The sequence below is a fragment of the Actinokineospora sp. UTMC 2448 genome (assembly GCF_024760565.1).
GTDB lineage: Bacteria > Actinomycetota > Actinomycetes > Mycobacteriales > Pseudonocardiaceae > Actinokineospora > Actinokineospora fastidiosa.
The window spans coordinates 844,887-902,557 of record NZ_CP031087.1; the positions used below are offsets into that span (position 1 = coordinate 844,887).

The 57,671-nt window shown below is 73.5% G+C and carries 42 protein-coding genes (2 of these 42 cut by a window edge); 33 read left to right on the plus strand and 9 right to left on the minus strand.

Translation table 11 applies throughout. The annotated features are described in order from the left end of the window. The 3 genes from Actkin_RS04160 to Actkin_RS04170 all read right to left on the minus strand — a co-directional run. Positions 1-1,194: the 5' portion of a magnesium transporter MgtE N-terminal domain-containing protein gene (locus Actkin_RS04160; protein WP_258907847.1), read on the minus strand. 72 nt of this gene lie to the left of the window's left edge; the window shows 1,194 of its 1,266 coding nt (coding positions 1-1,194); its start codon is at positions 1,192-1,194; the stop codon falls past the left edge of the window. Continuing rightward, positions 1,191-2,159 (minus strand): helix-turn-helix domain-containing protein, encoded by a 969-nt coding sequence (locus Actkin_RS04165; protein WP_258907848.1) that lies wholly within the window; start codon positions 2,157-2,159, stop codon positions 1,191-1,193. The genes Actkin_RS04160 and Actkin_RS04165 overlap by 4 nt, the downstream gene beginning before the upstream one ends. A 171-nt stretch (positions 2,160-2,330) precedes the next feature. Then, positions 2,331-3,200 (minus strand): aminoglycoside phosphotransferase family protein, encoded by an 870-nt coding sequence (locus Actkin_RS04170; RefSeq protein ID WP_258906007.1) that lies wholly within the window; start codon positions 3,198-3,200, stop codon positions 2,331-2,333. Positions 3,201-3,301: 101 nt separating this feature from the next. Between Actkin_RS04170 and Actkin_RS04175 the strand changes: the two genes are divergently transcribed. The 12 genes from Actkin_RS04175 to Actkin_RS04230 all read left to right on the plus strand — a co-directional run bounded on the left by Actkin_RS04175 (position 3,302) and on the right by Actkin_RS04230 (position 33,093). Next, a complete protein-coding gene (locus Actkin_RS04175; RefSeq protein ID WP_258906009.1) occupies positions 3,302-4,387 on the plus strand; it encodes an HpcH/HpaI aldolase/citrate lyase family protein in 1,086 nt (361 codons plus the stop codon). After that, a complete protein-coding gene (locus Actkin_RS04180) occupies positions 4,384-5,259 on the plus strand; it encodes an HpcH/HpaI aldolase/citrate lyase family protein (RefSeq protein ID WP_258906010.1) in 876 nt (291 codons plus the stop codon). The genes Actkin_RS04175 and Actkin_RS04180 overlap by 4 nt, the downstream gene beginning before the upstream one ends. 293 nt (positions 5,260-5,552) lie before the next feature. Beyond that, positions 5,553-8,870, plus strand: a complete 3,318-nt coding sequence (locus tag Actkin_RS04185) for a beta-ketoacyl synthase N-terminal-like domain-containing protein (protein WP_258906011.1) — start codon at positions 5,553-5,555, stop codon at positions 8,868-8,870. Beyond that, positions 8,870-11,836, plus strand: a complete 2,967-nt coding sequence (locus tag Actkin_RS04190; RefSeq protein WP_258906013.1) for a thioesterase domain-containing protein — start codon at positions 8,870-8,872, stop codon at positions 11,834-11,836. The genes Actkin_RS04185 and Actkin_RS04190 overlap by 1 nt, the downstream gene beginning before the upstream one ends. Beyond that, a complete protein-coding gene (locus tag Actkin_RS04195; protein WP_258906014.1) occupies positions 11,833-14,124 on the plus strand; it encodes a lantibiotic dehydratase in 2,292 nt (763 codons plus the stop codon). Before Actkin_RS04190 ends, Actkin_RS04195 begins: the two co-directional genes overlap by 4 nt. Next, positions 14,121-17,411, plus strand: coding sequence for a condensation domain-containing protein (locus tag Actkin_RS04200; RefSeq protein ID WP_258906015.1), 3,291 nt, complete (start codon positions 14,121-14,123; stop codon positions 17,409-17,411). The genes Actkin_RS04195 and Actkin_RS04200 overlap by 4 nt, the downstream gene beginning before the upstream one ends. Before the next feature lies 1 nt (position 17,412). Further along, entirely contained in the window at positions 17,413-22,704 is a 5,292-nt protein-coding gene (locus tag Actkin_RS04205) for a type I polyketide synthase (RefSeq protein ID WP_258906017.1), read from the plus strand. Positions 22,705-22,717: 13 nt separating this feature from the next. After that, a complete protein-coding gene (locus Actkin_RS04210) occupies positions 22,718-23,677 on the plus strand; it encodes a TauD/TfdA family dioxygenase (RefSeq protein WP_258906022.1) in 960 nt (319 codons plus the stop codon). Next, on the plus strand, positions 23,677-23,865 hold the full coding sequence (locus Actkin_RS04215; RefSeq protein ID WP_189208312.1) for an MbtH family protein: 189 nt from the start codon (positions 23,677-23,679) through the stop codon (positions 23,863-23,865). The genes Actkin_RS04210 and Actkin_RS04215 overlap by 1 nt, the downstream gene beginning before the upstream one ends. Continuing rightward, positions 23,862-26,948 (plus strand): non-ribosomal peptide synthetase, encoded by a 3,087-nt coding sequence (locus Actkin_RS04220; protein ID WP_258906026.1) that lies wholly within the window; start codon positions 23,862-23,864, stop codon positions 26,946-26,948. Before Actkin_RS04215 ends, Actkin_RS04220 begins: the two co-directional genes overlap by 4 nt. Before the next feature lie 128 nt (positions 26,949-27,076). Further along, complete coding sequence (locus tag Actkin_RS04225; protein ID WP_258906027.1) at positions 27,077-27,649, plus strand: hypothetical protein; 573 nt, start codon at positions 27,077-27,079, stop codon at positions 27,647-27,649. Beyond that, positions 27,646-33,093 (plus strand): non-ribosomal peptide synthetase/MFS transporter, encoded by a 5,448-nt coding sequence (locus tag Actkin_RS04230; protein ID WP_258906028.1) that lies wholly within the window; start codon positions 27,646-27,648, stop codon positions 33,091-33,093. Before Actkin_RS04225 ends, Actkin_RS04230 begins: the two co-directional genes overlap by 4 nt. An 8-nt stretch (positions 33,094-33,101) precedes the next feature. On the opposite strand, the gene Actkin_RS04235 is transcribed toward Actkin_RS04230, so the two are convergent. Beyond that, complete coding sequence (locus Actkin_RS04235; protein WP_258906029.1) at positions 33,102-34,163, minus strand: carboxypeptidase-like regulatory domain-containing protein; 1,062 nt, start codon at positions 34,161-34,163, stop codon at positions 33,102-33,104. A 180-nt stretch (positions 34,164-34,343) separates the two neighbouring features. On the opposite strand from Actkin_RS04235, the gene Actkin_RS04240 reads away from it, so the two are divergent. From Actkin_RS04240 to Actkin_RS04280, 9 genes are all read left to right on the plus strand, one after another. Beyond that, positions 34,344-35,540, plus strand: coding sequence for an acyl-CoA dehydrogenase family protein (locus Actkin_RS04240; RefSeq protein WP_189208307.1), 1,197 nt, complete (start codon positions 34,344-34,346; stop codon positions 35,538-35,540). Between the two features lie 34 nt (positions 35,541-35,574). Next, complete coding sequence (locus Actkin_RS04245) at positions 35,575-36,144, plus strand: RNA polymerase sigma factor (protein WP_258906031.1); 570 nt, start codon at positions 35,575-35,577, stop codon at positions 36,142-36,144. Continuing rightward, on the plus strand, positions 36,141-36,929 hold the full coding sequence (locus tag Actkin_RS04250; RefSeq protein WP_258906032.1) for a hypothetical protein: 789 nt from the start codon (positions 36,141-36,143) through the stop codon (positions 36,927-36,929). Before Actkin_RS04245 ends, Actkin_RS04250 begins: the two co-directional genes overlap by 4 nt. Positions 36,930-36,976: 47 nt before the next feature. Next, on the plus strand, positions 36,977-37,483 hold the full coding sequence (locus tag Actkin_RS04255) for a YflT domain-containing protein (RefSeq protein WP_189208304.1): 507 nt from the start codon (positions 36,977-36,979) through the stop codon (positions 37,481-37,483). Positions 37,484-37,631: 148 nt separating this feature from the next. Then, complete coding sequence (locus Actkin_RS04260; protein WP_189208303.1) at positions 37,632-38,888, plus strand: ABC transporter substrate-binding protein; 1,257 nt, start codon at positions 37,632-37,634, stop codon at positions 38,886-38,888. 62 nt (positions 38,889-38,950) lie between these two features. Next, complete coding sequence (locus Actkin_RS04265; protein WP_229786722.1) at positions 38,951-39,835, plus strand: carbohydrate ABC transporter permease; 885 nt, start codon at positions 38,951-38,953, stop codon at positions 39,833-39,835. Further along, positions 39,835-40,668 carry a carbohydrate ABC transporter permease gene (locus tag Actkin_RS04270; protein ID WP_189208302.1) on the plus strand — a complete coding sequence of 278 codons (834 nt, stop codon included), beginning with the start codon at positions 39,835-39,837 and terminating at the stop codon, positions 40,666-40,668. The genes Actkin_RS04265 and Actkin_RS04270 overlap by 1 nt, the downstream gene beginning before the upstream one ends. A gap of 4 nt (positions 40,669-40,672) precedes the next feature. Further along, positions 40,673-41,854, plus strand: a complete 1,182-nt coding sequence (locus Actkin_RS04275; RefSeq protein ID WP_258906033.1) for an ABC transporter ATP-binding protein — start codon at positions 40,673-40,675, stop codon at positions 41,852-41,854. A 416-nt stretch (positions 41,855-42,270) separates the two neighbouring features. Continuing rightward, entirely contained in the window at positions 42,271-42,615 is a 345-nt protein-coding gene (locus Actkin_RS04280; RefSeq protein ID WP_258906034.1) for a peptidase inhibitor family I36 protein, read from the plus strand. A gap of 556 nt (positions 42,616-43,171) precedes the next feature. Here Actkin_RS04280 and Actkin_RS04285 read toward each other — a convergent pair. Then, a complete protein-coding gene (locus Actkin_RS04285) occupies positions 43,172-43,624 on the minus strand; it encodes a MarR family winged helix-turn-helix transcriptional regulator (RefSeq protein WP_258906037.1) in 453 nt (150 codons plus the stop codon). Positions 43,625-43,673: 49 nt separating this feature from the next. Between Actkin_RS04285 and Actkin_RS04290 the strand changes: the two genes are divergently transcribed. Further along, positions 43,674-44,072 (plus strand): MarR family winged helix-turn-helix transcriptional regulator, encoded by a 399-nt coding sequence (locus Actkin_RS04290; RefSeq protein WP_258906038.1) that lies wholly within the window; start codon positions 43,674-43,676, stop codon positions 44,070-44,072. On the opposite strand, the gene Actkin_RS04295 is transcribed toward Actkin_RS04290, so the two are convergent. Further along, entirely contained in the window at positions 44,069-44,932 is an 864-nt protein-coding gene (locus Actkin_RS04295; protein WP_189209949.1) for a ParB N-terminal domain-containing protein, read from the minus strand. The two genes, Actkin_RS04290 and Actkin_RS04295, sit on opposite strands and share 4 nt — an antisense overlap. Positions 44,933-44,980: 48 nt before the next feature. Further along, entirely contained in the window at positions 44,981-45,652 is a 672-nt protein-coding gene (locus Actkin_RS04300; RefSeq protein ID WP_189208297.1) for a metallophosphoesterase family protein, read from the minus strand. 149 nt (positions 45,653-45,801) lie between these two features. On the opposite strand from Actkin_RS04300, the gene Actkin_RS04305 reads away from it, so the two are divergent. From Actkin_RS04305 to Actkin_RS04330, 6 genes are all read left to right on the plus strand, one after another. Continuing rightward, the gene (locus tag Actkin_RS04305) at positions 45,802-46,887 is read left to right on the plus strand and encodes a PPE domain-containing protein (RefSeq protein ID WP_258906042.1); all 1,086 of its coding nucleotides are present in this window, start codon (positions 45,802-45,804) and stop codon (positions 46,885-46,887) included. A 2,291-nt stretch (positions 46,888-49,178) separates the two neighbouring features. After that, positions 49,179-49,442, plus strand: a complete 264-nt coding sequence (locus Actkin_RS04310; protein ID WP_189208294.1) for a hypothetical protein — start codon at positions 49,179-49,181, stop codon at positions 49,440-49,442. A gap of 5 nt (positions 49,443-49,447) precedes the next feature. Next, positions 49,448-50,230 carry an ESX secretion-associated protein EspG gene (locus Actkin_RS04315; RefSeq protein WP_258906043.1) on the plus strand — a complete coding sequence of 261 codons (783 nt, stop codon included), beginning with the start codon at positions 49,448-49,450 and terminating at the stop codon, positions 50,228-50,230. Positions 50,231-50,297: 67 nt separating this feature from the next. Continuing rightward, a complete protein-coding gene (locus tag Actkin_RS04320; RefSeq protein ID WP_258906044.1) occupies positions 50,298-51,566 on the plus strand; it encodes a WXG100 family type VII secretion target in 1,269 nt (422 codons plus the stop codon). A 13-nt stretch (positions 51,567-51,579) separates the two neighbouring features. After that, entirely contained in the window at positions 51,580-51,918 is a 339-nt protein-coding gene (locus Actkin_RS04325) for a hypothetical protein (RefSeq protein ID WP_189208291.1), read from the plus strand. Further along, entirely contained in the window at positions 51,918-52,736 is an 819-nt protein-coding gene (locus tag Actkin_RS04330) for an ESX secretion-associated protein EspG (RefSeq protein WP_258906045.1), read from the plus strand. The genes Actkin_RS04325 and Actkin_RS04330 overlap by 1 nt, the downstream gene beginning before the upstream one ends. 127 nt (positions 52,737-52,863) lie before the next feature. Here the strand turns inward: Actkin_RS04330 and Actkin_RS04335 are convergent, their stop codons facing one another. Beyond that, on the minus strand, positions 52,864-53,949 hold the full coding sequence (locus Actkin_RS04335; protein ID WP_258906046.1) for a magnesium and cobalt transport protein CorA: 1,086 nt from the start codon (positions 53,947-53,949) through the stop codon (positions 52,864-52,866). Between the two features lie 373 nt (positions 53,950-54,322). Here Actkin_RS04335 and Actkin_RS04340 point away from each other — a divergent pair, with 373 nt between their 5' ends. Both Actkin_RS04340 and Actkin_RS04345 read left to right on the plus strand, forming a co-directional pair. After that, the gene (locus Actkin_RS04340) at positions 54,323-54,829 is read left to right on the plus strand and encodes a MaoC family dehydratase (protein ID WP_189208288.1); all 507 of its coding nucleotides are present in this window, start codon (positions 54,323-54,325) and stop codon (positions 54,827-54,829) included. 42 nt (positions 54,830-54,871) lie between these two features. Continuing rightward, positions 54,872-55,987: a DUF2332 domain-containing protein gene (locus Actkin_RS04345; protein WP_189208287.1), complete on the plus strand. Its 1,116-nt coding sequence runs from the start codon at positions 54,872-54,874 to the stop codon at positions 55,985-55,987. Between the two features lie 6 nt (positions 55,988-55,993). On the opposite strand, the gene Actkin_RS04350 is transcribed toward Actkin_RS04345, so the two are convergent. Beyond that, positions 55,994-56,416, minus strand: a complete 423-nt coding sequence (locus tag Actkin_RS04350) for an NUDIX hydrolase (protein ID WP_258906047.1) — start codon at positions 56,414-56,416, stop codon at positions 55,994-55,996. A 145-nt stretch (positions 56,417-56,561) separates the two neighbouring features. Between Actkin_RS04350 and Actkin_RS04355 the strand changes: the two genes are divergently transcribed. The 3 genes in view from Actkin_RS04355 to Actkin_RS04365 are tightly spaced (at most 30 nt apart) and all read left to right on the plus strand, a layout consistent with a single transcriptional unit that may run on beyond the window. Beyond that, on the plus strand, positions 56,562-56,723 hold the full coding sequence (locus Actkin_RS04355) for a hypothetical protein (protein ID WP_189208286.1): 162 nt from the start codon (positions 56,562-56,564) through the stop codon (positions 56,721-56,723). 19 nt (positions 56,724-56,742) lie between these two features. Further along, entirely contained in the window at positions 56,743-57,312 is a 570-nt protein-coding gene (locus Actkin_RS04360) for a PH domain-containing protein (protein ID WP_189208285.1), read from the plus strand. Between the two features lie 30 nt (positions 57,313-57,342). Continuing rightward, on the plus strand, positions 57,343-57,671 hold the beginning of the coding sequence (locus tag Actkin_RS04365) for a PHP domain-containing protein (RefSeq protein WP_189208284.1). It continues 532 nt past the right edge of the window; only the first 329 of its 861 coding nucleotides appear in the window; the start codon lies at positions 57,343-57,345; its stop codon lies off the right edge, out of view.

Consider the following 57,671-nt stretch of genomic DNA (forward strand, 5'->3'; position numbering starts at 1 on the left):
GATCGCCCCGACCAGGTGCTCGCCGTCGTCGACGACCGGCGCGCACACCAGGTTGTAGGTGGCGAAGAAGCGGGTGACCTCCAGCAGCGTGTCGGCGGGCCGCAGGGCGGTCAGGTCGCGGTCGACCAGCCCGGCCACCAGGTCCGACGGCGGCTCGCGCAGCAGCCGCTGCGTGTGCACCAGGCCGAGGTAGCGCCCGGTCGGGGTGGCGCTCGGCGCCCTGCACACGAACACCATGCTGGCCAGCGCCGGGGTGATGTCGGGGTTGCGCACCCTGGCCAGCGCCTCGGCGACGGGGGAGTCGGGGGCCACCACGATCGGCTCGGGCGTCATGAGCCCGCCCGCGCTGTCGTGGCTGTACTCCAGCAGCCGCTTGACCGGCGCGGACTCCTCCGGCGCCATGAGTTCGAGGAACCGGTTCTTGTCCGGCTCGGACAGCTCGGCGAGCAGGTCCGCGGCGTCGTCGGGGTCCATCGCCTCCAGCACGTCGGCGGCGCGCTCCTCGTCGAGGTGGCGCAGCAGGTCGGTCTGGGCGGTCTCGGACAGCTCCTCGATGACGTCGGCCAGCCGCTCGTCGTCGAGGGCGTCGGCGACCTCATAGCGGCGCTTGGCTGGCAGCTCCTGCATGGCCTTGGCCACGTCGGCCGCCCGCATGGACTCGAAGACGGCCAGCAGCCGGTGCGCGTCCTGCGGCTGCCCCACCAGCTCGGTGATGCCCGGCGCGCGCACCTCCGACCAGTCCAGCACCTCGACCGGCCCGCGCCTGCCGAGCCGCCCGGTGCGCTCGCGCACGGCGATGCGCCCCAGCACCCAGTCGCGGGTCCGGGTCGGCTCCATCGCGGTGTCCACCACGACCGCGCTGCGCCCGGACTCGATGACCGTGACGCGCGCGTCCAGCAGCTGACCGATCACCAGCACCTCGTGCGGGCGCTTGGTGAAGTGCCGCATGTTGACCAGGCCCGTGGCCAGCGTGACCGCCTGCGGCTCGATCGCGGCGACCCGCAGCATCGGCACGAAGATCCGCCGCCGGGTCGCCAGCTCGACGACGAGGCCGAGCACCCGGGGCGGGGCGCCGTCGGCGCGCAGCCCGGCCACCAGGTCGCCGATCTTGCCGATCGACTCGCCGTCCGGGCCGAACACCGGCAGCCCGACCAGCTGCGCCGCGAACACCCTGGTGGTAGCCACGCCGGTCAGGCTAGCCGCCTGTCGACGTGCTCACCGGTCAACGCGTCCCCCGTGTCCGTGCGCTGGTAGCGCACCGAGCGACCGTCGCGGTACTTGGCGACCAGGCCCGCGTCGCGCAGCACGGCGAGGTGGTGGGAGACGGTGGCGGCGGCGAGCCCGTGCCGCCTGCTCAGCTCCGTGGTGGTGCTCGGGCGGTCGAGGCTGATCAGCAGGCGGGCGCGGGTGGCGCCGACCAGCCGGTCCAGCGACGACGGTCCCGCCGCGTCGGGACCGCCGACCGCCGGGTACATCAGCACGCTGTCGTCGGGGTTGCCCAACTGGCTGAACAGGTTCGGCCAGGCCAGCACCGACGGCGAGAGCACCAGCTCGTCCCCGTTGAGCTCGTAGGTCTCGGTGTACGGCTTGTCGATCTCGATGCAGCCGTTGGCCCAGCGGGTCTTGGCGTGCAGGGAGTCGATGAGCGCGCCGATGCCCCCGGCGGCCATCGTGCGCGCCCGCCGTGCGAGGTCGGCGTCGATGCGGGCGCGCAGCCCCGGCCAGTCGTCGGCCATCGCCGCGGCCCAGAACCGCGCCATCCCGTTCGCGGCGCGCCTGGCGAACGTGCCGGACTCGGCGGCCGCGCGCAGCCGGGGATCGGCGCCGTGGGTGGCCGCGGCGAGCTGGGCCATGACCGCCTCGGCCGACGTGGCGGCCATCCGCTCCAGCTGCTGGGCGAACACGCGGTCGGCGGGCACGGCGGCGGGCTTGGGGGTCAGCAGGTCGGGGATCGACTTGGGCGGCGACGCGGCGAACAGCACCGCCACCAGCCGCACGTCCGGGTCGCGCAGGGCGAACCGGGCCGTGGGGCCGGGATCGCCGTAGAGCGGGTGCGGGAGGCCGCCCGCGGTGTAGGCGAGCCACTCCATGGCCTCGGTGGCGGGCGATGGGGCCAGCCGGACCCGGGCGAGCGCGGCCGCGTCCAGGCGCACAACCATCACGCGCCCAGCCTAGTGACCATTCGAGCACGATCGAATAGCTGGCGGTGGCGGCATCGGACGCGGTGTGCTGGTCCCGCCACGGCGTGGGGGGAAGGCGCTGTGGACGCCGGGGACTGGGGGTGCGGCCGGGGTTCGCCCCGGCCGCCCCCGGTGTCCCCGGCGGGCCGTTCAGCTCAGGGCGTCGATGATCGCCTCGGCGCTCTGGCCTGCCGGATCGTCATCGTCGGACCAGAGCCAGGACTCGACAGCGCGCACCAAGGTCCACTTGCGGGCCTTGGCCCGGTCCATGCCGGTGGCCTCGACCAGCGCGTCCAGCCGGTCGGCGAGGTCGCCGTCGGTGTGGCGGTTCCACAGCATCGGGATCAGGCCGAACTCCGGGTCGCCCGCGATCGGCTTGGGGTCGATGACCAGCCAGGGCTCCCGCGCGCCGCCGAGCACGTTCTCGTAGTGCAGGTCCTCGTTGACCAGCCGCGAGACCGACACCGGGCCGAGTTCGCGGCAGTAGGCCGCGGCGCGGTCGATCAGCTCGTCGTCGACGGCCTCGCCGGTCGCCTTGAGCGCGGCGTTGTCGGCGGGCAGGTCGACGGCCAGCCGCTCGGCGACCGCGCGCAGGTGGCGCACCGGCGCGGGCGCGGGCCGGTCGAGGCGGCGGATCAGCTCGGCGGTGATCTCCAGGGCCTTGTCCAGCGGGACGTCCATCAGGGTGCGGTCGGCGTCGAGGCGTTCGAGCAGCAGGCTCCAGCCGTCGGCGGCCAGCAGCCGGACCGCGCCGTCGCCGTCCCACAGGCGCAGGGCCAGCGCCTCGTGCTCGGCCTCAGGGTGCGGCCAGCCGATCTTGAGCACCGCCGCGGCGCCGTCGGCGCGGCGGACCGGCTGCACCACCGAGCAGAAGCCGTGCCACGACGGGCCGTCCGGGCGCAGCGACCAGCGGTCCAGCATCGCCGCGCCCTGCGCGGGCAGGCTGGCCAGCCAGGCCCGGCCCGCCTCGCCCTCCCGGTCGGCGAAGCCCTCGGCGAAAGCCGGTGGGATGTCGAACACCCTGCTCCCTCATGTCGTTGGTCACGATGGCGGTCCGGCAGGGCCCGTGGTCGACTAGAACATCTAGTCAGTTACCGGCCGGTAGACAGCTCGGAGGCCCGATGCGTTCCCCCAAGGACTTCTTCCGCCCACTCGCCGTCGGCGCGCCGGAACCGCTGCGGGAGGTCCCGTTCCGGCCCTCCCGGATGATTCACTTCTTCGACCCGAGCAACGAGAAGATGGCCGCCAAGGTTCCCGCCATGGCGGCGCAGGCCGATGTGCTGCTGGGCAACCTGGAGGACGCCGTCCGCGCCGACCGCAAGGAGGCGGCGCGGGCCGGGCTGGTCGCGGTGGCCAAGACCACCGACTTCGGCGACACGCAGCTGTGGACCCGGGTCAACAGCCTGGACTCGCCGTGGGTGCTCGACGACCTGATCACGCTGGTGACCGAGATCGGCGACAAGCTCGACGTGATCATGATCCCCAAGGTCGAGGGCGCCGCGGACATCCACTACGTCGACCGGCTGCTCGCCCAGCTGGAGGCCCGCGCGGGCCTGACCAGGCCGCTGCTGGTGCACGCGATCCTGGAGACCGCCAGCGGCGTGGCCAACGTCGAGGAGATCGCCACCGCGAGCCCGCGCATGCAGGGCATCTCCCTCGGCCCGGCCGACCTCGCCGCCAGCCGCCGGATGAAGACGACCCGGGTCGGCGGCGGCCACCCCGGCTACCTCGTCCGCACCGACCCGACCGGGGACGACCTCACCGCGGGCCGGACCACCTTCCAGCAGGACCTCTGGCACTACACCGTCGCGCGCATGGTCGACGCCTGCGCGGCCGCCGGGATCCTGCCCTACTACGGGCCCTTCGGCGACATCGCCGACGTCGTGGCCTGCGAGGACCAGTTCCGCAACGCGTTCCTGCTCGGCTGCGTCGGCGCGTGGAGCCTGCACCCCAAGCAGATCGCGATCGCCAAGAAGGTGTTCTCGCCTGCGCCGGAGGACGTCGCGTGGGCCCGGCGGGTCATCGCCGCCATGGGCGACGGCACGGGCGCGGTCATGATCGACGGGAAGATGCAGGACGACGCCACGGTCAAGCAGTGCCGGGTCGTCGCCGACCTGGCCGACGCGCTCGCCGCGCGCGACCCCGAGCTGGCCGCCGCGTACGAGGCCGCGACCAAGTCGGCCGTCGAGGAAGGTGTGTCCGCATGACGTACGTGCCCCGCCGCTCGGTCCTCTACATGCCCGGCGCGAACGAGCGCGCGCTGGAGAAGGCCAAGACCCTGCCCGCCGACGCGCTGATCCTCGACCTGGAGGACTCCGTCGCCCCCGACGCGAAGGCCGACGGCCGCAAGCGGGTGTGCGAGGCCGTCGGCGCTGGCGGCTACGGCCGCCGCGAGCTGACGATCCGCGTCAACGGCCTCGACACCCAGTGGCACGTCGACGACCTGCGCGCCGCCGCCGAGGCCGGTCCGGCCGGGGTGGTGGTGCCCAAGGTGAACTCCGCTGCCGATGTGCACGCCATCGAGCGCGCGTTGGAGGCCGCGGGCGCGCCCGACCACACCGCGATCTGGGCGATGGTGGAGACGCCCATCGCCATGCTGCGCGCGCACGAGATCGCCGCGGCCAGTGAGCGGCTGACCGTGCTCGTCATGGGCACCAACGACCTGGCCAAGGAACTGCACGCCGAGCACGTGCCCGGCCGCGCGCCGCTGCTGACCGGCCTGTCGCTGGCCCTGCTCGGCGCCCGCGCGGCGGGCAAGGTCATCCTCGACGGCGTCTACAACGACGTGAAGGACCTCGACGGCTTCGCCGCGGAGTGCCGCCAGGGCCGCGAGTTCGGCTTCGACGGCAAGACGCTGATCCACCCCGGCCAGATCGGACCGTGCAACGAAGTCTTCGCCCCGTCCGATACCGAGGTGGAGCACGCCCGCCGGGTGATCGCCGCCTTCGAGGCCGCGGCCGCCGAGGGGCGCGGCGTGGTCACCGTCGACGGCCGGATGATCGAGAACCTGCACGTCGACAACGCCCGTCGCGTCCTGGACGTCGCGGCGGCCATCGGCGCGTTCGACAACGGGGAGTGATCACCGTTTAGTCACGGCCAGTCACAAGATCGAGCGCGTGTGATCACGGTCACCCACTCATGGCCTAGGTCTTCCCGCTAACTGGTAACCAACCGTGAAAAATTGCGGCTGTTTGGTCCACGCGCGCTGATGCGTCCTCCGCAACTTTCCGAAATGGCTGCTCGGATGGCGGAGGACGTGCTTAGCCTTCCCGCCATCTGATGGGCAGCTGTCCGAAGGGGCAGTGGGGGGAAGGGGAGACCGGTGACCGGCAGGGGACGACGACGTCCGGCCCGGCCCGCTCCGGTACGCGGATGAGACCGACGGTCGCGCAGGGTTTCGCCGACGCCGCCCGGCGCTGGCCGGACGCGCTCGCGGTCGGCGGCGAGCATCCGCTGACCTACGCGGAGCTGGCCGTCCGCGCGGGCGGTGTCGCGCGCGCCCTGGCCGGGATCGCCCCGGGCGAGCGGGTCGGCGTCGCGCTGCCGCACGGGCCGCGCGCGATCGCCGCCGTGCTCGGCGTCCTCGCCGCGGGCGGCGCCTACGTCCCGATCGACCCGGCGTTCCCGGCGGCGCGGCGCGCCGTGATGGCCGAGACCGCGGGCGTCGCCACGGTCGTCACCGAGGCCGCCAGCGGGCTGCCCGGCGTCATGATCGAGCACGTCGCTGACGCGCCGCTGACCGTCGCCGAACCGGGCGAGACCGCGTACGTGCTGTTCACCTCCGGCTCGACCGGCGAGCCCAAGGCCGTCGCGCAGACGCACGCGAACCTGCGCCACGTGGTGGACAACCAGCTCGCCACGCTCGGCATCGGCCCCGCCGACCGGGTGGCCCTGCTGGCCTCGCTGTCCTTCGACGCCGCCATCCCGGACCTGTTCCCGGCCCTGCTCGCGGGCGCGGCGGTGGTCCCGGTCGACGTGCGCGCCGAGGGCGTCGCCGAGACCGCGCGGCTGCTCGCCGAGCACGGCGTGACCGTCTACCACTCCACGCCCACCCTGTACCGCTACCTCGTCGACACGGGGGCGCTCCTGCCGTCCGTGCGGGTCGTGCTGCTGGGCGGCGAGCAGGCCACCTGGGCCGACCTGCGGCGCGGCCGGGACCGGTTCGCGCCGGACTGCGTGTTCGTCAACGGCTACGGGGCCACCGAGGTCACCTTCGCCGCGCAGTTCCGCGTCGCCGCCGCCGACCTGCCGGACGCCGACGGCCCGGTGCCGATCGGCTCGGCGCTGCCCGGCTACACGCTCCGCATCGCCGACGACGGCGAGATCGTCGTCGCCGGGAAGCACCTCGTCGGCCGGTACCTGAGCGGGCCGGGCGACCGCTTCGGCGTCGACCCCGACGGCACGCCCACCTACCGCACGGGCGACCTCGGCAGGCGTGACCCCGACGGCACGCTGGTGTGCCTGGGCAGGCTGGACCGGCAGGTCAAGGTCCGCGGGCACCGCGTCGAGCCCGCCGAGGTCGAGGCAGCGCTGACCGCGGCGTCCGGGGCCCGCGCCCGGGTGATCGTCCGCGACGGTCGGCTGCTGGGCTACGTCGAGTCCGCCGACGCCGACCCGGTCGCGCTGCGGGCCGCGGTGGCCGACGCGCTCCCCGGGTACTGCGTGCCGCAGGCCGTGGTCGCCGTCGCCGCGTTCCCGCTGACCGTGACCGGCAAGGTCGACGAACGCGCGCTGCCCGACCCTCCCGCCGAGCGACCGGCGCGGGCCATGACCGACACCGAGCGCCTGGTCCACGACGCCTGGTGCGCGGTGCTCACCGTGCGCTCGGTGGGGCTGGACGTCGCGTTCTTCGACGCGGGCGGGCACTCGCTGAGCCTCGGTGTCCTGCGCGCGCGCCTGGCCGAGGCCACCGGAGCCGACATCGGCGTCGCCGCGCTGCTGCGCCACCCGACCGTCGCCGCGCAGGCCCGGTTCCTCGACGCCGATCCGCGGGAGCGGGAGCGCGGCGCCGTCGAGCGGGCTGAGACCGGGGACGAGATCGCCGTCGTCGGCCTGGCCTGCCGGTTCCCCGGCGCGGCCGACGCTGGCGCGTTCTGGTGGAACCTGTGCGCAGGCGTCGACTCCATCCACGACCACACCGACGCCGAACTGGCCGCGCTCGGCATCGGCCCGGGTCTGCGCGCCGACCCGGCCCACGTCCGCGGGCACGGCGTGCTGACCGGGATCGAGGAGTTCGACGCGGAGTTCTTCGGGTTCACCCCGGCCGAGGCCGAGACCACCGACCCGCAGCACCGGCTGTTCCTGGAAACGGCGTGGGCGGCGCTGGAGGACGCGGGCCACGACCCGGCGACCGAGCCGGGGCGCGTCGGCGTCTTCGCCTCGGCGTCGGTCAACCGGTACTTCCTCTACCACCTGTTCGACAACCCGGCGGTGGCCGACCTCGACCCCGACGACTGGGAGGGCAGGCTGCTCGGCCGCCAGCAGGCCGACCACCTGCCCGGCCAGGTCGCCTACCGGCTCGGCCTGACCGGCCCGGCGATGGCCGTGCAGAGCGCGTGCTCCAGCGCGCTGGTCGCGGTGTGCGAGGCGGCGCAGAACCTGGCGGACTACCGCTGCGACATCGCGCTCGCGGGCGGGGTCGCGGTGACCTGGCCCCGGCACCGCGCGGGCGGGATGGCCTCCCCGGACGGGCGCTGCCGGGCCTTCGACGAGGCGGCGGCGGGCACCGGGTTCGGCTCCGGCGTCGGCGTCGTGGTCCTGCGCAGGCTCGCCGACGCCCGCGCCGACGGCGACCACGTGTACGCCGTGCTGCCCGGCTGGGGTGTGAGCAACGACGGCGCCGAGCGCGCCGGGTACGCCGTGCCCAGCCCGGTCGGGCAGGCCGAGGCGATCGCCGACGCGCTCGCGGCCGCCCAGCTCGACCCGGCCGACGTCGGCTTCGTCGAGGCGCACGGCAGCGGGACGCCGCTGGGCGACGCGATCGAGGCCGCCGCGCTCACCGACGTCTTCGGCGACGTCGAGCACTGCGCGCTGGGCTCGGTGAAGACCAACATCGGGCACCTGGACGCCGCTGCGGGCATCGCGAGCCTGATCAAGGCCGTGTTGGCCGTGCGGCACGGGCAGATCCCGCCGAGCCTGCACTTCACCGCCGCGCACCCGGACGTCGACCTCGGCCCGTTCACCGTGCCGACGAAGCTCACCGCGTGGCCCGCCGGTCCGCGGGTGGCGGGCGTGAACTCCTTCGGCGTGGGCGGCACCAACGCGCACGTCCTGGTCCGGCAGTCCGAAGAGGACATCCCGCCGCCGTGCCCGGAGCGGACCTGGACCCTCCCGGTCTCCGCGCGCGACCCGATCGCCCTGCGCGCCGCGCTGTCGCGGCTGCGGGACCACATCGCCGAGCACGCCCCGCGCGTCGCCGACGTCGCGTACACGCTGTCGGTCGGCAGGCGGGCGTTCGACTGCCGCGCCGCGGTCGAGTGCACCGACGCGACCGTGCTGGCCGCGCTGACCGAGGCCATCGACGGCCGCACGACCGCGCACTCCGAGCGGGCGCGCCGGTGGGTCGCGGGCGAGTCCGTCGCGTGGGCCGAGGACTTCGACGGCGTCCCGGCGCGCCGCGTCCCGCTGCCCACATACCCGTTCCGGCGATCGCGCCACTGGATCGACCCGCCACGCAAGGAAGTGCTCTAGTGGAGTGGTTCGTCAACCGCGTCCCGCGCCCCGGCGCGGACGTCCGGCTGTTCTGCCTGCCCTACGCCGGGGCGGGGGCGTCGGTGTTCGCCGCGTGGCCCGCCGCCGTCGGTCCCCGGATCGACGTGCACGCGCTCGCGCTGCCCGGCCGGGAGCGGCGCATCGAGGACGACCCGAGGTTCGACGTCGCCGAGATCGCCGCCGCCCTCGCCGAGCGCGCCGACCGGCCGTTCGCGCTCTACGGGCACTCCATGGGCGCGCGGCTGGCCTTCGAGGTCGTCCGCGAGCTGCGCCGGACGGGCGCGGCGCTGCCGGAGAAGCTCATCGTCGGCGGGTGCCGCGCCCCGCACGAGACGGCCGCGACGGTGTTCGACGGCCTGTCCCGGGTGGACGACGCGGAGCTGGTGCGCAGGCTCACCGACGGCGGCGGGTTGCCCGCCGAGGTGGCCGGGTCGGCCGAGCTGGTCGAGCTGCTGCTGCCCGCGCTGCGCGCCGACTTCGCCTGGATCGACGACTACACCCACACCGCCGAGCCGCCGCTCCCGGTGCCGATCGTCGTCTGCCACGGCACGGGCGACCGCGCCGTCAGCGCCGAGCACGCCGCCGCGTGGGCCCGCCACACCGACCGCTTCACGCTGCGCGAGTTCGACGGCGGCCACTTCTTCCTGCACGAGAACGAGGCGGAGCTGCTGGCCGTGATCGCCGAGGAGATCCTCCCGGCCCGGCCGGACGACCGCGTCCGGCTCGGCGACACCGAGTGGTCGGTCTGGCCGGACGCCGAGCTGCGCACCGCGGGCTTCCCGGTCGAGGGCCTGCACTGGTTCGCCGACCCCGACGTCGCCGAGGCGGCCGACGCCGCGCTCGCGGGCGCCGACGAGGACTTCGCCCGCAGGCTCGCCGACGCGCTCGCCCGCACCGACGAGCGGATCGGGAAGGTCATCGCCGACCCGTTGTTCACCGAGGCGCTGCTGTGGCAGAACGCCGAGCTGGCCGCGCGGTTCACCGGCGGGCTGTCCGAGCGGGCCAGCACGCGGCGCAGGCAGCGGCTGGTCGTGGGCCGCTACTGGCAGCGGTACTGCGCGAAGAACGAGACCATCGGCTTCTTCGGCCCCGAACTCGTGGCGCGGGTCGCCCCGGACGCCCCGGCCATGACCGCGACGCCCGGACCGGCGCTCGTGCGCGGACGGGTCGTGCGGTTCGAGGCGTGGGCGCTGGCCGCCGTCGGCGCGGCGCTGTGCGCCGACCCGGCCGTGCGGGCGTGGATGCCGCCGCGGCTCGCGCCGCACCTGACCGTGCGCGACCGCGCGGTCCTGCGCCCGGCCCGCCCGCCGCTGCCGCTGAGCCCGGCCGAGGCGATCGCGGTCGAGCTGTGCGACGGGCGGCCCGCGTGCGCGGTCATCGCCGACCTCGCCCAGCACGTGCGCGACGCCGAGACGCTGCTGACCCGGCTGGTCGAGCGCGAGGTGCTGACCTGGGACGCCGACCTGCCGATCGCCCCGCACGCCGAGGACGTGCTGCGCGAGCGCGTCGCCGCCATCGGCGACGAGACCGTGCGCGGCCCAGCGCAGTCCACTCTGGACCGGCTGTTCGCCGCCCGGGACGCGGTGGCCGCCGCCGCGGGCGACCCGAACGCCCTCGCCGCGGCGATGACCGCGCTGGACGCGGTGTTCACCGAGATCACCGGCCGCGCGGCCACCCGCGACGGCGGGCAGACCTATGCCGCCCGCACGCTCGTCTACACCGACACCGCGCGCGACCTCGACGTGGTCGTCGGCGCGGGCCTGCTCGACGCCGTCGCCGAGCCGCTGGCCCTGCTGCTGCGCGCGGCCCGCTGGCTGACCGGCGCGCTCGCCGACGCCTACGCCGCCGCCCTCGCCGAGCTGTACGACGACCTCGCAGGCGACGGTCCGGTGTCGCTGGCCGACCTGTGGTTCCTCGCCCAGGGCCTGTTCTTCGGCGACGGCCCGCGCCCGGTCGACGCGGTCTCGGCCGAGTTCGCCGCCCGCTGGGCGCGGCTGTTCGACCTCCCCGACACCGACCGCGCCCACTTCACCACCGCCGACCTCGCCGAGGGCGCCGCGCTGGCCTTCCCCGCCGACCGGCCGGGCTGGTCCGCGGGCGTCATCCACAGCCCGGACCTGCAGATCTGCGCGTCGTCGGTGGACGAGATCAACCGGGGCGAGCACACCGTCGTGCTCGGCGAGCTGCACACCGCGTGGGCGAGCCTGGACTGCCCGGTATACGCGTCGTGGCACCCGGATCCCGAGCGGCTGCGCGCGCGGCTGGCCGAGGACCTCGGCGGCGGGTGCGTCCGGCCGCTGTTCCCGGCCGACTGGCCCCGCCGCACCGGCCGCCTCGGCGACGGGCTCGTCGGGCGCGCCGACCCGCAGCTGGCCTTCGCCGCCGCGCCCGGGGCCGACCGGTCCCGGCTGGTCGCCGCGACCTCCGTCCGCGTCGAGCGCGACGGCGGCGAGCTCGTCGCGGTGCTGGCCGACGGTCGGCGGCTGCGGCTGATCGAGGTGTTCTCCGCGCTGCTGTCGACCCACGCGGTGGACGCGTTCAAGCTGGTGGCCGCCGCCCCGCACACCCCGCGCATCACCGTGGACCGGCTGGTCGTCGCGCGCGAGACCTGGCGCACCACCGTCGGCGAGACCGGCCTCACCGCGGCGCAGGGCGACGCGGAGCGGTACCTGGCAGTGCGGCGGTTCCGCGCGCGGCTCGGGCTCCCGGAGCGGGTGTACGTCAAGATCGGCACCGAGACCAAGCCCTGCTACGTCGACTTCACCGCCCCGGTCTTCGCCCTGTCGCTGTGCGCCATGGTCCGCGCCGCGGCGGCCCACGGGGGCGCGGACGTGTCGGTGACCGTCAGCGAGGCGCTGCCCGCCCCCGAACGCTCCTGGGTGCCCGACGCCCAGGGCAGGCGCTACACCTCCGAACTGCGGCTGCACATGGTGGACGGGTCATGACCGCGCGCGATGGCGAGGTTCCGAGACACCTGGTCGGACTGGGGGACACCGGCTGGCTGGTGTGGCGCGACGGGCTGCTGCGCTCGGCGGGCTTCCCGGCCGCGGGCCTCGATCGCTTCGCCGACCCCGACCTGGCACCCGTCGCCGACGCGGCCATCGCCGGGACCGTCGCCGACGACGTCTTCGCCAAGGCGTTCGCCGACGCCGTCGAGCGCGCGGCGGCCGCCGCGACCGAGACGGCCGCCGATCCGCTGCTGCGCGAGGCGGTGACCTGGCAGAACCCGTCGGTGCTCGTCTCGCTGGACGGGCTGGCCGCCGGTGGGGCGCGCCGCAACGTGCGGCGGCGCGACCGGGAGAAGGCGCTGCTGCGCTACTGGCAGCGGTACTGCGGCAAGAGCGAGACCATCGGCTTCTTCGGCCCGGTCTCCTGGCTGCGCGTCGAGGACGACGCGCCCGCGCTGCGCGCCGAGCCGGGCGAGCGGGCGCTGCGCGGCAGGCGGGTGTTCTTCGAGGCGTGGGCGATGGCCGCGCTCGCCGAGCGGCTGGCCGGGGACGCCGGGGTCCGGCGCTGGTGGCCGGTCCGGCCGCGCCCGCACGTGAGCGTCGAGGGCCAGCGGGTCGTGGTCCCGCTGATGCCCGCGACCACCGTGTCCACTGTGGAGGCGGCGGTCCTGGCGCTGTGCGACGGCAGGCCTGCCAGGGAGGTCGCCGATGCCGGACTGCTGCGCACACCCGAGGACACGTACCTGCTCCTGGAGCGCTTCGTCGAGAAGGGCGTGCTGCACTGGGACGCGGGCCTGCCGCTCAGCCCGCGCGCCGAGGACGTCCTGGCCGAGCGGATCGCCGCCATCGGCGACGCCGAGGCCAGGGCGCGGGCGGCGGAGCCGTTCGCCCGGCTGCGCGCCGCCCGCGACCGCGTGGCCGACGCGGACGCCGACGGGCTCGCCGAGGCGCTGCGCCTGCTCGACGCGGAGTTCGTCGCCGTGACCGGCGTCGAGCCGCGCAGGCGCAGCGGCATGGCCTACGCCGGGCGCACCCTGGTCTACGAGGACACCCTGCGCGACGTCGATGTCGTCGTCGGCGCCGCGCTGCTCGACCGCGTCGCCGGGCCGCTGGACGTGGTGCTGCGCGCCGCCCGGTGGCTCACCGCCGAACTGGGCGCGGCCATCGGCGCCGCGGTGCGCGAGCTGTACGCCGAGCAGCCGCGTCCGGTGCGGCTGTCGGACCTGTGGACGATGAGCCAGGGCCTGCTGTTCACCGGCGACGACCAGCCCGCCGACCGCGTCGCCGCCGAGTTCACCCGCCGCTGGGCCGTCCTCTTCGGACTCGGCGCGGACGGGCCCGTCGCGGTGGACACCGCCGACGCGCTCGCCAGGGCGGCCGAGCTGTTCCCGGCCACGGCGCCCGGCTGGCCGTCCGCGCGCGTCCACAGCCCCGATATCCAGGTCGGCGCGGTCGATGTCGACGCGGTCAACCGGGGCGAGTGCCAGTTCGTGCTCGGCGAGCTGCACCCGGCCAGCACGCCGGTCGACAGCGCGCTGTTCTCGGTGTGGCACCCCGACCCGGCCGCGCTGCGCGCCGGGCTCGACGCCGACCTCGGCCCGGCCCGGCTGCGCGTGCTCTACCCGGCCGACTTCCCCCGGCAGACCGGCCGCACCCGGCACGGCCTCGACGGCCCGCTCGACCGCGAGCTCGGCATCGGCGACACCGAGGGCGCCGACCTGGCGCGGGCGGTGCCCGCGACCGCGTGCCTGGTCGAGGACGTGGCGGGCGAGCTGGTCGTCCGGCTGCCGGACGGGTCGGCGTGGCCGCTGCTGGAGGCGTTCCACGACCTGCTCAGCGCCAAGCTCATGGACAGCTTCAAGCTGCTCGCCCCCGCCGCGCACACCCCGCGCATCAGCATCGGCGAGCTGGTGGTGGCCCGCGAGACCTGGCGCACCACGGTCGCCGAGACCGGGCTGACCTCGGTGACCGGCGAGCCCGAGCGGTACCTGGCGCTGCGGCGGCTGAAGGCGCGGCTCGGGCTGCCGGAGCGGGTGTTCGTCAAGATCGGCACCGAGACCAAGCCGTGCTACCTCGACCTCACCGGGCCCCTGCACGCCCAGGTGTTCGCCTCGATGCTGCGCACCGCCCAGGCCGAGGGCGGCCCGGACGTGACGGTCGTGTTCACCGAACTCCTGCCCGTCCTGGAGCAGAGCTGGCTGACCGACGCCGAGGGGCGCGGCTACGTCAGCGAGCTGCGCCTGCAGATCACTGATCCCGTCCCCTACCCGGGAGGTGCGGTATGACCACCGTGCTCGACCTGATCGCCGCGCACGCCCGGACGCGGGGCGACGCGCCCGCGGTGCGGCAGTGGGACACCACGCTCACCTACGCCCAGCTGTGGGAGCGGGCCTGCGGGCTGGCCGAGGAGCTGCGGGCGCGGGGCGTGCGGCCGGAGGACCGGGTGGGCGTGCGCGTGGCGCGCACGCCGGACCTGGTCGTGGCCGTCCTGGGCGTGCTGCTCAGCGGCGGGGCGTACGTCCCGATCGACCCGGCGCTGCCCGAGGGGCGCGTCGCGGCGGTGCTCGCGGACTCCGGCGCGGTCGCGGTCGTCTCCGAGGTGCGCGCGTCCGCCGCCGACCTGGTCCCGGCCGTCGACGCGGGATCGCTGGCCTACGTGCTCTACACGTCCGGCTCGACCGGCGTCCCCAAGGGCGTGCTCGTCACCCACGCGAACCTCCACAACTACATCGTCGAGACCGCGCGGCTGCTGGCCGCCGGGCCGGACACGCGTGCGCTGGCCGCCTGCTCGGTCGGCTTCGACGCCAGCCTCATCGACCTGCTCGTCCCGCTCGCGGTCGGCGGCTGCGTCATGCTCACCACGGAGGCCGATCGCGCCGATCCCCGACGGCTGGCGGAGTTCGTCGTCGCGCACGGCGTGGACTGGGGGTTCCTCACCCCGGCCGTGCTCGCCCTGGTCGACCCGCGCGCGGTTCCCCTGTGGACGACCGTGCTCAGCGGCGGCGACGTCGTCCCGGCCGCCCTGGCCCGGCGCTGGCTGCGGGCGGGCCCGCGGCGGTTCTTCAACATGTACGGCCCCACCGAGACCACGGTCTCGGTGACCACCGCCGAGGCGACCGGCGGGGAGGCCGTGCTGCCGATCGGCGCGGCCACCGGCGGTCACCGGCTCTATGTCGTGGACGCTCAGCTGCGCCTGGTGGAGGAGGGCGAGCTGCTCGTCGGCGGCCCCGGCGTGGCCAGGGGGTACCTCGGCAAACCGGGCCTGACCGCCGACCGCTTCATCCCCGACCCGTTCTCCGGCGAGCCCGGCGCGCGGCTCTACCGCACCGGCGACCGGGTCCGGGTGCTGCCCGACGGCCGGTTGGCGTACCTGGGCAGGCTGGACCGGCAGGTCAAGATCCGCGGCCAGCGGGTCGAGCCCGCCGAGACCGAGGCCGTGCTGAGCGGGATCGACGGCGTCGCCGAGTGCGCGGTGCTGGTGGACGGCGACACGCTCGTCGCCGTGGTCGCGCCCGAGACCGCGCCGGACGACCTGGTCGAGCGCGCGGCCCGGCTGCTGCCGTCGGCGCTGGTGCCCGCCCGCGTGGTGCGGGTGCCCGCGCTCCCGCTCACCCCCAGCGGCAAGGTGGACCGCTCGGTGCTGCTGAGCCGGTCCACTGAGGACTTCACCGATCCGGTCGAGGCCGAGGTGGCGCGCGCGTGGACGGCGGCCATCGGGCGGGCGCCCACCCGCGACGCCGACTTCCTCGCCGAGGGCGGGCACTCGCTGGCCGCCATGCGGATGGTCGCCGCGCTGCGCACCGCGCTGGGCGTCGGCGTCGCCGTCGAGGCGGTGTTCGACGGCCGGACCGTCGCCGGGATCGCCGAGCGGGTGGCCAAGGCCGAGCCGCTGACCGGTCCGCCGGTGCCGACCGGCAGCGCGCCCGCGCTGTCGCCGCCGCAGCACCGGCTGTGGTTCATGGACCAGCTGGCCCCGGCGAGCGCCCCCTACAACATCGCGCTGGCGACCCGCCTGCGCGGCGAGCTGGACGTGCCCGCGCTGCGCGGCGCGCTGCGGGCCGTGGCCGCCCGGCACGACGTGCTGCGCTGGCGGATCCCGCAGACCGCGGGCGTGCCGTACGCGGTCCGCGACGAGCCCGCCGACGTCCCGCTCGACATCCGCGAGGTGGCCAGCGCCGACATCCCCGGCCTGCTCGCCGAGGACGCCGCGACCCCGCTGGACCTGGCCGCCGGGCCCGCGTGGCGGGCGCGCCTCTACCGGACCGCGCCCGACGAGCACGTCCTCGGGATCACCCTGCACCACGCGGTGTTCGACGGCTGGTCGCAGGACGCGTTCTACCGCGACCTCGCCGACGCCTACGCTGGCCGCGAGCTGCCGCCCCTGCGCACGGGGTACGCCGACTACGCCCACTGGCGCGCCGAGCGCGACCGCAGGCAGGGCCCGGACGACCTGCGCTGGTGGACCGCGCACCTGGCGGGCGCGCCGACCGTGCTCGACCTGCCGCGCGACCGGCCCCGCCCGCCCACGCCGACCTACCGGGGCGCGGAGGCGGCGGCGGCCGTCGAGCGGGCCGACGCCGTGCGCGACCTCGCCCGGCGCATGGCGACCACGCCCGCGACCGTGCTGATGGCCGCGTTCGGCGAACTCGTCGACCGGCTCACCGGCGGTCCCGACCACGTCGTGGGCCTGGTGCTCGCCGACCGCGAGCACGCCGAGTTCGAGGACGTCGTCGGGTTCTTCGTCGACACCGTGCCCCTGCGGCTGCGCGGCGGCGGCACCTTCGCCGAGCGGGTCGCCAGGGTCGGCGACGAGCTGCGGGCGGCGGCCGCGCACCCGGCCGCGGCGCTGGACCGGATCGTCGCCGCGCTGGGGGCGGGCCGCGACCCGTCGCACGCGCCGCTGGTGCAGGTCATGCTGAACGTCCTGGACTTCGCCGACCCGGCGGCGCGGCTGCCCGGCTGCGCCGCCGAGCCGGTCCGGGTCGCCAAGCCCGGGTCGCCCTTCGACCTGACCCTCTACCTCGACCCCCGGAACGTCGCCGTCGAGACCGTCTACAACCCGGACCTCTTCGACGCCGAGCGGATCGACGCCCTGCTCGCGGACCTGACCGAGCTGGCGGGCGCGCTCGCGGCTTGCCCGGACGTCCCGGCCGCCGAGGTGGCCGCGCACCTGCCCAGGGCCGCCGTGCGCACGCCCGCGCCCGGCGCCATGGTCGCGCCCGCGCCGGAGCGGGCCGTCGCGGGCGGCCCGGAGACGCCCACCGAGCGGCTGGTCGGCGAGATCTGGCAGGCGGTCATCGGCAGGCCGGTCCGCCCGTCGGACAACTTCTTCGACATCGGCGGCGACTCGATGGCCATGGCCGCGGTGCACGCGCGGCTCACCAAGGCCACCGGCCGCCAGGTCCCGCTGCTCGACCTGTTCCGCCACCCCAACGTCCGGGCCCTGGCCCGCTACCTCGACGGCGACGGCGGCCGCCCCGAGCTGGCCAGGGCCGCCCAGCGTGCCGCCGCCCGGCGCGCCCGGCCCCGCCCGACCCGACCCGTTCCGCGCCGCGGCGCCCAAGGAGACTGAGATGACCCACCCAGAAGACACTCCCGGCGCGGAGCCCATCGCCATCGTCGGCGTCGCCGCGCGCGTCCCCGGCGCGCCCGACACCGCCGCCTTCTGGCGCAACCTGGTCGACGGCGTCGAGTCGGTCACCCGGTTCACCCGGGAGGAACAGCTGGCCAGGGGCGCCAAACCGGCCGAGGTGGACGACCCGGGCTGGGTGTCGGCCGCGCCCATGGTCACCGGCTTCGACGAGTTCGACGCGGGCCTGTTCGGCATGTCCGAACTGGAGGCCCGGGTCGCCAGCCCCAACCACCGGCTGTTCATGGAGTCCTGCTTCACCGCGCTGCAGGACGCGGGCTACGACCCGGCCCGCTACGACGGCCCGATCGGCGTCTACGCGGGCACGGGCGGCAACGACTACCTGTGGGAAAACGTGCTGCGCAACGCCGCGGTCGGCGCGTCGCCGTACAACCTGGTGTCTCTGGCTACCGGCAACTCGCCCAACTACGTGGCGACTCTCCCGGCCTACAAGCTCGACCTGCGCGGGCCCAGCCTGACCGTGCACACGGCCTGCTCCACATCGCTCGTCGCGTTCCACCTGGCCTGCGAGGCGCTGCGCAACCACGAGTGCGACATGGCGCTCGCGGGCGGGGTCAACATCGAGTTCCCGCAGGGCGTCGGCTACCTCGGCATGGACGGCTTCACCTCGCCCGACGCGCACTGCCGCCCGTTCGACGCGGGCGCCAACGGCACGGTGTGGGGCAGCGGCGTCGGCGTCGCGCTCATCAAGCGGCTCTCCGACGCCGTCGCCGACGGCGACACCATCCGCGCGGTCGTGCTCGGCAACGCGATCAACAACGACGGCGCCGGCAAGGTCGGCTTCACCGCGCCCAGCCAGGACGGGCAGGCCGAGGCGATCGCCCAGGCCGTCGCCATGGCCGGGGTCGACCCGCGCACCGTGACCTACATCGAGGCGCACGGCACCGGGACGGCAGTCGGCGACCCGATCGAGGTGGCCGCGCTGTCCTCGGTGTACGGGCAGGACACCGCCGACCGGGGCTGGTGCGGCATCGGGTCGGTGAAATCCAACATCGGGCACCTGTCGCAGGCGGCGGGCATCATCAGCCTGATCAAGGTCGTGCTGGCCATGGAGCACGGGCTGATCCCGCCGACGATCAACTACGAGCGCCCTAACCCCGCCATCGACTTCGCCGCGACCCCGTTCTGGGTGGCCGACTCGCTGACCCGCTGGGAGCCCGACGGCGTGCCGCGCCGCGCGGGGGTCAGCTCCTTCGGCATCGGCGGCACCAATGCGCACGTGCTGCTGGAGCAGGCGCCCGCGCCCCGGCCCGCGCCGCGCGCGGCGGGCCCGCAGGTGATCCAGGTGTCCGCACGCAGCGCCGCGGCGCTGGACAAGGCCGTCGCCGACCTCGCCGACCACCTGGCGAACACCGACGTCGCGCTGCCGGACGTGGCCATGACCCTGCGCGAGGGCCGCGCCGCGCACGCGCACCGCGCCGCCGTGGTCGCCGAGGACACCGCCGACGCCGTCGCCGCGCTGAAGGCCAAGCGCCGCCGCATCACCGGGGTGGCGGGGGAGCCCAGGGTGGCGTTCCTGTTCTCCGGCCAGGGCTCCCAGTACGCCGGGATGGCCGCGGCGCTGTACGAGCGCGAGCCCGTGTTCGCCGCCGCCGTGGACGAGTGCGTCGCCGTGCTGGGCGAGGACCTGCGCGCCCTGCTGCTGGACCCGGGCACGGGCGAGCTGATCGGGCAGACCCGCCACACCCAGCCCGCGCTGTTCACCGTCGAGTACGCCCTGGCGCGGCTGTGGGAGTCGGTCGGCGTGCGGCCCGCGGCGATGCTGGGCCACTCCATCGGCGAGTACGCCGCGGCTACCGTCGCGGGCGTGTTCACCCTGCCGGACGCGCTGCGCGTGGTCGCGGAGCGCGGCAGGCTCATGCAGTCGCTGCCCCCGGGCGCGATGCTCGCGGTCCAGCTGGACGAGGCCGACGTCGAGCTGCCGGAGGGCCTCTCGGTCGCCACGGTGAACGGCCCGGGCACCTGCGTGGTGGCGGGCGAGACCGCCGCGGTCGAGGCGTACGCGGCCGACCTGGCCGACCGGGGCGTCAAGGCGAAGGCGCTGCGCACCTCGCACGCGTTCCACTCGGCGATGATGGACCCGATCCTGCCCGCGTTCACCGAGTTCATGCGGTCGGTGCCGCTGGCCGCGCCCGCCATCCCGGTTCTGTCCAATGTGACCGGTGGCTGGCTGACCGACGAGCAGGCGACCGACCCCGCCTACTGGGCCGCGCACCTGCGGCAGCCCGTGCGCTTCGGCGCGGCCGTGGCCACCCTGCTCGCCGCGGACGGGCCGTGGCAGCTGCTGGAGGTCGGTCCGGGCAGGCAGCTGGCCGGGCTGGCCCGCATGCAGGTGGCCAGGGCCGACGAGGCCCAGCGCGGCCTCGCCCCGCTGACCAGCCTGCCGGGCCAGGGCGAGCCGGAGGTCTTCGCCACCGCCGCGGCCACGCTGTGGACCCTGGGCCTGCCGGTGCGGCTGCCCTCGGCGCCCGACGCTGGCCGGGTGCCGCTGCCGGTGTACCCGTTCGAGCGCAAGCGCTACTGGGTGGACCCCGACCCGGAGGAGACGGTCGCCAAGCCGCGCGGCCCGCGCCCGCTCGACGACTGGTTCGCCGTGCCGGTCTGGCGCCAGGCCGTCGCCACCGCCCCGCGCGGCCAGCTCGGCCGGGTCCTGCTGCTGGGCGACGGCCCGCGCGCCGACGCGCTGGCCGAGGGCATGGCCGCCCTGCGGGTCCGAGCCGGGGACGCCTTCGCCCGCACCGACGACGGGTTCACCGTGCGGCCCGGCGAGCGCGCCGACTACGAGGCCATGGTGGACGCGCTGGGCGCGGACCTGCCGGAGCACATCGTCCACGCCTTCGCCCTCGACGGGGACCCGGCGGGGGAGGACCCGGCGGCGGTGTGGGCGGCGCAGGAGCGCGGCTTCCACAGCGCGCTGGGCCTGGCGCAGGCGCTCGCCGGTCGATCGGCGCGCCTGGACATCGTGTGCTCGGGCATCGGCGACGTCCGCGGCGACGACCTCACCCGGCCCGAGCACGCGACGCTGCTGGGCATCGCCCGGGTGCTGCCCGCCGAGCTGCCCGACCTGGAGCTGCGGCTCATCGACGCCGACAGCGACGCCGCCCTGCTCGACGAGCTGCGCAGGCCGGTCACCGACCGCGAGGTCACCCTGCGCGGCAACCGGCGCTGGGTGCTCGGGTTCGACGACGTGCGCCTCACCGAGGCCGAGGACGGCATCCGCGACGGCGGCCGCTACCTGATCACTGGCGGGCTCGGCGGCATCGGCATCACCCTGGCCGAGGACCTCGCCGTGCGGGCGAAGGCCAGGCTGGTGCTGACCGCGCGGGTCGGTCTGCCGCCGCGCGCGGAATGGGACACCCACCTCGCCGTGCACGGCGACGGCCCGACCTCGCGGATCGGGCGGGCCATCGCCGCGATCCGGCGGATGGAGGCCGCGGGCGCCGAGGTGCTGGTGCTCGCCGCCGACGTGACCGATGTGGACAGCCTGCGCCGGGTGCGCGCGGCCGCGGTCGAGGCGTTCGGCGGCCTCGACGGCGTCGTGCACGCCGCGGGTGTCGCGGGCGGCGGTGTCGCCGAGGTCAAGGAGCGGGCGGCGGCCGAGCGGGTGCTGGCCCCCAAGCTCACCGGCACGCTGGCGCTGGCCTCGGTGTTCGGCGGCGACGAGCTGGACTTCGTGGTGCTGTGCTCGTCGGTGACCTCGGTCCTCGGCGGGTTCGGCCAGGTCGACTACTGCGCGGCCAACGCCTTCCTCGACGCGCACGCCCGCGCGGGCCGAGGCTGGCGCGCCCCGCTGCTGTCGCAGAACTGGGGCGGCTGGGCGGAGCTGGGCATGGCGGTGGAGACCGCGGCGCTCGCCCAGTCCGGCCAGGTCACCGTCGACTCCGCCATCGACCACCCGGTGCTGACCACGCTGTCGGTGACCGGCGATGAGGCCGTCGCGCACGGGATCGTCACCCCGGCGACGCACTGGCTGCTCGACGAGCACCGCATCGGCGGGACCGCGGTCGTGCCCGGCACCGCGCACCTGGAGTGCGCGCGGGCCGCGTTCGCCGCGGCCGTGCCCGGCGCGGGGAGCGTGGAGCTGCGCGACGTCGTCTTCCTGGAGCCGTTCGCGGTGCCGGACGGCGACGCGGCGCGCTACGAGGTCGTGCTGACCGTGTCCGGGACGACGGCGGAGTTCGTCGTGCAGGGCAGGCGCGGCGGCGTCGTCACCCGGCACGTCCAGGGCGCCGCGGAGTGGGGCGAGTCGGCGGGGGAGAAGCTGGACGTCTCCGCCGTGGCCGCCCGCACCGAGCCGCTGGACGCCACCACCGGGTTCGGCACCGGCCGCACGAGCATGCTGAGCTTCGGGCCGCGGTGGGCGTCGCTGCGCGAGCACCGCGCCGCCGCCGACGAGGAACTGGCGACGATCGTCGCGCCGCCTGCCGCCGAGGGCGACGACTGGGTGCTGCACCCGGCGCTGCTCGACGTGGCCACCGCGTTCGGCGCTGGCCGGGGCTCGGGCGCCTACCTGCCGATGTCCTACGGCCGGGTCGTCGTGCGCGACCGGTTGCCCGAGCGCTTCCACAGCCACCTGCGCTACCGGCCCTCCGACGGCGACGAGCTCGTGGTCGCCGACCTGTCCCTCGTGGACGACGACGGCCGCGAGCTGGTCGCGGTGTCGGAGTTCCTGCTGCGCCGCGTCGACCAGGACGCGGTGACCAGCGAGCTGGGCTCCGCGCCCGCGCCCGCCCGGCGGCGCGACCCGGCCTCGGGCGACATCGCGCCCGCCGACGGCGTGGCCGCGTTCCGCCGCAGCCTGGCCGCCGGGCTGGGCGCGCAGGTCGTCATCACCCCGGTGTCCGTGGCCGAGATCGCCGCACGCGCGCACACCCCGGCCGACACCGCTGCCGAGGCGACCGTGGTCGTCGAGGGCGACGCGTCGGCCGGGCCGCGCACCGAGCTGGAGGCGGTCATCGTCCGCGCCTGGCAGGACAGCCTCGGCGTCGGCGCCATCGGCGTGCACGACGACTTCTTCGCCCTGGGCGGCAATTCGCTCGTCGCCGTGCAGCTCATCGCCGCCCTGCGCTCCGCGACCGGCGTGCGGCTGCCGATGCGCAGCCTGTTCGAGGTCCCCACGGTCGCCGGGCTGGCCGAGCGGATCGAGGAACTGCGCGCCGAGGCCGAACCCGAGCCCGAACCCACCCAGACCATCCGCCGTCTCCCCCGCGCCTGAGAGGACGCCGACGATGCCTGACTCGAACGCCGCGACCGACCTGGACACCGCGGCGCTGCCGCTGCTCGTCGAGCCCGACGGGCGCGCCATCACCGACCTGATCACCGACCGGCGCGCGGAGCTGCGCGCGTCCCTCGCCGAGCGCGGGGCGCTGCTGTTCCGCGGCTTCGACGTCGGCGGCGTGGACGGCTTCGACGCCGTCGTGCGCGCGCTGTCCGGCGAGCCGCTGCTCTACACCGAGCGCTCGTCGCCGCGCAGCACCATCAAGGGCCGCGTCTACACCTCGACCGACTACCCGCCGGACGAGGAGATCTTCCTGCACAACGAGAACTCCTACCAGGCCGCCTGGCCGCTGACGCTGTTCTTCTACTGCGTCGAGCCGCCCACCAGCCTGGGCGCGACGCCGCTGGCCGACGTCCGCGAGGTGTACCGGCTCATCGACCCGCAGGTGCGGGCCGAGTTCGAGGCGCGCGGCTGGATGCTGGTGCGCAACTTCCACGCCGACTTCGGCGCGGCCTGGCAGGACACGTTCAACACGACCTCGCGCGACGAGGTCGAGGCGTACTGCGCCCGCAGCGGGATCACGTGCCAGTGGCAGGGCAAGGACGGCCTGCGCACCCGCGCCGTCCGGCAGGCTGTGCACTACCGGCCGGGGTCCGACGTTCCGCGCTGGTTCAACCACATGGCGTTCTTCCACGTGACCACGCTGCCCGCGGACCTCAGCGAGGGCCTGCGGTCGATGTTCGCCCCGGACGACCTGCCCACCAACACCTTCTACGGCGACGGCGCGGAGATCCCCGCCGACGTCCTCGACCACGTCCGCGGCGCCTACCGGGCCGCGACCACCCGATTCGACTACCACCGCGACGACGTCCTCGTGGTCGACAACATGACCGCCGCGCACGGCAGGGAGCCCTTCACCGGCCCCCGCAAGATCGCCGTCGCCATGGCCGAGCCGCACGGGAGCAAGTGATGACCCAGCAGGAGACCCTGTCCGTCGTCGTGAACGGCGAGGAGCAGTACTCGGTCTGGCCCGCCGACCGGCCGCTGCCCTCGGGCTGGCGCGCCACGGGCTTCACCGGCGACCGCGCCGCGTGCCTTGCCCACATCGATGAGGTGTGGGTGGACATGCGGCCGCTGTCCGTGCGGGAGGCGTCGTGAGCAGGCAGTGGGCGTTCCCGGCGTCCTACGCCCAGGAGCGGGTCTGGTTCGCCAACCAGCTCGACCCGGCCTCGCCGGTCTACAACGTCTCCGCGCCGACCGAACTGCCGGACGGGCTGACCCACGAGCAGGTCGTCGGGATCCTGGCCGCGGTCGTTGCCCGGCACGAGTCGCTGCGCACGCACTTCCGCCTCGACGGGGACGAGCTGCGCCAGGTCGTGCACGAGAGCGTCCCGGTCGACCCGCCGGTCACCGACCTGCGGCACATCCCGTACGACGAGCAGTCCCCGCACATCGACGGGCTGGCCTCGCGGCTGGCGCGTGCGGCGATCCCCATGGACCAGCCCCCGCTGTGGCGCGCGGAGCTGGTGCGCAGGGGCGAGCGCCAGTGGACCCTGCTGCTGGTCGTGCACCACGCGGTGTTCGACAGCCGCTCGCAGGTCGTCTACGACACCGAACTGCACACCCGCGCCGACGCCGCGCTGCGCGGGGAGACCGTGGACCTGCCCGAGCCGGAGATCCAGTACGCCGACTTCGCCGTCTGGCAGCGCGAGCACATCGCGGGCGCCGAACTGGAGCGCCGCGTGGCGCACTGGCGGAAGACCCTCGCGGGCGCGCCGCCGGTCATCGCCCTGCCCACCGATCGCCCCCGTCCCGACCGGTTGGCCTTCGACGGCGACGAGGTCTGGTTCGACCTGCCCCCCGGCCTGCTCGACCGGGTCGGCGCGCTGGCCCAGGCGCGCTCGGCGACCCCGTACATGGTGCTGCTGGCCGCGTACGCCGCCCTGCTGTCCCGATTGTCGGCCGCGGACGACATCGTCGTCGGCGTCTCGACGGCAGGCCGCGACCGGCCGGAGCTGATGGACCTGATCGGGATGTTCGTCAACCCGGTCGTCCTGCGCGCAGATGTCTCCGGCGACCCGGCCTTCGGCGACCTCGTCTCCCGGGTCCGCGCGGCGCTGGCCGACGCCATGGACCACGGCGACACCCCGTTCCAGGCCGTCGTCGCCGACCTGGTGTCCCGGCACGACCCCGCAGTGCAGCCGCTGTTCCAGGTGGCGTTCAACTTCGTCCCGGACTCCGGCTTCGACCAGGTGAAGCTGGGCACGACCAAGGACGACCTGGCCTTCGACATCACCACCGGCACCAGCCGCCTGCTCTACCGCACCGCGCTGTTCGACCGGAGCACCGCCGAGGCGATCGTCGAGCGCTACCTCCTGCTGCTGGCCGCGGCGGTGTCCGACCCGGACGCCCCGGTGTCGTCCCTGCCGCTGATGGGCGACGACGAGCGCGCCGCCGTCCTGGCCGCCAGCCGGGGCGAGCGCAGGGAGCCGCCAGCCCACCTGGTCCCCGCCCAGCTCGCCGCGCAGGCGGCCCGCACCCCGTCCGCGCCCGCTCTGGTCTCCAAGGGACGGACGTTCGACTACGCCGGGCTGCACGCCCACGCCGACGCGCTGGCGGCGCGCCTGCCGGTCGGGCGCGGCGACGTCGTCGCCCTGGCGCTGCCGCGCTCCCCGGAGCTGGTGGTCGCCATCGTCGCGGTCCTCAAGTCGGGGGCGGCGTACCTGCCGCTGGACGTGGAGCACCCGCCCGCCCGGCTGGCCGCCCTGCTGGCCGACGCCCGGCCGCGGCTCACCCTGACCACCGCCGACACGGCCGCCCTCCTGCCGGAGGGCACCGCGACGCAGGTGGTCTCGCTCGCGGCCGTCCCCGTCGCGGCGGATGCGGCGGGGGTGACCGCGTTGCCCGCGGATCCCGCGTACGTGCTCTACACCTCGGGCTCCACCGGGCAGCCCAAGGGCGTCGTCGTGGAGCACCGGGCGCTGGCGGCGTACCTGGCGTGGGCGCGCGCGACCTACCCGGGGCTCAGCGGCACCGTGCTCCTGCACTCGCCGGTGACGTTCGACTTCACCGTCACCGGTCTGCTGGGCACGCTGGCGGCGGGCGGCACCATCCGGCTGGCCGGGCTCGACGAGCCCGCCGACGGCGCGGCGCCCGCGTTCGTCAAGGCCACGCCCGGCCAGCTCCCGCTGCTGGACGCCGCCCGCTCCCCGCACGCCGACCTCGTCCTCGGCGGCGAGGCCCTGACGGCGGAGCAGCTCGCCCCGTGGCGGGCGGCGAACCCGCACGCGACCGTGGTGAACGAGTACGGGCCGACCGAGGTGACCGTCGGCAGCGTCGCCGCGGTGGTCGCCCCCGGGGAGGAGCTTCCGCCCGGCCCGGTCGCGATCGGCACGCCGACGTGGAACACCGACGCCTACGTGCTCGACGCCGGGCTGTCCCCGGTGCCGGACGGCGTCGTCGGCGAGCTGTACCTGGCGGGCGCGCAACTGGCCCGCGGCTACCTCAACCGCCCCGCCCTGACCGCGGACCGCTTCGTCCCGTGCCCGTTCGGCGAGCCCGGCGCCCGCATGTACCGCACCGGCGACCTGGTCCGCCGCCGCCGCGACGGCGCCCTGGAGTACCTGGGCCGCGCCGACCAGCAGCTCAAGCTGCGCGGCATCCGCATCGAGCCAGCCGAGATCGAGGCCGCCCTGCTGGCCCTCCCCGGCGTGCGCGCCGCCGTGGTGATCGCCCACCAGGACGAGACCCCCGACGACACCCGCCTGATCGCCTACGTCGTCGGCGACCCCGGGAGGGCGGTGGACACCCTGCCCGCGGTCCTCCCCACCCACCTGGTCCCGTCCGACGTGATCACGGTCGACGCCATCCCCCTGACCCTCAACGGCAAACTCGACCGCGCAGCCCTCCCCACCCCCACCCGCCGCGAGCGCGGTTATGTGGCGCCCCGCACCCCCGCGGAGGAACTGGTGGCCGAGGTCTTCGCCGACATCCTGGGCGTACCGAAGGTAGGCGCCTTCGACCACTTCCTCGACCTGGGCGGCAACTCCCTCCGCGGCATGCGAGCCATGGCCCGCATCCGCGCGGAGATAGAGGTAGACGTCCCCATGCGCGCCCTCTTCGCCCACCCGGTAGTCGCCGACCTCGCCGCCGAGATCGACAAGGCCATCGCCGCCGAGGTAGCCGACCTCACCGACACCGAGGTAGCCGCCCTCCTGGCCGACCAGGAGGGCCAACCATGACCCACCCGGCGCCCAACGCACCCACCCAGGTCATTCCCCGCACGACCCACCGAGCCGAGGGCCCGCGAGCCAAGCGCACCCTCACCCGAGCCCGCCCGTCAGCAGCCCCACCCAAGGGCGTCTCCACCATGACGCGCCGCACGGGCGGCAACCCCGCCAGCGGTGTCCTGGGTAGGACCCGTCCCTCCCAGGACACCCCCACCCACGGCGCCCACGGCGCGGCCCACCCCGCCCACGGCACCGTCGCCCACGGCGCCGCTGCCCACGGCGCCGCTGCCCACGGCGCCGCTGCCCACGGCGCCGCTGCCCACGGCGCCGCCGCCCACGGCGCCGCCGCCCACGGCGCCGCTGCCCACGGCGCCGCTGCCCACGGCGCCGCTGCCCACGGCACCGCTGCCCACGGCACCGCTGCCCACGGCGCCGCCGCCCAGGGCGACGCAGCCCACGGCACCGTCGTCGACGGTGTCGCTGGCGCGGCCTGCCCCGCCTACGGCACCCCCTCCGCCGGTATCCCCGGCGCGGCCCGCCCTGCCCACCGCACCGCCGCCAACGGCACCGGTCCCGCCAGCGCCACCGCCGCCGACGGTGTTCCCGGCGCGGCCCGTTCCGTCAGCGCCGTCGCCGACAGTGCCCTCGGCTTCGTCCGTTCCACTGTCGGTGTCTCCGGTACCCGGCACCACCACGAGGAGTCAGCCCCATGACCGCAGCCCCGGAGGCTGCCGACCGTTCGGCGGCGGCTGCTGCTCTGTTGGCCAAGCGGCTGCGTAAGCGGTCTGTCGCGCCGAGGGCGGTGATCGCCCGGCGGCCCGAGGGGGTGGCGCCGCCGTTGTCGTTCGCTCAGGAGCGGGTCTGGTTCATGGACCAAATCGCTCCCGGTGAGGCGGCGTACCACATCGCCGTGCCGTTGCGGGTGCGTGGGCCGCTGGACGAGGACGCCCTGCGAACCGCGCTCGCCGCGCTCACCGAGCGGCATGAGGCGTTGCGGACCCGGTTCCCCGCCGACGCCGACGGCAGGCCGACCGCCGTCGTCGCCGAGCACGTCGCCGTGCCGCTGCGCCACGTGCGGGCCGCCGACGAGACCGCCGCCCAGGCGATCGTCGACCGCGCCGTGCTGGAGCCCTTCGACCTCGCCGAGGGACCGCTGCTGCGCGCGCTGCTCATTCAACTGTCCGAAGAAGACCACATCCTCCTGCTCACCCAGCACCACATCGTCGGCGACGGCTGGTCCGTCGACGTCCTGCTCCGCGACCTGATCGCCACCTACCACGGTCGCGTACTGCCCGAACTCCCCGTGCAGTACGGGGACTTCGCGCACTGGGAGGCGAACCGGCCCGCAGAGGCGCATCTCGACTACTGGCGCGATCGCCTCGCCGGGGTCGAGCCGCTCGACCTCCCCACCGACCATGCTCGACCCGCGACGCAGACCTATCAAGGCGATTTCGTCGAATTCACGATCAGCGAACACATCACCGACCGCCTACGCGCGCTAGCAGCCCATAATGACAGCACGCTGTTCATGATTCTCCTTGCCGCATACCAAGTCCTGCTGTCCCGCCACAGTGGACAGGACGACTTCGCGGTAGGCGTCTCCTCGGCAGGCCGCTCCGCGCCCGAGCTGGAGAACGTCGTCGGCATGTTCATCAACATGCTGCCCATGCGCGCCGACCTCGCCGACGATCCCACCTTCGCCGAGTTCGTCGATCGCACCAAGCGCGGCGTGCTCGACGCCTTCGAGCACGCCGAGGTCCCCTTCGCCCGCGTGGTGCAGGAACTCGGCGTCCCCCGCGACGTCAGCCGGTCGCCGGTGTTCCAGAGCATGTTCGTGCTCCAGAACTACGAGATGGGCCGCTTCGCCGACGACGCCGCCACGGGCGAGGTCACCTTCGAGTGGACGCCGATGGAACTGCGCGCCACCCGGTTCGACTTCGAGCTGCACGTCGTCGAGGTCGTCGACGGCCTCTGGGGCAAGCTGGTCTACAACACCGACCTGTTCGACCGCGCCACCGTCGAGCTGATCGCCGAGCGCTGGCGGACGCTGGTCGCCGCGCTCACCGAGAACCCCGACATCCCGGTGTCCCGGGTGGACATCCGCGCCGACGCTGACAAAGCGCTCCCGGCAGCCGCCAACGCCACCACCACCCCCTTCCCCGACACCACGCTGCACGCGCTCATCGAGGCCCAAGCAGAACGCACCCCGAACGCCCCCGCAGTGGCGTTCGAGGGCAGCACCCTCACCTACGCCGAACTCAACGCCAAGGCCAACCGCGTCGCGCACAGGCTCGCCCAGCAGGGCGTGGGACCGGAATCCCTGGTCGCCGTGTGCGCCAACCGGTCCCTGGACCTGCCGGTAGCCCTCCTCGGCGTCCTCAAGGCAGGCGCGGCATACGTGCCGATCGACCCGGAGTACCCCGCCGAGCGCCGCACCTTCATGATCGAGGACGCGCAGGCCCAGGCCGTGCTGGTCAGCCGCGAGTTCACCGACATCGCCGAGGACCACCTCGTCATCGAGGACGACTTCACCGACGGCCCCACCGACAACCCCCCGCCCAGGGCCACCCCGGACAACGTCGCCTACGTCATCTACACCTCCGGCTCCACCGGCAGGCCCAAGGGCGTGCCCAACACCCACCGCGGCATCGTCAACCGCCTGGACTGGATGCAGAACGCCTACCGGCTCGACGACACCGACAGCGTCCTGCAGAAGACCCCGTTCGGCTTCGACGTCTCCGTCTGGGAGTTCTTCTGGCCGCTGCAGACCGGCGCCCGGCTCGTCATCGCCAAGCCCGGCGGCCACAAGGACGCGGGCTACCTGCGCGACCTCATCAACGCCGAGACGGTCACCACCGCGCACTTCGTCCCCTCCATGCTCGGCGTCTTCCTCGGCGAGCAGAGCGCGTGCCCGAGCCTGCGCCGCGTCATCTGCAGCGGCGAGGAGCTGCCGCTGGCGACCGCCCGCGAGTTCACCGCCCGCTTCCCCGGCACGGAGCTGCACAACCTGTACGGCCCCACCGAGGCCGCGATCGACGTCACCGCGTGGCACTGCGCCGACCTGGACGGCCGCACCAGCGTCCCGATCGGCGCGCCGATCGCCAACCTGCGGGTGCACATCCTCGACCGGCACGGCGTGGAGACCCCGATCGGCGTCGCGGGCGAGCTGCACATCGGCGGCGTCGGCGTCGCCCGCGGGTACCACCGCAGGCCCGCGCTGACCGCCGAGAAGTTCGTGCCCGACCCGCACGAGCCCGGCGCCCGCCGCTACGCCACCGGCGACCTGGCCCGCTGGCGCCGCGACGGCACCGTGGAGTTCCTCGGCCGCCTCGACCACCAGGTCAAGCTGCGCGGCCTGCGGATCGAGCTGGGCGAGATCGAGTCCGCGCTGCGCGACCTGCCCGGCGTCGCCGACGCCGCGGTCATCGTCCGCCAGGACACGCCCGGCGACCAGCGCCTCACCGCGTACCTGGTCGGCGGGGCCGACCACGCGGAGGTCAAGGCCGCGCTGAAGAAGCGCCTGCCCGAGTACATGGTGCCGACCGCGATCGTGGACATGGACGCGCTGCCGCTGACACCCAACGGCAAGCTCGACCGCAAGGCGTTGCCCGCCCCGCAGGTCACCCGCAGCGGCGAGCTGGTCGAGCCGCGCACCGACACCGAGCGCGCGCTCGCGGCCATCTGGACCGAAGTGCTCGCCATCCCCACGGTCGGCATCGATGACGACTTCTTCGACCTCGGCGGGCACTCGCTGCTGGCCACCCAGGTCGTGGCGCGGATCAGGAAGCTCCCCGACGCGCGCCCGGTCGGCGTGATGGACCTGTTCACCCACCGCACCATCCGCGACCTCGCCGAGTTCATGGGCGGGGCCGACAGCGGCCCCCGCAAGCTCCTCTACGAGCTGACCAAGACCAAGGCGCCCGCGCTGACCTACGTCTGCGTCCCCTACGGCGGCGGCAGCGCGATCGTCTACCAGCCCCTCGCCGACGCCCTCCCGGACGACCACGCCCTCTACAGCGTGGCCATCCCCGGCCACGACGTCGGTCTCGACGAGTCCGCGCTGCCCTTCGACGAGCTGACCACCCGCATCGCCGACGAGATCCGCGACCGCGTCACCGGCGCGCTCGCGCTCTACGGGCACTGCGGCGTCGGCAGCGCGATCACCGCCGAGGTCGCCCGCAAGCTGGAGACCGGCGGCCGCGACATCGAGGCCGTCTACATCGGCGCGATGTTCCCGTTCGCCCGCCCCAAGGGCCCGTTCGCCGCCGCCAAGACGCGGATCGAGAAGCTGCGGTCCAACCGGCACTACGCGAGCTGGCTGAAGTCCATGGGCGTGGACACCGACGAGATCGACCCCGAGCAGGCCGACCGGATCATCAGCAACATGCGCGCCGACTCGCGCGCGGCGGAGGACTACTTCACCGACCTGCTCGACCGCGGCGCGGACAAGCTGCGCGCGCCCGTCATCTCCGTGGTCGGGTCGCAGGACCCGGTGACCGACTACTACGCCGAGCGGTACGCCGAGTGGCAGTTCCTCAGCGACACCCTCGCGCTGGTCGTGCTGGACGAGGCCGGGCACTTCTTCCTGAAGTACCGCGCCGACGAGCTGGCCGAGATCGTCTCGCGCACCCACCGGGCGATCGCCGCCGAGGACACCGCCGAGCTGTCCGAGCGCGGTGACGACGCGCCGTGGGACCTGCGCGACTGGCAGAAGGTGGGCACGCGCGCGCCGTCGTCGATCACCCCGAGCATGCCGCGCTTCCTCGCCGTCGCGCTCGGCCAGCTCGTCGCCACGACCGGCGCCGCGCTGACCGCGTTCGCCCTCCCGATCTGGCTCTACACGCGCACCGGCTCGGTCACCGACCTCGGCCTGCTGTGGGCGCTGGCGCTGCTGTGCGGGGTGGTCATGCTGCCCATCGCGGGCGGCGTCATCGACCGCGTGGACCGGAGGCGGGTGATGCTGGTGGCCAGCTGCGCCTCCGGGGCCATCCAGCTGGTGCTGGCCGGGCTGCTGTGGTCCGAGCGGATCGAGCTGTGGCACATCTACGTGCTCGTGTCGCTGAGCCAGGTCGCGGCATCGTTCCAGCGCTTGGCGTTCCAGTCGTCGGTGCCGCAGCTGGTGCCCAAGCGCTACCTCGGCCACGCGATGGGCATCGCCCAGCTCTCCAGCGGGTTCGCGCTGCTGCTCATGCCCATCCTGGCGGCAGGCCTGCTGGCCGAGATCGGGCTGCGCGGCATCGTGCTCATCGACGTCTGCGGCTACGTCCTGGCGATCACCACCGTGCTGTTCGTCCGGTTCCCCGACCTGCTGGGCTGGCGGCCCCGCGAGCCGCTGGCCACCGCGATCCTCAACGGGCTGCGCTACTCGTGGCGCCACCGCGGCTTCCGACTCATGCTGGGCTACTTCGCCCTGGGCAACGTCTTCCTCGCCCCCGCGCTCGTGCTGACCACCCCGCTGGTGCTCTCCTTCGGCGACATCACCGACGTGGCCACGATCGCCCTCGCCGAGGCCGTGGGCGCGCTGGTCGGCGGCCTGGCGATGGCGGTGTGGGGCGGACCGAGGGCCCGGCGCATGATCGGGGTCCTGTGCTTCAACCTCGGCACGGCCGTGGGCTGCCTGGCCATCGGCGTGCACCCGTCCGTGGTCGCGGTCGGGGCCGGGGTGTTCTTCATGGCGATGTCGATGGCGCTCGCCCAGGGCGTCTACGCGACGATCGTGCAGGTCAAGGTGCCGCAGCGGTTCCACGGGCGGGTGTTCGCGATCAACCAGACGCTGTCCTGGTCGACGCTGCCGATCGGGTTCGCGCTGCTGGCCCCGCTGGCGACCGCCGCGTTCGAGCCCCTGATGGCCCCCGACGGCGCGCTGGCGGGCACCGTGGGGGCCGTCATCGGCACCGGGGAGGGCCGGGGCATCGGCTTCGCGTACGTCGTCTTCGGCCTGCTGCTGGTCCTGGTGACCGCGGGCGGCTGGGCCCTCCGGACGCTGCGCCGCTTCGACACCGAGGTCCCCGACTCGCTCCCGGACGACCTGGTCGGCGCGCAGGAACGGGCCAATCGGCTCGCCCGTCACCGGTCCGTGACTATGACCGATTTGTCACCAGAAGATGACACAGCAGGTCAGGGACGTGACGAAGAGTCAGAGGTTGCCGTGAGATAACGCACAGATCACGGCAGTGGCTTGCTCTGGTCCTCCGCATCGGCGTGAATGTCCGCATGGGTAGACACCGCCTCGCCGACGTGGAGGGCCGAAGTCTCCGGTCCCTGTTCTCCGGCCGCCGTCGTCGTGACGACCTGATGTCCCGCAGCTTCCGCGACTGCGCCGCCTGCGGCGCCGACGTGTACGTCCTGGCCGAGGACTGCCGGGACTGCGGCGAGCCCCTGGAACTGCGCGCGAGCTGACCGCCGCGCCACGACGGGCGCCGCGAGCACCAGCAGGACCCCGACCGCCCCCGCGGCGACAGCGATCCACACCGCCACCGGCGTCCCGGGCCTCTCGGGCGCCGGTGGCGGGACGTCCGCCACCAGCACCACCCGGTGCACGGCCGCCTGGTCGGCGCCCGTCTCGACCTCCGCCCGGTAGTCCCGGTAGCCGACGGCGTCCACAGTCATCGCGTAGGTGCCGCTGGGCAGCGGCCCGTCGGAGGTCTGGGTGAACCGGTACCGGCCCTCGCCGTCGCTGTGGGCGGTGGCGTCCATCCAGTCGTTCCTGATCCGGATGGTGGCGTTGCCCACCGGCCTCCCGGTCACCGAGTCGACGACCCGGCCCTCGATCACGGGCACGGCCCCCTCCCGGCTCGACGGCTCGACCTCGCGGGGGAACGGGTTGTAGCCGGGCAGCACGATGGTCGCGGCGACGATGGTCCCGGTGGCCTCCGGCGACCCGTCCTCCAGCGTGAACGCCCACGCGTACAGCGAGTAGTACGTGTCGTACTCGGGCTCCTCGTCGGGCGGGTAGACGGTGAGCGTGATCGAGTCGGAGCCGTCGAGCGTGCGCGCGCAGGTCAGGTGCCCGGTCTCGTCCTCCGCGCAGCCCTCGGCGGTGACGTCCAGGTCGCCCTTGTTGATGACGAGCGCGACGTCGACGGGGTGGAACGTGTGGCGGTGCAGGTGCACCGTGAACTCGACCGGCCCCGGGGTGGTCACCTCGACCGGTTCGAGCGGCGTCACCGCGATGGTGACCTTCTCGCCCTGCGCCGCGGCCGGGACCGCGCTGACAAGACCTAACAAAACGGCAGCCAGGACTGTTGCCGAAATACGCATCCGTGTCTCCCCAGGGTGAAGTCCACGGATACTGGCACAGCGGCGAACCGATCCAGAACGAGTGTCCCCGCCCACTTCGGGGGCGCGAACGAGCGTTAACCGCGCGATACTCCTCGGTAACCCTGGCCCGTCTCATAGGGAGCCCGCATGGCCCGCCTCGCCCAGACCGCCGGTCTCACCGACGTCCAGCAGGAGATCCTGTCCACCGTCAAGGACTTCGTGGACAAGGAGATCATCCCGCACGCGCAGGCGCTGGAGCACGCCGACGAGTACCCGGCCGACATCGTCGCGGGCATGAAGGAGATGGGCCTGTTCGGCCTGACCATCCCGGAGGAGTACGGCGGCCTGGGCGAGTCGCTGCTCACCTACGCGCTGGTCGTCGAGCAGATCGCGCGCGGGTGGATGAGCGTGTCCGGGGTCATCAACACCCACTTCATCGTCGCGCACATGCTCAAGCAGCACGGCACGGAGGCGCAGAAGGCGCACTACCTGCCGAAGATGGCCACCGGCGAGATCCGCGGCTCGTTCTCCATGTCCGAGCCCGACCTGGGCTCCGACGTCGCCGCGATCAAGACCAGGGCCCGCCGCGACGGCGACGACTACGTCATCGACGGCGCCAAGATGTGGCTGACCAACGGCGGCTCGTCCAACCTCATCGCCCTGCTGGTCAAGACCGACGAGGGCGCGGAGAAGGCGCACCAGAACCTGACGACCTTCCTGGTCGACAAGCCCGAGGGCTTCGGCGAGGTCGCGCCCGGCCTGACCATCCCCGGCAAGATCGACAAGATGGGCTACAAGGGCGTCGACACCACCGAGGCGGTCTTCGACGGCTTCCGGATCGGCGCGGACAAGATCCTCGGCGATGCCCCCGGGAAGGGCTTCTCGTACATGATGGACGGCGTCGAGGTCGGCCGGGTCAACGTCGCCGCCCGCGCCTGCGGCATCGCCATCCGCGCCTTCGAACTGGCCGTCGAGTACGCCCAGCAGCGGCGCACCTTCGGCAAGCCGATCGCCGAGCACCAGGCCGTGGCGTTCAAGCTGGCCGAGATGGCCACCAAGGTCGAGGCCGCGCACCTGATGATGGTCAACGCCGCCCGGCTGAAGGACTCCGGCCAGCGCAACGACGTCGAGGCGGGCATGGCCAAGCTGATCGCGTCGGAGTACTGCGCCGAGGTCACCCAGGAGTCCTTCCGCATCCACGGCGGCTACGGCTACTCCAAGGAGTACGAGATCGAGCGCCTGATGCGCGAGGCGCCGTTCCTGCTCATCGGCGAGGGCACCAGCGAGATCCAGAAGACCATCATCTCCCGCGGCCTGCTCCGCGAGTACAAGTCGCGCGGGTAGGCAACACCCGGCCGCCCGGCGGGCACATCCGGGTATGACGACCGATAGCGAGCTGTGGGCGGCCGGGAGCGGCGCCGCCTTCGCCGTGCTGTTCGACCGGCACGCGAAGGCGGTCTACAACCACTGCTTCCGGCTGACCGCGTCGTGGGCGGCTGCGGAGGACCACACCCAGAGCACGTTCCTGCTGGCCTGGCGCAAGCGCGACCAGGTGGTGCTCCAGCGCGACTCCGTGCTCCCGTGGCTGCTGGCCGTGGCCACCAACGTGGTCCGCGCCGACCGCCGCTCGCTCGCCCGCAGGCTGCGCCTGGCCGCCCGCGTCCCCGCCGACGACCCCGTCCCCGACCACGCCGACGACGTCGCGGGGCGCATCGATGACCAACGCCGCATGGCCGAGGTCGCCACAGCCTTCGCGAAACTGCCCCGCGCCCAGCGCGAGGCCGTGGCGCTGTGCCTGTGGTCGGGGGTGTCCTACGCGGACGCCGCCGCGGTGCTGGGCATCGCCGAGGGCAGCGTCCGGGCCAGGGTGAGCAAGGCCCGCGCCCGCCTGGGGCGCCTGCTCGCGGCGCCGGCCGTCTCCGTACTCGCCACCGAGGAGACCGCATGATCGACCTGCCCCCACCCCGCGACCTGCCCCCGCACCGGCACACCCGCATGCGCGCGGCGATCGTCAGCGCCGTCGACGAGCCGCCGCGACGGCGCTGGGTCGCGCCGCTGGCCACCGCCACCGGCCTGACCGCGGCCGTCGCGGTGGCGGTGTGGATCGTGCCGACCGAGCGCGCCGCGCCGGTGGGCACCGCCACCCAGCCCGGGATCACCACGACCTCGACCCCGCTCACGAACGCGCCGTCGTCGGGGTTCCCCGGGCTCTCCTCCGAGCAGGTCCGCGCGATGGAGCGGGGCTGCGCCCTGTCCGCGCTCGGCTCGGACGCCACCCCGTCCACCCCCGGCATCAGCGACACCCCCGAGACCGTCCGGCTGCGCAACCTGCTCGACGACGACGCGGGCCGGCTGGCCCTGATCGTCGGGAACGGCCTGATGGTCCACTGCGACGTCGACGCGGGGGGCCACTACAACGGCGGGTTCGCCAGCTTCGGGTCCGGGCGCGACGACGAGCCCGGCGCGGTGACCCTGGACCTGGCCACCTCCAGCGCCGGGGAGCGGGCGCTGGGCAGGCGGGGCGCCCGCGTCGTGGCGGGCCGCGTCCTCGACGACCGGATCGCGCGCGTCACGGTCGCCTCCGACGGGCGCAGCGCCGACGCCGTCGTCGCCAACGGCACCTACCTGGTCCGATTCGTCTACCCCGTGGACTGGGCGCCCACCGGCTTGGCCGACGTCCGGGTGACCGCCTACGACGCCGACGGCACCGTGGTGGCCAGCGTCATCACGTAGTCGGTATCGGGTTCGCACCGGTCGTGGCCACTTGGCACTATGGGGGTATGACCGGTGCGTTCTCCGGCTCTGGCCGCAACCAGGGCCTGCCCAAGGTCCCGACGCCGCCCACCGGGTGGCCGATCGGGTCCTATGCCACCTACCAAGAGGCACACCGGGCGGTGGAGCACCTGGCGGGCAACGAGTTCCCGGTCGAGGAGGTCACCATCGTCGGTGTCGACGTGATGCTGGTCGAGCGGGTGATCGGGCGCCTGAGCTGGCCGAAGGTCCTGGGCACCGGCGCGCTGTCGGGAGCGTGGTTCGGCCTGTTCGTGGGCCTGCTGCTCGGCCTGTTCAGCACCCAGCAGGCCTCGTTCGCGCCGATCCTGGTCGGCCTCGCCGCCGGGGTCGTGTTCGGGCTGGTGTTCGCCGCCGTCGGCTACGCCAGCACCCGCACCCGCGACTTCGCCTCCGCCACCCAGCTCGTCGCGGGCCGCTACGACGTGCTCGCGCAGCCGCGCAACGCCGAGCGCGGCCGGGACCTGCTGGCCAAGCTCGCCATGCGCCCCAGCTAGGCCGAACGGGGCAGCGCGACCGGTCGAATTGCGGCTGGTGATCACCGGATCTAGGTTCGGGTGACCGGTGCGCGCGGCTCCCCGGGTGCACCGGCGGCACGTCGCGGTGCACGCCTCCACGACGTGTCCGTCGGAAGGAGGCAGGGCGATGAAGCATCCCCCCGGCCGCCGTCGCCTCCCCGCGGTGCTGTGCGCCGCGGTGCTGGCGACCTCGGCCGCCTGCGGGTCGGACGGCGGCCCGCTGACGATCAACGTGTACTACTCCACCGAGCAGAACTTCGACCAGGTCGTCGCGCGGTGCACCGACGAGGCGGACGGCCGCTACGTCATCGCGCTCAACACCCTCCCGCGCACCGCGGACGCCCAGCGCGAGCAGATGGTGCGCAGGCTCGCCGCGGGCGACACCGACATGGACGTCCTCGGCCTGGACGTGACCTGGGTGGCCGAGTTCGCCGAGGCCGGGTGGATCCAGGAGTGGACGGGCGCGGACCGGGCCGACGTCGAGGCGGGCACCCTCGAAGGTCCACTCCAGACGGCCATGTGGGAGGGCAAGCTCTACTCCGCGCCGAAGAACACCAACGTCCAGCTGCTCTGGTACCGCTCCGACCTGACCCCTGAGCCGCCCCGCTCCTGGTCCGAGATGCTCCAGATGGCCGAGCGGCTGCGCGACCAGGGCAAGCCGCACACCGTCCTCATGACCGGCGCCCAGTACGAGGGCCTGGTCGTGCAGTTCAACACCCTCGTCGAGGGCGCGGGCGGGCGGATCCTCTCCGAGGACAGCACGCGCGCTGTGTTCGACGAGGGCGCGGTCGAGGCGCTGGAGGCGCTGCGGAACCTGGCGGTGTCCCCGGTGTCGAGCCCGTCGCTGTCCAACGCGCAGGAGGACGACATCCGCCTGGCGTTCCAGGACGGCGGCGCGGCCTTCCAGATCAACTGGCCCTACGTGTACGCCGCGATGACCGAGGCCAACCCCGAGCTGATCGAGACCCTGCGCTGGGCGCCCTATCCCGCGCTCGACCCGGCCAACACCGGCACGGCCACGCTCGGCGGGTTCAACCTGGCCGTCAGCGCCTACTCCGAGCACAAGGCGGAGGCGTTCGAGGCGGCCAAGTGCCTGCGCAGCGCCGAGAGCCAGAAGTTCTCCGCGATCAACTCCGGCGTGCCGCCCACGATCGAGTCGGTGTACGCCGAGCCGGAGATGGAGGAGGCGTACCCGATGCGCGAGACCATCCTGGCGGAGTTGAAGAAGGCGGCGATCCGGCCGCTCACCCCGGCCTACCAGAACGTCTCGACGCTGATCTCCACGATCCTGTCGCCGCCGAGGGACATCAACCCGCCGGAGACGGCCGACCGACTGCGCCGCGAGGTGCAGAACGCCCTCGACTCGAAGGGGGTCCTGCCGTGAGCCAGACGGTCGTCCCGCCTCCTGGTTCGACCCAACCGGCCGATCCGCCGCGCAGGCAGAAGGTGAGCGAGGGCAAGCGGGCCGAGCGCAAGCTCGCCTGGCTGCTCTGCGCGCCCGCCGCCCTGGTGATGGTGGCCGTCACCGGCTATCCGATCGCGTACTCGATCTGGCTGTCGCTGCAGCGCTACGACCTGCGGTTCCCGGACCAGCGCGAGTTCATCGGGTTCGACAACTACATCACCGTGCTGTCCAACGGGTACTGGTGGAACGCGTTCTGGGTGACCAGCCTGATCACCGTCATCTCCGTGGTCATCGAGCTGGTGCTCGGCATGGCGCTCGCGCTGATCATGCACCGGACACTGGTGGCCCGAGGGCTGGTGCGCACCGTCGCGCTGATCCCGTACGGCATCGTGACGGTGGTGGCCGCGTTCTCCTGGCGCTACGCCTGGACCCAGGACACCGGCTACCTCGCCGAACTCGTCGCGCCCGAGTCGGCGCTGCTGACCGAGCGGGCGCCCGCGCTGGCCATCATCATCCTCGCCGAGGTGTGGAAGACGGTGCCGTTCATGGCGCTGCTGCTCATGGCGGGCCTGGCGCTGGTGCCGGAGGACCTGCTCAAGGCGGCGTCGATGGACGGCGCGTCGGCCTGGCAGCGCTTCACCAAGGTGATGCTGCCGGTGATGAAGCCCGCGATCCTGGTCGCGCTGCTGTTCCGCACATTGGACGCGTTCCGCATCTTCGACAACATCTTCGTGCTGACAGCGGGCGCGCAGGAGACCTCATCGGTCTCGATGATCACTTATAGCAACCTGATCAGAGGCCTGAACCTGGGCATCGGCTCGACGATGTCGGTGCTCATCTTCGTCGCGGTGGCGCTGATCGCGTTCATCTTCGTCAAGGTGTTCGGCACCGCGGCGCCGGGCAGCGACGATCGGGGGCGACGCTGATGGCCGCCATGACGACCGGGGCCAAGGCCCGGTGGACACTGCTCGACATCATCGTCGTCATCTACGCGCTGGTCCCGGTGCTGTGGATCGTGTCGCTGTCGTTCAAGACACCCGCCACGCTCACCGACGGCAACTTCATCCCGCGCGAGTGGACGCTGCAGAACTACGCCGACATCTTCAGCACGACGACGTTCCTGCGCGCGCTGGGCAACTCGATCGGCATCGCGCTCATCTCCACGCTGATCGCGGTGGTGCTGGGCACGATGGCCGCGTACGCCATCGCCCGGCTGGAGTTCCCCGGCAAGCGGGCGCTGGTCGGGGTGTCGCTGCTGATCGCGATGTTCCCGCAGGTGTCGCTGGTGTCGCCGCTGTTCGAGATGGAGCGCTCGCTCGGGCTGTTCGACACCTGGCCCGGCCTGATCCTGCCCTACATCACCTTCGCGCTGCCGCTGGCGATCTACACCCTCTCGGCGTTCTTCCGGGAGATCCCGTGGGAGCTGGAGAAGGCGGCGAAGATGGACGGCGCGACGCCCGCGCAGGCGTTCCGCCGGGTCATCGCGCCGCTGGCCGCGCCCGGGGTGTTCACCACGGCGATCCTGGTGTTCATCTTCTGCTGGAACGACTTCCTGTTCGCGATCTCGCTCACCTCGACCGAGGCGTCGCGGACCGTGCCCGCCGCGCTGTCGTTCTTCACCGGGTCGTCGCAGTTCGAGGACCCGACCGGGACGATCTCCGCCGCAGCTGTGGTGATCACCATCCCGATCATCGTGTTCGTGTTGTTCTTCCAGCGCCGCATCGTCGCGGGGCTGACGTCCGGCGCCGTGAAGGGCTGAAGCCATGGCTGAGATCGTTCTGGACAAGGTGAGCAAGCAGTACCCGGACGGCGCGCTCGCGGTGTCCGACGTGGACCTGACGATCGCCGACGGGGAGTTCATCATCCTCGTCGGCCCGTCGGGGTGCGGGAAGTCGACGACGTTGAACATGATCGCGGGCCTGGAGGACATCACCTCCGGCGAGCTGCGCATCGATGGCGAGCGGGTCAACGAGCGCGCGCCGAAGGACCGCGACATCGCGATGGTGTTCCAGTCCTACGCCCTGTACCCGCACATGACGGTGCGGGAGAACATGGCCTTCCCGCTGCGTCTGGCCAGGGTCGACGACAAGACCGTCCGGGCGAAGGTCGACGAGGCCGCGCGCATCCTCGACCTGACCCAACACCTCGACCGCCGCCCGTCCAACCTCTCCGGCGGCCAACGCCAACGCGTGGCGATGGGCCGCGCCATCGTGCGCGACCCGAAGGCGTTCCTGATGGACGAGCCCCTGTCCAATCTGGACGCCAAGCTGCGGGTGCAGATGCGCACGTCGGTGGCGAAGATCCAGAAGAAACTGGGCACCACCACGGTGTACGTCACCCACGACCAGACCGAGGCCATGACCCTGGGCGACCGCGTGGTGGTGATGCGCGGCGGCTTGGTCCAGCAGATCGGCTCGCCCCAGTTCCTCTACGAGCAGCCGGTGAACCTGTTCGTTGCCGGGTTCATCGGCTCACCGTCGATGAACTTCGTCCCCGCCCGCCTGGAGAACAGCAGCGTCTCCAGCCCCCTGGGGAACTTCCCCCTGACCGACCGAATCCGAACCCTGCTGGAAGACGCCGACGCCCCCCGCGAGGTGATCATGGGACTGCGCCCAGAACACTTCGAGGACGCCACCCTCCTGGACGACACGGCGATGTCCGGCGGCGCCACCTTCGAGTCCACCGTGGATGTGCTGGAGTCGATGGGCTCGGACAAGTTCGCCTACTTCACCCTGGAGGGCGAGATGGCGACGTCGGCCGAACTGGAGGAACTCGCCGCCGACGCAGGCGCCTCCGACCTGAGCGCCGACGGAACCCAGATCATCACCCGCCTGTCAGCGTCGTCGCAGGCCAAGGAGGGCCACCCCGCCCGCATCTGGTTCGACACAGACAAGATCCACCTCTTCGACCCCCACAACGGCCGCAACTTCACCTACGCCGACTGACGTAGCCCCTATTCCCCGAGACGTCACCCGCCCCGTGACCCGACTGCCAAGAACCGACCGCCCCCTACCCGGCCTCGCCGATCCCGAGCCCTGACAGCCCGGACTCGCCGACCCCGCGACCCCAGCGGCCTGGACTCGCCGACCCCGAGCCCTGACAACCCGGACTCGCCGATCCCGAGGCCCCGGCCCGGCTTCCCGCTGGCCGGGGCCCTAGGCCTGCCTGCACCACCTGCTCCTGTGGAGGGACCTGAGCGACGCCACCGACCCATGAATCGCTCTCCACCTAGCCGACTGCCTCCCCGACCCGACCTCGATGTCGGCCTGTGGATAACTTCCGCGCCCCTCGGCGCGAACCAGGCAACCTGGACTCCGGAGACACCCCGACCCCCGGGGCGTCCCGGACCCAGGAGGTACCCATGCGTGCATTCATGATCGCCGTGCTGTCCGTGGTAGCACTGGCAACCTTGTCCACCCCCGCATCCGCAGCCACCCTCTGCGAACCCGGCGAACTCTGCCTATGGCCCGACTCCGCCTTCCGCGGAACCCCGGCCCGCCTAACCCTGTCCAACACCAACCCCGACGAGTGCGTCCCCATCGGACTCGAAGCCCGCTCCTTCGTCAACCGCCTCACCAGGCCGGTAACCGTCTACCAAAGCCCGGAGTGCTCAACCGAGGGCGAGTTCGACACCTACCCCGGCAACGGCACCTACGTCCCCTCACCCCCCTTCATCATCCGAGGAGTACAAATCTGGACGTACTAACCACACCCCCGGCCACCGCCCCGCCATAGGCCCGACGTACCACCGCGCCGTCGCGGGGAAAGTCCGCCCGCCACCGGTGCCCGCACCGCCCGCCCGCCGGCCCCGCCGCGCGCCGTCGGCCGCCGCGCCCTCGCCCGGTCCCCGCCGCTCCACCGTCGCCCCGGTCGTCCCCGGTTCCATCGGTCGTCACGGTTGCTCGGTCACGCCGGTCACCCCCGGTCGCGCGTCGCCCGGTTGCGTCGGCGCGTCATGGGCCGGTCGCATCGTGGCTGCGGTCCGGCCGGCCACCCCGGTCGCGCCGTCGCCTGAGTGTCGGGATGACTCTGCCTAGGTTGCCCGGGTTGCGGCGGCACCGATCGGGCCTGCCGATCGCTCGGCGGGATGTCGGGGCCGCGACGGCCGCTGTCATCCTGCGGCTGTCGCGGTCGCCGATGGCGTGCGGGGTTGTCGTGGTGGCGTCCGGCGTGGCTTCCCGCTGCTAGCACCGATTCCTCGTCCTTGGGCGGGCCGCTGGCGACAGCGTCGTCGCCTTGCAGCCGCATCACCCCGCCCCGGGCTAGTCCCCGCCGGGCACGACCCTTCCCAGGGAGGCGACGAACCGGGTGATGAGGCGGGCGAAGTCGTGGCGGTCCGTCGCCGACCAGTCGGCCATGACCTGGTCGAAGACGGCGCGGCGGGCTTCGTGGGCGTGGGCTAGGGCGCTGCGGCCGTCGTCGGTCAGGGTGAGGAGGGTGCGGCGGGCGTCGGTGGGGGCGGTGGTGCGGGTCAGGAGGCCCTGGTCGACTGCGCGGGCCACCAGCCTGCTGGCGCGCGGTTGATCCACCCCGAGCGCCGCCGCCACCTCCCCGACGCCGCACGCCTCGGCGCGCTCTTCGACCACGTCGAGCACGCCGAACAGCGTGGGGTCGATGCCGTCGGCCGGGGCCATGCGGCTGAGCACGCGTCGGCTCTGGCTTCGGCGGATCGCGACCATCGCGCGCTCAACGGCCGCGACCGCTTCGTCAGACATAGATGTGATATTACAACCTTTGTAAAAAGACATATACCTGGAGTGCTCGATGACCACTGCACAACCCCTCGGCTACTGGATCAAGCGCGTCGACCGTGCGCTCGACTCCGCCTTCACCGACGCCGGCCTGGACCGCCGGGCGTGGCAGGTGCTCAACACCCTCTCCCGCGCTCCGGCCCCCATCGCCGACCTGGATCGGGTGCTGGCCCCGTTCCTGACCGCCGACGACCCCACCACCCGCCCCCACGTCGACCACCTGGCCGCCCGAGGCTGGGCGCGGATCACCCTCGACACCGCCACCCTCACCCCGGAAGGCCATCAGGCGCACCAACGGTTGGCCGAGCACGTGGAGGCCATCCGCTCCCGGGTAGCCGACTGCCTGGCGCCCGAGGAGCACGCCCTGCTGCTCCGCTTACTCCAGCGGGTCGCGGCCCGCATCGACCCCTAGAGGCCGATGCGGCGGGGCAGCCGAGGGCCCTGCCGGATCGCGCTGATCACGTCGTCGTCCCAGCGGTGGGAGCGGATGAGGCGGTACCGCTCGGCGATGACCCAGAGGTAGGCCTCGGCCTCGGTCTGGGTGTCGATCAGCCCGGCCTGCCGGACCATGGTGACCACCGGGACGAACTCCTCCTCGTACCACCGGCGCGCGACGGTGGCGCGGTCGAGGAAGGTCTGCTCGTCCTGCATGAGCCGGAACCCCCACGCCTCGACCGCCTCACTCAGCTCGGAGTACTCCCACGCGTCGCCCAGCCGGATGGCGTCGCGCGCGTCCTCGGGCAGCGGAACCCGCTCCAGGAAGATCCGGCGGTAGTCCTTGACGATGAGATCGCCCCTGCGGCGAATCCCCTCTGCGGAAAGGCGGGTGATGATCTCGGTGACATAGGCGTCGATCGTGCGTAGGTTCATCGCGTGCGCCACCGACACCCGGTGGTGCCCATCGATGACGAAGTGCAGGTCGCCCACGCGGAACACCTCGATCGGCGGGATCGACTCCCCCCGGCGCTGCGCCAAAGCCAACCGCTCCCACCGGGTGCGCGCGCGTCCGGACGTGGGCCGGAACCGGCGGTCGAAGTCCCGCGTGCGGTCGACGCTGCCCACGATCGAGTCCAGGTCGATCGTCCGCAGCCCCAGCCTGCGCTCGCCGACTCGGCCCAGGGCGGCCACGACCTCGTCGAACGGCAGCATGATGTTGACGTCGTCCGGCTCGCGGCGCAGCCACGCCCCGAGCCGCGACAACACCTGACGCCGACGCATGCGCAGGAAGTCGTTCTCCGCGTCCGCCAGGGGAAACCCGGTGTCGCGCGGCATGGTCACCCTCCGTCCTGTCCGACACGTGTCCGCCCGCGAGGTCCCGTCTCACGCGACATCGCGCGCCTCCGGGATGTCCAGGATGCGGTAGCCGACGGTGTTGATCACCCGGGTGCCGTCGAGGACGCGGTCCGGGACGGGCTCGCCGTGCGGGTGGATGTGGCCGTGCAGCAGGAAGCGGGGCCGCAGCTTGCGGACGGCCGTGTGCAGGCTGGCGAAGCCCCGGTGCGCCGGGTCCTCCCGGTCGCCGACGCCGCGCGGTGGCGAGTGGGTGAGCAGCACGTCCACGCCCCGCCCGTCCCGCAGGCGGCGCAGGGCGGCCCGGCGGCGCAGGACGCGGGTGCGACGGGCCATCTGCCGTTCGGTCCACTGGTTCGGGCCCCGGTTGTAGCGGATGGACCCGCCGAGCCCGGCTATCCGCAGGCCCGCGACGTCGGCCACGCGGACGTCGGCGTTCACCGCGCCCGCCGGACCCGGCCACTCCGCGGGCAGGCCGTCGCGGGTCCAGAGGCCGCTGCCGGAGCGGTCGTAGCCGGAGAGGTCGGCGTCGTGGTTGCCGGGCACGAACACGCACGGGCGGTCGAGGGCGTCGATGAGGAACTCGAGGTAGTCGAACGGCAGGTCGCCCGCGGCCAGCACGACGTCGACCCGGTGGCGGCGCACCTGGTCCGTCCAGAGCTGGTCCACCACCTCGTCGGAGACGGCGAGCACCTTCGGCACCAGCCGAGCGTACGTCGGGTCGTGTATCGATGCGGAACTGTGAAGCGAGGAGTAGTTCGGCGGGGAACGGTTGATGCCGTCCGCGCGTCGGACCGGCTAGCGTGATCGTCGAAAGCGATCGTCTGCCGCCATCGAGGGGAGATCGGGCGATGGGCGCGGGAAACGGCGACAGGTATGTCGTCGGCGGGGTGAACTGGGAGTCGTACACGTTGGAGGCGCTGATCGCGATGGTCTCCGACAACGCCAGCCCGGTCCAGCTGGAACAGCTGGCCGACGACTGGCGCCAGGCGGGCAACGAGGTCAGCGACGCCGCCACGGTGCTGGAGACCGCGCTGGCGCAGCTGATGACCTTCTGGTCCGGCTACGCGGCCGAACAGGCCCGCGCCGACGTCGCCGCCAACGCGCGCTGGCTCGGCGACCTCGGCGAGACCGCCCACCAGATCGGCGACCCGATCCAGGAGGCCGCTGGCGCGCTCAAGGCCGTCCAGGACGCCATGCCCGACCTCCCGCCCGAGGTCCTGGTCCCACCCGCGCGCGCAGCGGACGGCGCCGACGCCGGCCTGAACAACGGCGGCGCGCTGGGCGCGGCGATCTCCGGTACGGCGACGGGCGCGGAGAGCGCGTTCAACGCCGAGGCCGAGCAGGCCCGGCTGAAGGAGGTCGCGGTCGAGGCCATGCGCCGCTTCGAGGGCGCGGCCATCGGCATCGACGAGGCCACCCCGGCCTTCACCGAGCCCACGGACGCCAGCCCGCCGATGCCGCGCGAGCCGCACGTGCCCGCACCCCAGCCCGCGCCGCACACCCCTCGCCCGACGGACGAGGAGCGCTGGAACGACCTGACCGGCGGCGGCACCACCGCGTCGGGCACCGTCGACGACCCGCCCGTCCGCTCGACCCCCGGCGGCGGCGCCCCGACCCCCTTCGGCGGCGGCACGACCGGCCTCAACGAGAGCCCGCACGGCGGCCCGGCCCGGCAGCCGGTGGGCGCAGGCCCCACCGTGGGCCTCACCGAGACGTTCAACCCCGGCAACCGCCCCGCCGCCGCCCCCGCGGGCGGCGCCATCGCCGCGAGCGCGGGCGGCGCGGGGGCAGGCATGGGCGGCATGCCCATGGGTGCGGGCATGGGCGCGGGCGCAGGCGGCGACGCCAACGAACACCGCAGGCGGTACCCGTACGACGCGGAGAACCCATTCGCGAACGACCAGAAGGCGTCACCGCCCGTGATCGGGCTCTAGGGGGAACACCGATGCGAGAGCACTCCAGCACCGACCACCCCTGGGAAGACGACCCGGCCTGGCCCACCCCCGAACAGGCCGCGCCGTTCAGCACCCACGCCTTCCCCCTGCCCACCACGACCAACCCGCCGTGGACCTCCACAACGGAACCAGGAGCAGCCGCGGCCGCATCCGGCTCCGCCCCCACCTGGCAGGCGACACCCGGCTCGCTAGGGGATGGCTCTCCAGTTCCCCCGTGGGCACCGACCCCCGCCAGCCAGCCCGTGCCGGGCGCGATGGACGCCGGAGCCCCGTGGATGCCGAACACAGGCGGCCACCCAATGGCTCCGGGAGCGATAGGCAGCGAGGCCGCGTGGGCGACGGACGCAGGCTTCCGGCCAGCTAACTCAGGGCCTGCGGATAGCGGGCCCCCGGCCCCTCCGTGGGGGATGGACGCAGGCGTCCGAGCGGATGGCGGGGCCACGGTTGTTCCACCTTGGGCGGCAGACATTCAGCCAGCCACCCTGGGCGGCGGCGCACCGCTTCCCCCGTGGGCGGCGGAGGCGGGCGCAGCGAACGGTGGCTTTCCTGGCGCCCCGTGGGCAACCAATGCGGACCGGTCGGAAACCGAGGGCGCGCCGAGCGGATCGGGGAGTGGGACGCCTGCTGCGCCGTGGATGGCGAACGCGGGCCAGCCGGGGGTGATCGGGGCGCCTCCGGTGGGCCCCGCTGGGGTTGGTGGCCCAGTGCCGCCGTGGCAGGCGGGACCCGGTCAGCCGGGTGTCCACCCCTCCCCGGGCGCTCCTAGCCCGTTCGGCGGCGCGCCGATGGGGACGCACGCGTCCTCCGCGATGACCCCGAGCGCTCCTGGCCCGATGGGTGGGACGCCCATCCAGCCGACAGTCGACCCCTTCACGCCCATGCCGGCTCCGGGTGGACCCCTCGGCACGGGCCAGCCGACCGGCGCTCCGGCGGCTCCTACTGGCTTCGGTGGCCCCCAGCCGACGACACGCGAATCGGGCGCGCCCCATGGCAGCGGCGGCCAGCAGTCGGCGGGGGAGCCGGGTGTTGGCGGCGGGCAGCAGCTGGCTGTGTCCGCGCAGCCTGGCGGGCCGACGGACGGTGCAGGTGGACAGCTGCCCGGGCACGTTCCGGCAGGGGTTGGCCAGCCTGGTGGACAGCCGTCGCCCGGTGGCACGGGAGCTGGTGGTTCGGCTGGATCCGGCGTCGGCGACCAGTCCGGCGTTCCGGGGCAGTCTGGTGGTGTGGCCGGGTTCGGCGGTGCTGGGCAGCCGGGCGTTCCGGGGCAGTCTGGTGGTTCGGCTGGGACTGGCGGTGGTGAGCAGCCGGGCGTTCCGGCGCAGTCTGGTGGTTCGGCTGGGTCCGGCGGTGGTGAGCAGCCGGGCGTTCCGGGGCAGCCTGGTGGTTCGGCTGGGTCCGGCGGTGGCGACCAGTCCGGCGGGCCAGTGCAGCCTGGTGGTTCGGCGGGCGGAGAGCAGTCGGGTGGTACTCCGCCGTCGGATGGTGGGGGTTCTGCTGGGGAGCCCGGTGAGCTGCCATCGTCAGGTGGGAGTTCTGGGACCTCTCCCGGGGATGCGACCCCGCCGTCGTCGGGTATCGGGGAGACGCTGAATCCGGGGGGCGACTCGAGTGCTCCTGCGCCCGGGGTGGGTGGACCGGGTGGCGGCGTCGGTAGTCCGGGTGTGGGCCAGCCTGGCGGCGGTGATCCAGGGGCGGGTGGGCCCAGTGCGGGCGAGCCTGGTTCCGGTGGACCCAGTGCTGGTGGTCCGGGTGCTGGTGAGCCCGGCCCGGGTGGTCCGGGTGCCGGTGGTCCGGGTGCCGGTGGGTCTGGTCCCGGCGGTCCGGGGGCCGGTGCGCCGGGTGTTCCCGGGTCCGGCGCGCCCGGGCACGGTGGTTCCGGTGAACCGGTGGCCGGTGGGCCCAAGCCGCCAGGGTCGGCGGGGCCTGGTGGGGCGGCTGGGCCTGGGGATGACATAACCCAGCCCGTTGTGCCGCCGGGGCAGCCGGGTGGTGGGCAGGGGGCGTACCCGGGAACCGGTGCCGACGCGGGTCAGGGCAAGCCTGAGCCTGGGCAGGGGAAGACCGAGCCTGGGCAAGGGAAGCCGGAGCCGGGCCAAGGCACGGCCGAGCCCGGTCAGAACAAGCCTGAGCCCGGTCAGAACAAGCCCGGACAGAACGGGGGCGGGCAGAGTGGCGGCGGGCAAGGGAACGGCAGTGGGGAGTCGCGGGGGCGGTGGGACGTTGACCTCGAACGGCTCAACGAGTTCGCTGCCGCTGTCACCTCCGCGCGCATGAGTCTGGTGACGGTGCAGGCGCTTGTCAGTCAGATGCAGGGGGACGCCTACACCCCCAAGCTCGGCACCAGCCCCGTCGGGCAGCAGTTGGCGCGGAAGTTCGACGATCGGCTCAACAGCGACGCCGGGCTGCGGCCGTTGTTGGCCGAGGCCGTGCGGCGGATGGACGAGTTCATCCACAGCGCCGAGTCGGTGCGGGACGCCTACACCGAGGCGGAGGAGGCGGCTGAGGCGACCATGCGGCAGACGGGGCAGGGATGACCGAAGTGGACAGTGGTAGACGGGTCGCCGTGCTGCACCCGGAGGAAGTGGACCTCCTGTGCGCCTTCGCCGAGGTGACCCCGCCGTTCCCGCTGCGCATCCGCTCCCGGGGGGAGACCGAGGCCGAGCGGCGGGCCGGGTTCGCGCAGGCGCGGGCGCGGCTGGCCGGGCGCGGGCTCGCCGGGCAGGACGGTCCGCGCGGGGTGGCCGCCGACTTCGTCCACCTGGTCCGGCACGGCGCAGGCTCGCTCGACCTCATCGTGTCCCGCCGGGGCAAGACGTCCGGGGCGGTCGTGTTGGCTCAGCGCGATGACGCCGTCCTGGTCGAGCAGGACATGGACAGGACGAACGGGGCCGTGCGGCTGCTCGCGCTCTCCCTGCACGACGCCGTCGACGGCCTGCTACGGCTCGTGCCCGACCACCCAGCCCCCATGGCTGCCCCCTTCAGCGTGCCCCGCGCCGCACTGGAACGCGTGCACCGGGCCATCGTCGCCGCCCCCCGCCCGCTGAGCGCCGACGAACTCGACCGGCTGCGGGCCGCGCACGGCCTCGACGACCAGAGCGCCCGCCGGATGCTCACGCACCTGCAACCCGTGCTGGGCAACGGGCAGACCGGCGTCGCCGTCCGGCGCGGCGCGGGCTGGGAGCGGTCCGGCGACGAACTGCGCTGGCTGGACACCGCGCGCGGCCGGTTCCGGCTCGGCGGCGGGGAGTGGATGAGCGTCAATCCCTTGGGCCCCGAGGAGTTGCGGGTCCAGGTGCGCGCGCTCGCGGCAGAACTGCGCTGAGGGCTCCCGTGCCGTCGGACGCATCCGCTACCGTGACGGTCGGAACCGAGTGTCGAGGGGGCCGGGGATGATCGGCAGTGTCGAGCAGCTGGTCCAGCGCTTCCAGGCGGCCGCCCAGCGCGCCGCAGCGGCGGCCGAGCAGGACCGGCGCGCCCGTCGCGGCGAGGACGACCGCTGGGTGACCGGCGGCGTGCACTGGGACGGCTACAGCCTCAAGGCGCTGCAGCGCATGGTCGGCCAGCGGGCCAACGCCAACCAGCTCGACATGCTCGCCGACCGGTGGGCCAGCCACGGCGACCGCATCGCCGAGAGCGCCACCGACCTCAGCCGCTCGTTGCAGCGGCTGCTGCAGTTCTGGTCGGGCACCGCGGCCGAGGGCGCGCGGACCGTGGTCGTGCGCAACTGCGCGTGGCTGGCCGAGACCGCGGCGACGGCGACGCGGATGGCCCGTCCCATCGAGGACGCGGGCGGCGCGCTGCGCTCGGCGCAGAGCACCATGCCCGGAGGGTCGCCGAGCAGCCCGTGGTTCGCCACGGTCGGCGGCGGCGCGGCGGCCGGTCTGGCCGTCGGCGGCCCCATCGGCGCGGCGTTCGGGGCCGCGATCGGCGGGATCGCCAGCGCGTTCGGCTTCGGCAGCAACAAGAAGAAGATGAAGCGCAAGGCCGTGCAGACCATGCGCCGCTACGAGACGGCGCTGCTCGGCATCGACGGCGCCACCCCCCGCTTCGGCGACCCGGCCGACGGCGTCGACCCCGGCGCCGACCCGACCAACCCCCGCCCGCCGAGCACCGGCGTCCCCGGCCCCGGCGTCCCGCCGCCGAGCGGCAGCCTGCCGCCCGAGCTGGGTGCGGGACCCAAGGTGCCGCCGCCGATGCCGACCCCCGACATCGGCACGTCGCCCAGCCTCGCGCCCAGCTTCGACACCGGCTGGGAGCGCCGCTGGCAGGGCCTCACCGGCATGGGCCCCGGCCCGGGCGCGGGCGCCAACCCCGGCGGGCTCCCCGGCCTCGGCGGCGGACCCGTCGGCTTCGGCGGACTGCCGGGCGCGAGCGCGGGCCGCGGCGTCGGCATGGGCCGCGGCGCGCTGGCAGGCGGCGCGGCGGGCATGGGCCGCGGCGGCGCCCCCGGGGTCGGCCGCGGCGGCGCGATCGGCGACCGCCAGCGCGGCGCGGCAGGCCGGTTCGGCCGGGGCACCGGCTTCGGCTCCGGTTACGGCGCGCCTGCCGGTGGCGCCCGCAAGGAGGAGGACGGCGAGCACCGCAGGCGCGTGCCGCTGGAGGACGACCCGTTCACCCCGCACGACCTGCGGGCCGCCCCGCCGGTCATCGGCCTGTAGGAGGACGCGCGAGATGTACGTGGACAACCCGGGCGCGGGCTGGCAGGTCGAGCCCGACCAGGTGCGCGAGTTCGCCGCCGCCGTCGAGGACGTGCGCCGCGACCTCGACGCGATCATGGCCGACGTGGCGGCCCTGTCCGACCCCGGCCTGGAGCCGATGCTGGGCACCAGCCCGGTTGGTGAGGAGCTGTCGGCCAAGTTCACCGACCGGCTCAGCGGCGAGCACGGGCTGCGCGGCCAGCTGGAGGCCGCGCTGCGCCGCATGGACGAGTTCGTGGCCAGCGCGGAGAAGAGCGCGCAGGGCTACCAGGGCAGCGACGAGAACGCCGCCGACCGCTTCCGCTTCACCTGATGGAACTGGTCAGCCGCGCCGGGACGGCGCTGCACCCGGTCGAGGTCGATCTGCTCTGCACCTTCGCCGAGGTCGAGGCGCCGTTCCCCATCGACGTGCCCGCCACCGGCCAGTCCGAGGTCGAGCGCGCCCTGCTGTACCGCGAGGCCGCCGAACGCATGCGCGAGCGCGGCCTCGCCGACGAGCGCGGACCGCTCGACGTCGCCGAGGAGTTCGTCTACCTGTTGCGCGCCTGCACAGGCGTGGTCGACATGGTCGTGACCACCGCGGAGGGCACCCGCTCGGTCGCCGTGCTGACCGCCCGCGACGACGCGCTGGTGGTGACCCAGGACTCCGCCGACGAGTTCGGCATGGTCCGCATGCTGCCGACCACAGTGGACGATGCCGTCGGCGGCATCGCCCGGCTGGTGCCGCGCGCCGAGACGCCGCTGACGACCCCGTTCACCCTGCCCCGCCGCGCGGTGCGCGCCGCGTTCGAGGCGATGGTCGCCAGGATGCCCGACGACGGCGGCGATCCCGTGCCGATGACCGCCGAGGAGATCGACGAACTCCTGCGCGCGCACGGGATCTCCGACCGCGTCGCCACGCGCATGGTCGCCGCGCTCACCCCGGCGACCGGCAGCGGGCAGGCGGGCGTGGCGCTGCGCGACGACACCGAGGACCAGTGGCGCCGGGTGGGGACCGAGCTGACCTGGCTGGACACCCCGCGCGGCCGGTACCGGCTCGCCGAGGACGACGACGGCTGGATGAGCGTCAACCCGCTGTCCCCGCAGGAACTGCGGGACGGGCTGCGCGCGCTCGCAGGCCGGATCCGTTAGGGCGTCTGGGAAATCAGCACGGTCACCACCGTGATCCAAGCGAACACGCTGGCCAGCAGCCAGAACTTGATATTGGACAGCAACCGGGCCACGGGGAGACCTCCCATCGAGGGTGTGCGGGGTACTGCTAGAGCCATCGGTTCTTGCGGAATATCCGGTACAGCACGAAGCAAACGAGCAGGATGGCGGCCATCACCAGCGGATAGCCGTAGCGCCACTTGGTTTCCGGCATGTAGTCGAAGTTCATGCCGTAGACGCCGACCACCATGGTCGGGACGGCGATGATCGCCGCCCACGAGGTTATCTTGCGCATGTCGGCGTTCTGCTGGAGGGTGATCTTCGCCAGCGTCGCGTTGACGAGCGTGGTCAGCAGCTCGTCGAAGCTGATCACGCGCTCGGTCACGGTCGTCAGGTGGTCGTCGACGTCGCGGAAGTAGGAGCGCACGTCCTCGGGGACCAGCGCGGAACAGCCCTCCGCGAGCCTGCGCAGCGGGCTGGCCAACGGCATCACCGCGTGCCGCAGCTCCAGGATCTCCCGCTTCATCAGGTAGATCTGCTCGGCGCTGACGGGGCTGCGCGGGGCGAACACGGCGCGCTCGATCACGTCGATGTCGGTCTCGATCGCCGCGCTCACCGCGAGGTAGCTGTCCACGATCTGGTCGGAGATCGCGTGCAGCACCGCGGCGGGCCCGGCGCGCAGCCGCTCCGGCGCGGCCTCCAGCTCGGCGCGCAGGCCGTGCAGCCCGGAATGCTTGCCGTGCCGGACGGTCACGACGTAGTCCTTGCCCAGGAACACCATGATCTCGCCGGACTCGACGATCTCGTTGGCCGTGGTCGGCGACTCGTGCTCCACGTAGCGCAGCGTCTTGAGGACCATGAACAGGTTCTCGTCGTAGCGCTCCAGCTTCGGCCGCTGGTGGGCGTGCACCGCGTCCTCCACGGCCAGCTCGTGCAGCCCGAACGTCTCGGCCACGCCCTGGATCTGGTGCTCGTCGGGCTCGTGCAGGCCGATCCAGACGAATCCCTCGCCCCGCGAGCGCACCTCGGCGACGGCCTCCGTGTGCGTCCAGCGACCGGGCAGGCGCGTTCCGTCGACGTACACGCCGCAATCGACGACATAGGCCGACAGCGGCACCGGCAGCGGGGGGACGACCCGCTCGTGCGCACGGTTGTTACGGCCTCTGCGGCCGCCCAGCGATGGGATCGAGGGCATCGCGAGCTCCAGGGATCACGTCGCGACAGCCGCGACGGACCGGAGGGCCGCAGGGGGCCGCTCCGGTGGCGGAGCGTCCTAGCCGGTTGGGCGGAAGCGCTAGCGAACGGCGGCTTCCCCGGTAAGGACGCGGGGACTACTGCATCCGGTCGCGGTTTCATGACCAGGCTTGTCACCCATGCGTCCTCACCTCCTCGGAGCCGGTGGTGCGGCGACAGCCGCACTGGCATAAGGGTACCCGTACCACGCTCCGAGAGGTGCAGGAGGGAGGTGAATCACGGCCACGCGGCTCGGTTTTCATGGTGCAATTCGGTGGTCATGGGACTTCGCCGTGGCAGGACCACGGCGACGCCAGTCACTTAGTGGAGGACCAGTGCAGTTCGGTCGGTACTACGAGGAGTTCGAGGTCGGCGCGGTCTACAAGCACTGGCCGGGCAAGACGGTGACCGAGTACGACGACCACCTGTTCTGCCTGATCACCATGAACCACCACCCCCTGCACCTGGACGTCAACTACGCCGAGAACACCACCGATTTCGGCAAGAACGTCGTGGTGGGCAACTACATCTACTCGCTGCTGCTGGGCATGTCGGTGCCGGACGTGTCCGGCAAGGCGATCGCCAACCTGGAGATCGAGTCGCTGCGCCACGTCGCGCCGACCTTCCACGGCGACACGATCTACGGCGAGACCGAGGTGCTCGACAAGACCCCGTCGAAGTCCAAGGACGACCGCGGCGTCGTCTACGTGGAGACGCGCGGGTACAAGCAGGACGGCACCGTCGTCTGCATCTTCCGCCGCAAGGTGATGGTCCCCAAGCGCTCCTACGGCGACGCCCGCGGCGGCGAGCAGCCCGGACGCCCGGAGCCCAAGCCCCGCTAGTGGGCTCGCCCACGCCACGCCCGGTGGGCTAGCGTCCCGGGCGTGGCGACCGCACAACTCGACGAGATCCGGTTCCGGCTGCGCGCCTTCGCCGACACCGAGGCGGCAGGCGAGTCCCCGCTCTACGCCCACCTGGCCGGACGCGCGGCCGACGACCCGGACGTCGCCGCGCTGCTGTCCTCGGCCCCGCCGGAGCAGGCCCGGCCCACGCTGCTGCTGGCCGCCGCGCACCGCGTGCTGCAGGCCAACCCCTTCCACGAGCTGGTCAACTACTACCCGTCGATGGGCGGCACGTACGGCCTCGACGGCGGGACCTGGCCGCTGTTCCGCTCGTTCGTCCTCGATCACGCCGACGCCGTCCGCGCGCTGATCGCGACCCGCAGCACGCAGACCAACGAGGTCCGCAGGGCCGCGCTGCTCTATCCGGCCCTCGCGATCGCCGCCAAACAGGCCAAGGGGCCGGTGGGACTGCTGGAGGTCGGCTGTAGCGCCGGTCTGCTGCTGGGCGTCGACCGCTACGCCTACCGCTACCAGACGGAGCTTTCCGGACAGGTCGTCGCCGGACCGGCGAAGACGCCCGTCGGGCTGCACTGCGCGCTGGAGCTGGCGCCCGGCGCGACGATGCCCGTGCTGCCCAAGAAACTGGCCCTGGCCGCCCGGATCGGCCTGGACCGCAGCCCGGTCGACCTCGACGACGAGGACGCCGTGGCCTGGCTGGAAGCCTGCGTGTGGGCCGACCAGCCGGAGCGGCAGCGGCTGCTCACCACCGCGATCACGTTGCTGCGCAAGGACCCTCCGCCGGTGATCGCGGGCGACGCGGTCGACGATCTGGGGGTCGCGGCCGATCGGGTGCCCGATGACGTCCCATTGGTCGTACTGACGTCAAATGTGCTGCCTTATCTCTCCGAACAAAGGCGAGGGTTGTTCATTGAAGCGCTCGCCGAACTCGCCGGTCGCCGTCCGACCTGGTGGCTGAGCCATGAGGGTTATCAGGCCGGGCTTTCTCTGCTCGTGCCCGATCGGGGGGATTTGGCAGCTTCGCCGGGCACTGGCGCATTCGGCCTACTGGGTCTCACCACTTGGGAGGGCGGACGGCCGAAAACCGCTGTCCTGGCCCGAACGGCGATGCACGGGGAGCGCCTGACCTGGCTGGCCTGACCTGCCTCAACGGGGCAGGACGCCCCAGCCGTCCAGGGTCTCGGCCAGTTCGTCCACCAGTTCACCCGAAGTTCGCATTGTGGTGAAGGTCGCAAGATCGAACCAACCGGCCTCGGCGGCGTCGTCACCGGCCCTGAGGTCACCGCCTGTCACCACAGCGGCGTAGTCGTGGATGTCGAACACCCCGGAGGGCGCAGGCCGCTCGACCCGGCCGACAAACGCGCCGACGGCGATCTCCAGGCCCGTTTCCTCGCGCACCTCGCGCCGGACCGCGGCCGCGTCTGATTCACCGCTTTCCACCTTTCCCCCAGGTAGAGACCACAGACCGGCGCCTGGCGGGCGGATTCTGCGAATGAGTAAAAGGCGTCCGGAATCGTCATGCACGACCGCTCCGACGCATCGGATCATCGGTTTTCCGCCACGGGTCATGAGCACGGAGCGTAGCGGTAATCCGGCGGTGACCCTCCGCGTTGACCTATCCCGGGGAGTGGGCTCCCGTTCGTCAGCGGAGTGCGGTACAACGGTTTTCAACAGCGCCATGAGTCAGGTGCGTCAGGGAGCGGGGTAGATCGCTGTGGACGTCAAGAAGGTTCTCATCTTGACCGGGGCCGCGTTGCTGGTTTTCTTCTTGGTCACCCAACCGGTCGCGTCCGCCGGAATCGTCAACTCCATCATCACCACCCTCCGCGAGGGTGCGGAAGCGATCATCACCTTCGTCCGTACAGTTTTCAGCTGACACCGGGTAGCGTCGAACCATGTTCGCGCCCCGGGACCCAGACGAGTACCTGCTCGACTCCGAACGACGGGTCATCCGGGTGCGCCGACATTGGGCCTACCTGACCTGGCAGGTGTTCGAGGCCGTCGCGCTGCTGGCCGTGTGCGTGATGATCTCCTACGTGCTGCCCCCGAACGCGTGGGTCGTGCAGAACGTCCTGTGGTACGTCGCGCTCGCGGTGCTGCTGCGCTTCACCTACCAGGTCATCGAGTGGTGGGTCGAGCGCATCGTGGTCACGGACAAGCGGTTCATGATGACCACCGGCGTGTTCACCATCCGGGTGCTGATGATGCCGGTCAGCAAGGTCACCGACCTGACCTTCGAGCGGAGCTGGATCGGCCGCATGCTCGGCTACGGCACGATGGTCGTCGAGTCGGCGGGCCAGATCCAGGCGCTCAACCGCATCGACTACCTGCCCCGGCCCGAACAGGTCTACGACGCCATCTCGGAGCTGACCTTCGGCGACAAGAAGGCCCAGGCCGAGCGGTTCTCGATGATCAAGGCCCAGCGCATCGCCAGGGGCAAGAAGAAGGCGGCGGGCAAGGTCTAGGTGACCTGCGCCATCCGCCACACTGGCTGGGTGCGGATCGACCTCCACTGCCACTCCACGGCCTCCGACGGCACCGACAGCCCGGCCGGGCTGGTCGCCGCGGCCGCGCGCGCCGGGCTGGCCGCGGTGGCGATCACCGACCACGACACCACCGCGGGCTGGGCCGAGGCGGCCGCCGCGCTGCCGCCGGGACTGGCCCTGGTCCGCGGCGCCGAACTGACCTGCGTCTCCGATGACGGCCGCGGCGGGCAGTGCACGGTGCACCTGCTGGCGTACCTGTTCGACCCCGAGTCCGAGGCCATGGTCGCCGAGCACGCCCGCACCCGCGCCGAGCGGCGCGCCCGCCTGCGCACCATGGC

Coding starts and splice junctions, on each gene's coding strand:
- Actkin_RS04245 (WP_258906031.1), top strand. CDS start 35,575: ATGACGACCGATAGCGAGCTGTGGGCGGCCGGGAGCGGCGCCGCCTTC.
- Actkin_RS04325 (WP_189208291.1), top strand. CDS start 51,580: ATGTACGTGGACAACCCGGGCGCGGGCTGGCAGGTCGAGCCCGACCAG.
- Actkin_RS04180 (WP_258906010.1), top strand. CDS start 4,384: ATGACGTACGTGCCCCGCCGCTCGGTCCTCTACATGCCCGGCGCGAAC.
- Actkin_RS04185 (WP_258906011.1), top strand. CDS start 5,553: ATGAGACCGACGGTCGCGCAGGGTTTCGCCGACGCCGCCCGGCGCTGG.
- Actkin_RS04310 (WP_189208294.1), top strand. CDS start 49,179: ATGAGTCTGGTGACGGTGCAGGCGCTTGTCAGTCAGATGCAGGGGGAC.
- Actkin_RS04215 (WP_189208312.1), top strand. CDS start 23,677: ATGACCCAGCAGGAGACCCTGTCCGTCGTCGTGAACGGCGAGGAGCAG.
- Actkin_RS04305 (WP_258906042.1), top strand. CDS start 45,802: ATGGGCGCGGGAAACGGCGACAGGTATGTCGTCGGCGGGGTGAACTGG.
- Actkin_RS04275 (WP_258906033.1), top strand. CDS start 40,673: ATGGCTGAGATCGTTCTGGACAAGGTGAGCAAGCAGTACCCGGACGGC.
- Actkin_RS04175 (WP_258906009.1), top strand. CDS start 3,302: ATGCGTTCCCCCAAGGACTTCTTCCGCCCACTCGCCGTCGGCGCGCCG.
- Actkin_RS04255 (WP_189208304.1), top strand. CDS start 36,977: ATGACCGGTGCGTTCTCCGGCTCTGGCCGCAACCAGGGCCTGCCCAAG.
- Actkin_RS04225 (WP_258906027.1), top strand. CDS start 27,077: ATGACGCGCCGCACGGGCGGCAACCCCGCCAGCGGTGTCCTGGGTAGG.
- Actkin_RS04330 (WP_258906045.1), top strand. CDS start 51,918: ATGGAACTGGTCAGCCGCGCCGGGACGGCGCTGCACCCGGTCGAGGTC.
- Actkin_RS04250 (WP_258906032.1), top strand. CDS start 36,141: ATGATCGACCTGCCCCCACCCCGCGACCTGCCCCCGCACCGGCACACC.
- Actkin_RS04350 (WP_258906047.1), bottom strand. CDS start 56,416: ATGACCCGTGGCGGAAAACCGATGATCCGATGCGTCGGAGCGGTCGTG.
- Actkin_RS04165 (WP_258907848.1), bottom strand. CDS start 2,159: ATGGTTGTGCGCCTGGACGCGGCCGCGCTCGCCCGGGTCCGGCTGGCC.
- Actkin_RS04280 (WP_258906034.1), top strand. CDS start 42,271: ATGCGTGCATTCATGATCGCCGTGCTGTCCGTGGTAGCACTGGCAACC.
- Actkin_RS04200 (WP_258906015.1), top strand. CDS start 14,121: ATGACCACCGTGCTCGACCTGATCGCCGCGCACGCCCGGACGCGGGGC.
- Actkin_RS04230 (WP_258906028.1), top strand. CDS start 27,646: ATGACCGCAGCCCCGGAGGCTGCCGACCGTTCGGCGGCGGCTGCTGCT.
- Actkin_RS04360 (WP_189208285.1), top strand. CDS start 56,743: ATGTTCGCGCCCCGGGACCCAGACGAGTACCTGCTCGACTCCGAACGA.
- Actkin_RS04240 (WP_189208307.1), top strand. CDS start 34,344: ATGGCCCGCCTCGCCCAGACCGCCGGTCTCACCGACGTCCAGCAGGAG.
- Actkin_RS04335 (WP_258906046.1), bottom strand. CDS start 53,949: ATGCCCTCGATCCCATCGCTGGGCGGCCGCAGAGGCCGTAACAACCGT.
- Actkin_RS04270 (WP_189208302.1), top strand. CDS start 39,835: ATGGCCGCCATGACGACCGGGGCCAAGGCCCGGTGGACACTGCTCGAC.
- Actkin_RS04210 (WP_258906022.1), top strand. CDS start 22,718: ATGCCTGACTCGAACGCCGCGACCGACCTGGACACCGCGGCGCTGCCG.
- Actkin_RS04195 (WP_258906014.1), top strand. CDS start 11,833: ATGACCGCGCGCGATGGCGAGGTTCCGAGACACCTGGTCGGACTGGGG.
- Actkin_RS04295 (WP_189209949.1), bottom strand. CDS start 44,932: ATGCCGCGCGACACCGGGTTTCCCCTGGCGGACGCGGAGAACGACTTC.
- Actkin_RS04205 (WP_258906017.1), top strand. CDS start 17,413: ATGACCCACCCAGAAGACACTCCCGGCGCGGAGCCCATCGCCATCGTC.
- Actkin_RS04320 (WP_258906044.1), top strand. CDS start 50,298: ATGATCGGCAGTGTCGAGCAGCTGGTCCAGCGCTTCCAGGCGGCCGCC.
- Actkin_RS04260 (WP_189208303.1), top strand. CDS start 37,632: ATGAAGCATCCCCCCGGCCGCCGTCGCCTCCCCGCGGTGCTGTGCGCC.
- Actkin_RS04290 (WP_258906038.1), top strand. CDS start 43,674: ATGACCACTGCACAACCCCTCGGCTACTGGATCAAGCGCGTCGACCGT.
- Actkin_RS04285 (WP_258906037.1), bottom strand. CDS start 43,624: ATGTCTGACGAAGCGGTCGCGGCCGTTGAGCGCGCGATGGTCGCGATC.